At 64.5% G+C, this 55704-nt stretch carries 53 protein-coding genes and 1 riboswitch (1 of these 54 only partly in view); of the genes, 14 read left to right on the top strand and 39 right to left on the bottom strand.

What is annotated here, in order from left to right:
• The 4 genes from IVB26_RS02290 to IVB26_RS02275 all read right to left on the bottom strand — a co-directional run.
• Nucleotides 1-1218: the 5' portion of an MATE family efflux transporter gene (locus IVB26_RS02290; protein ID WP_247970434.1), read on the bottom strand. It extends 228 nt beyond the left edge of the window; only the first 1218 of its 1446 coding nucleotides appear in the window; the start codon lies at nt 1216-1218; its stop codon lies beyond the left edge, outside the window.
• 166 nt (nt 1219-1384) lie between these two features.
• Nucleotides 1385-2437 (bottom strand): hypothetical protein, encoded by a 1053-nt coding sequence (locus tag IVB26_RS02285; RefSeq protein ID WP_247970433.1) that lies wholly within the window; start codon nt 2435-2437, stop codon nt 1385-1387.
• A gap of 104 nt (nt 2438-2541) precedes the next feature.
• On the bottom strand, nt 2542-2961 hold the full coding sequence (locus IVB26_RS02280; RefSeq protein ID WP_247970432.1) for a PAS domain S-box protein: 420 nt from the start codon (nt 2959-2961) through the stop codon (nt 2542-2544).
• Between the two features lie 169 nt (nt 2962-3130).
• The gene (locus IVB26_RS02275; protein ID WP_458309306.1) at nt 3131-4267 is read right to left on the bottom strand and encodes a 2'-deoxycytidine 5'-triphosphate deaminase; all 1137 of its coding nucleotides are present in this window, start codon (nt 4265-4267) and stop codon (nt 3131-3133) included.
• Nucleotides 4268-4347: 80 nt separating this feature from the next.
• Nucleotides 4348-4427: riboswitch (SAM riboswitch) on the top strand.
• Nucleotides 4428-4501: 74 nt separating this feature from the next.
• Here IVB26_RS02275 and IVB26_RS02270 point away from each other — a divergent pair.
• The gene (locus IVB26_RS02270) at nt 4502-5689 is read left to right on the top strand and encodes an O-succinylhomoserine sulfhydrylase (protein WP_247973393.1); all 1188 of its coding nucleotides are present in this window, start codon (nt 4502-4504) and stop codon (nt 5687-5689) included.
• A gap of 110 nt (nt 5690-5799) precedes the next feature.
• On the opposite strand, the gene IVB26_RS02265 is transcribed toward IVB26_RS02270, so the two are convergent.
• From IVB26_RS02265 to IVB26_RS02255, 3 genes are read right to left on the bottom strand one after another with little or no spacing between them, the layout of a single operon-like run.
• On the bottom strand, nt 5800-6783 hold the full coding sequence (locus IVB26_RS02265) for an SGNH/GDSL hydrolase family protein (RefSeq protein ID WP_247970430.1): 984 nt from the start codon (nt 6781-6783) through the stop codon (nt 5800-5802).
• 12 nt (nt 6784-6795) lie between these two features.
• A complete protein-coding gene (locus IVB26_RS02260; RefSeq protein ID WP_247970429.1) occupies nt 6796-7566 on the bottom strand; it encodes an SGNH/GDSL hydrolase family protein in 771 nt (256 codons plus the stop codon).
• Complete coding sequence (locus IVB26_RS02255) at nt 7566-8822, bottom strand: OpgC domain-containing protein (RefSeq protein ID WP_247970428.1); 1257 nt, start codon at nt 8820-8822, stop codon at nt 7566-7568. The genes IVB26_RS02260 and IVB26_RS02255 overlap by 1 nt, the downstream gene beginning before the upstream one ends.
• Before the next feature lie 178 nt (nt 8823-9000).
• Here IVB26_RS02255 and apaG point away from each other — a divergent pair, with 178 nt between their 5' ends.
• Nucleotides 9001-9393, top strand: coding sequence for a Co2+/Mg2+ efflux protein ApaG (apaG, locus tag IVB26_RS02250; RefSeq protein WP_246931092.1), 393 nt, complete (start codon nt 9001-9003; stop codon nt 9391-9393).
• Between the two features lie 1243 nt (nt 9394-10636).
• Here apaG and IVB26_RS02245 read toward each other — a convergent pair.
• The 3 genes from IVB26_RS02245 to IVB26_RS02235 all read right to left on the bottom strand — a co-directional run bounded on the left by IVB26_RS02245 (nt 10637) and on the right by IVB26_RS02235 (nt 14065).
• Complete coding sequence (locus IVB26_RS02245; protein ID WP_247970427.1) at nt 10637-11644, bottom strand: Hsp33 family molecular chaperone; 1008 nt, start codon at nt 11642-11644, stop codon at nt 10637-10639.
• A gap of 289 nt (nt 11645-11933) precedes the next feature.
• A complete protein-coding gene (gene argF / locus IVB26_RS02240) occupies nt 11934-12857 on the bottom strand; it encodes an ornithine carbamoyltransferase (protein ID WP_247970426.1) in 924 nt (307 codons plus the stop codon).
• Nucleotides 12857-14065, bottom strand: coding sequence for an aspartate aminotransferase family protein (locus tag IVB26_RS02235; RefSeq protein WP_247970425.1), 1209 nt, complete (start codon nt 14063-14065; stop codon nt 12857-12859). Before IVB26_RS02235 ends, argF begins: the two co-directional genes overlap by 1 nt.
• Before the next feature lie 457 nt (nt 14066-14522).
• Here IVB26_RS02235 and IVB26_RS02230 point away from each other — a divergent pair, with 457 nt between their 5' ends.
• A complete protein-coding gene (locus tag IVB26_RS02230) occupies nt 14523-15035 on the top strand; it encodes a GcrA family cell cycle regulator (RefSeq protein ID WP_014491301.1) in 513 nt (170 codons plus the stop codon).
• Nucleotides 15036-15275: 240 nt separating this feature from the next.
• Here the strand turns inward: IVB26_RS02230 and phoB are convergent, their stop codons facing one another.
• The 10 genes from phoB to IVB26_RS02180 form a co-directional block, all read right to left on the bottom strand.
• Nucleotides 15276-15983, bottom strand: a complete 708-nt coding sequence (gene phoB, locus IVB26_RS02225) for a phosphate regulon transcriptional regulator PhoB (protein ID WP_008143479.1) — start codon at nt 15981-15983, stop codon at nt 15276-15278.
• 23 nt (nt 15984-16006) lie between these two features.
• Nucleotides 16007-16723: a phosphate signaling complex protein PhoU gene (phoU, locus tag IVB26_RS02220; protein ID WP_246928241.1), complete on the bottom strand. Its 717-nt coding sequence runs from the start codon at nt 16721-16723 to the stop codon at nt 16007-16009.
• 11 nt (nt 16724-16734) lie between these two features.
• Complete coding sequence (gene pstB, locus IVB26_RS02215) at nt 16735-17556, bottom strand: phosphate ABC transporter ATP-binding protein PstB (protein WP_247970424.1); 822 nt, start codon at nt 17554-17556, stop codon at nt 16735-16737.
• On the bottom strand, nt 17553-18404 hold the full coding sequence (gene pstA / locus IVB26_RS02210) for a phosphate ABC transporter permease PstA (RefSeq protein WP_247970423.1): 852 nt from the start codon (nt 18402-18404) through the stop codon (nt 17553-17555). The genes pstB and pstA overlap by 4 nt, the downstream gene beginning before the upstream one ends.
• A 4-nt stretch (nt 18405-18408) precedes the next feature.
• Nucleotides 18409-19398 carry a phosphate ABC transporter permease subunit PstC gene (gene pstC / locus IVB26_RS02205; RefSeq protein ID WP_247973392.1) on the bottom strand — a complete coding sequence of 330 codons (990 nt, stop codon included), beginning with the start codon at nt 19396-19398 and terminating at the stop codon, nt 18409-18411.
• Nucleotides 19399-19536: 138 nt separating this feature from the next.
• Nucleotides 19537-20550, bottom strand: coding sequence for a phosphate ABC transporter substrate-binding protein PstS (gene pstS, locus IVB26_RS02200; RefSeq protein ID WP_247970422.1), 1014 nt, complete (start codon nt 20548-20550; stop codon nt 19537-19539).
• Between the two features lie 144 nt (nt 20551-20694).
• Nucleotides 20695-21993: an ATP-binding protein gene (locus IVB26_RS02195; RefSeq protein WP_247970421.1), complete on the bottom strand. Its 1299-nt coding sequence runs from the start codon at nt 21991-21993 to the stop codon at nt 20695-20697.
• Nucleotides 21994-22027: 34 nt separating this feature from the next.
• Complete coding sequence (locus tag IVB26_RS02190) at nt 22028-23083, bottom strand: lysylphosphatidylglycerol synthase domain-containing protein (protein ID WP_247970420.1); 1056 nt, start codon at nt 23081-23083, stop codon at nt 22028-22030.
• Between the two features lie 456 nt (nt 23084-23539).
• Nucleotides 23540-23836, bottom strand: coding sequence for a hypothetical protein (locus IVB26_RS02185; RefSeq protein ID WP_247973391.1), 297 nt, complete (start codon nt 23834-23836; stop codon nt 23540-23542).
• Between the two features lie 2 nt (nt 23837-23838).
• Entirely contained in the window at nt 23839-25233 is a 1395-nt protein-coding gene (locus IVB26_RS02180) for an OmpA family protein (protein ID WP_247970419.1), read from the bottom strand.
• A 164-nt stretch (nt 25234-25397) separates the two neighbouring features.
• On the opposite strand from IVB26_RS02180, the gene IVB26_RS02175 reads away from it, so the two are divergent.
• On the top strand, nt 25398-26456 hold the full coding sequence (locus IVB26_RS02175; protein WP_247970418.1) for a polysaccharide deacetylase family protein: 1059 nt from the start codon (nt 25398-25400) through the stop codon (nt 26454-26456).
• A gap of 179 nt (nt 26457-26635) precedes the next feature.
• Nucleotides 26636-27436, top strand: coding sequence for an SDR family NAD(P)-dependent oxidoreductase (locus IVB26_RS02170; RefSeq protein ID WP_247970417.1), 801 nt, complete (start codon nt 26636-26638; stop codon nt 27434-27436).
• A gap of 176 nt (nt 27437-27612) precedes the next feature.
• Here IVB26_RS02170 and boxB read toward each other — a convergent pair whose 3' ends face one another.
• From boxB to IVB26_RS02145, 5 genes are all read right to left on the bottom strand, one after another.
• Complete coding sequence (gene boxB / locus IVB26_RS02165) at nt 27613-29064, bottom strand: benzoyl-CoA 2,3-epoxidase subunit BoxB (RefSeq protein WP_247970416.1); 1452 nt, start codon at nt 29062-29064, stop codon at nt 27613-27615.
• 150 nt (nt 29065-29214) lie between these two features.
• A complete protein-coding gene (gene boxC, locus IVB26_RS02160) occupies nt 29215-30903 on the bottom strand; it encodes a 2,3-epoxybenzoyl-CoA dihydrolase (RefSeq protein ID WP_247970415.1) in 1689 nt (562 codons plus the stop codon).
• Nucleotides 30904-31020: 117 nt separating this feature from the next.
• Nucleotides 31021-31545 carry a DUF309 domain-containing protein gene (locus IVB26_RS02155; protein ID WP_247970414.1) on the bottom strand — a complete coding sequence of 175 codons (525 nt, stop codon included), beginning with the start codon at nt 31543-31545 and terminating at the stop codon, nt 31021-31023.
• An 18-nt stretch (nt 31546-31563) separates the two neighbouring features.
• Nucleotides 31564-32382, bottom strand: coding sequence for an alpha/beta fold hydrolase (locus IVB26_RS02150; protein ID WP_247970413.1), 819 nt, complete (start codon nt 32380-32382; stop codon nt 31564-31566).
• 227 nt (nt 32383-32609) lie between these two features.
• On the bottom strand, nt 32610-34151 hold the full coding sequence (locus IVB26_RS02145) for a benzoate-CoA ligase family protein (RefSeq protein ID WP_247970412.1): 1542 nt from the start codon (nt 34149-34151) through the stop codon (nt 32610-32612).
• A 137-nt stretch (nt 34152-34288) separates the two neighbouring features.
• On the opposite strand from IVB26_RS02145, the gene IVB26_RS02140 reads away from it, so the two are divergent.
• Together IVB26_RS02140 and IVB26_RS02135 are read left to right on the top strand one after the other, a co-directional pair.
• Complete coding sequence (locus tag IVB26_RS02140) at nt 34289-35197, top strand: helix-turn-helix transcriptional regulator (RefSeq protein WP_247970411.1); 909 nt, start codon at nt 34289-34291, stop codon at nt 35195-35197.
• Between the two features lie 152 nt (nt 35198-35349).
• Complete coding sequence (locus tag IVB26_RS02135) at nt 35350-35745, top strand: group II truncated hemoglobin (protein ID WP_247970410.1); 396 nt, start codon at nt 35350-35352, stop codon at nt 35743-35745.
• A 13-nt stretch (nt 35746-35758) separates the two neighbouring features.
• On the opposite strand, the gene IVB26_RS02130 is transcribed toward IVB26_RS02135, so the two are convergent.
• Nucleotides 35759-36091, bottom strand: coding sequence for a PRC-barrel domain-containing protein (locus IVB26_RS02130; RefSeq protein WP_247970409.1), 333 nt, complete (start codon nt 36089-36091; stop codon nt 35759-35761).
• 135 nt (nt 36092-36226) lie between these two features.
• Nucleotides 36227-37012, bottom strand: a complete 786-nt coding sequence (locus tag IVB26_RS02125) for an IclR family transcriptional regulator domain-containing protein (protein WP_247970408.1) — start codon at nt 37010-37012, stop codon at nt 36227-36229.
• 111 nt (nt 37013-37123) lie between these two features.
• On the opposite strand from IVB26_RS02125, the gene IVB26_RS02120 reads away from it, so the two are divergent.
• Complete coding sequence (locus IVB26_RS02120) at nt 37124-38482, top strand: aromatic ring-hydroxylating dioxygenase subunit alpha (RefSeq protein ID WP_247970407.1); 1359 nt, start codon at nt 37124-37126, stop codon at nt 38480-38482.
• 273 nt (nt 38483-38755) lie between these two features.
• The gene (locus IVB26_RS02115; protein ID WP_247970406.1) at nt 38756-40192 is read left to right on the top strand and encodes a glutamine synthetase family protein; all 1437 of its coding nucleotides are present in this window, start codon (nt 38756-38758) and stop codon (nt 40190-40192) included.
• 17 nt (nt 40193-40209) lie between these two features.
• Here the strand turns inward: IVB26_RS02115 and IVB26_RS02110 are convergent, their stop codons facing one another.
• The 3 genes from IVB26_RS02110 to IVB26_RS02100 form a co-directional block, all read right to left on the bottom strand.
• Nucleotides 40210-40950: a lipase family protein gene (locus IVB26_RS02110; protein ID WP_247970405.1), complete on the bottom strand. Its 741-nt coding sequence runs from the start codon at nt 40948-40950 to the stop codon at nt 40210-40212.
• Between the two features lie 95 nt (nt 40951-41045).
• Nucleotides 41046-41543, bottom strand: coding sequence for a hypothetical protein (locus IVB26_RS02105; protein ID WP_247970404.1), 498 nt, complete (start codon nt 41541-41543; stop codon nt 41046-41048).
• Between the two features lie 107 nt (nt 41544-41650).
• Nucleotides 41651-42169: a hypothetical protein gene (locus IVB26_RS02100; RefSeq protein ID WP_247970403.1), complete on the bottom strand. Its 519-nt coding sequence runs from the start codon at nt 42167-42169 to the stop codon at nt 41651-41653.
• Between the two features lie 498 nt (nt 42170-42667).
• Here IVB26_RS02100 and IVB26_RS02095 point away from each other — a divergent pair, with 498 nt between their 5' ends.
• The gene (locus IVB26_RS02095; RefSeq protein WP_247970402.1) at nt 42668-43018 is read left to right on the top strand and encodes a hypothetical protein; all 351 of its coding nucleotides are present in this window, start codon (nt 42668-42670) and stop codon (nt 43016-43018) included.
• Between the two features lie 32 nt (nt 43019-43050).
• On the opposite strand, the gene IVB26_RS02090 is transcribed toward IVB26_RS02095, so the two are convergent.
• From IVB26_RS02090 to IVB26_RS02050, 9 genes are all read right to left on the bottom strand, one after another.
• Nucleotides 43051-45354: a TonB-dependent siderophore receptor gene (locus tag IVB26_RS02090; RefSeq protein ID WP_247970401.1), complete on the bottom strand. Its 2304-nt coding sequence runs from the start codon at nt 45352-45354 to the stop codon at nt 43051-43053.
• 109 nt (nt 45355-45463) lie between these two features.
• Entirely contained in the window at nt 45464-46234 is a 771-nt protein-coding gene (locus tag IVB26_RS02085) for a helix-turn-helix transcriptional regulator (protein WP_247970400.1), read from the bottom strand.
• Between the two features lie 237 nt (nt 46235-46471).
• Nucleotides 46472-47185 carry an ABC transporter ATP-binding protein gene (locus IVB26_RS02080; RefSeq protein ID WP_247970399.1) on the bottom strand — a complete coding sequence of 238 codons (714 nt, stop codon included), beginning with the start codon at nt 47183-47185 and terminating at the stop codon, nt 46472-46474.
• On the bottom strand, nt 47178-47945 hold the full coding sequence (locus tag IVB26_RS02075; protein WP_247970398.1) for an ABC transporter ATP-binding protein: 768 nt from the start codon (nt 47943-47945) through the stop codon (nt 47178-47180). Before IVB26_RS02075 ends, IVB26_RS02080 begins: the two co-directional genes overlap by 8 nt.
• Nucleotides 47938-48882 carry a branched-chain amino acid ABC transporter permease gene (locus IVB26_RS02070; RefSeq protein ID WP_247970397.1) on the bottom strand — a complete coding sequence of 315 codons (945 nt, stop codon included), beginning with the start codon at nt 48880-48882 and terminating at the stop codon, nt 47938-47940. Before IVB26_RS02070 ends, IVB26_RS02075 begins: the two co-directional genes overlap by 8 nt.
• Nucleotides 48879-49796: a branched-chain amino acid ABC transporter permease gene (locus IVB26_RS02065; RefSeq protein WP_247324607.1), complete on the bottom strand. Its 918-nt coding sequence runs from the start codon at nt 49794-49796 to the stop codon at nt 48879-48881. The genes IVB26_RS02070 and IVB26_RS02065 overlap by 4 nt, the downstream gene beginning before the upstream one ends.
• A gap of 308 nt (nt 49797-50104) precedes the next feature.
• On the bottom strand, nt 50105-50323 hold the full coding sequence (locus IVB26_RS02060) for a hypothetical protein (protein WP_247970396.1): 219 nt from the start codon (nt 50321-50323) through the stop codon (nt 50105-50107).
• Nucleotide 50324: 1 nt separating this feature from the next.
• Nucleotides 50325-50984, bottom strand: coding sequence for an acyl-homoserine-lactone synthase (locus IVB26_RS02055; protein WP_247970395.1), 660 nt, complete (start codon nt 50982-50984; stop codon nt 50325-50327).
• Nucleotides 50985-51069: 85 nt separating this feature from the next.
• On the bottom strand, nt 51070-51807 hold the full coding sequence (locus IVB26_RS02050) for a helix-turn-helix transcriptional regulator (RefSeq protein ID WP_246927773.1): 738 nt from the start codon (nt 51805-51807) through the stop codon (nt 51070-51072).
• A gap of 164 nt (nt 51808-51971) precedes the next feature.
• On the opposite strand from IVB26_RS02050, the gene IVB26_RS02045 reads away from it, so the two are divergent.
• The 4 genes from IVB26_RS02045 (at nt 51972) to IVB26_RS02030 (ending at nt 55638) form a co-directional block, all read left to right on the top strand.
• The gene (locus IVB26_RS02045; protein WP_247970394.1) at nt 51972-52148 is read left to right on the top strand and encodes a hypothetical protein; all 177 of its coding nucleotides are present in this window, start codon (nt 51972-51974) and stop codon (nt 52146-52148) included.
• 314 nt (nt 52149-52462) lie between these two features.
• A complete protein-coding gene (locus IVB26_RS02040; RefSeq protein WP_247970393.1) occupies nt 52463-53425 on the top strand; it encodes a LysR family transcriptional regulator in 963 nt (320 codons plus the stop codon).
• A gap of 144 nt (nt 53426-53569) precedes the next feature.
• Entirely contained in the window at nt 53570-54451 is an 882-nt protein-coding gene (locus IVB26_RS02035) for a shikimate dehydrogenase (RefSeq protein WP_247970392.1), read from the top strand.
• 56 nt (nt 54452-54507) lie between these two features.
• Nucleotides 54508-55638 (top strand): ABC transporter substrate-binding protein, encoded by a 1131-nt coding sequence (locus IVB26_RS02030; RefSeq protein WP_247970391.1) that lies wholly within the window; start codon nt 54508-54510, stop codon nt 55636-55638.
• Nucleotides 55639-55704: the final 66 nt, after the last annotated feature.

Genomic DNA, 55704 nt, shown 5'->3' with positions numbered 1-55704 from the left:
GGCCGCGCCCTGCGATGAGAAATACATCGTCGTGGCAATGCCGAAAAACGCGTAGAACGGTCCGACCGTCGAGAGATATTGATGACTTGCCGCGCGCACGGCCGCGCTGTCGGTGAAGATGTTGATCCAGAGATCGGGGAACATCGCAACGACGCAGGCCGGCGCGCCGACGGCCACGAAGGCGGCTGCACTGGCGATCCAGGCGACGCGCCGGGCGCGCGCGACGTTGCCTGCGCCGATCGCCATCCCGACCATCGGCACACAGGCGATGCCAAACGAGAACGCGATCGAGGTCAGCAAAAATTCGAGCCGCGCGCCGATGCCGTAGCCGGCGAGGATCGCGGTGCCGAACTTCGCCAGCATGTGGGTGAAGATCGAGATCGTCAGCACCGATTGCAGCGGCGAGAAGCAGGCGATGGCGCCGACCTTGAGGATGTCGAAAAACATCGCCCATTGGATACGCAGGCCGCGCAGCTTCGGTGTGACACGCGCGCGGCCCGAGAACAGGTACCAGCCCATGATGCAGATGTTCATGGAATAGGCGATCAGCGCGCCGGCCGCGACGCCGCGCATGCCGAACTGCGGCACCGGTCCGAGGCCGAGACCGAGCGTGCCGCCGAGCACGATCTGCCACGCCGCGGAATTGAGGATCAGGAACGACGGCAGCTTCATGTTGCCGGTACCGCGCAATACGCCGGCCATGGTGTTGAGCAGCCAGGGCAGCACGGCGCCGCCGAAAAACACCTGCGTGTAGGCAACCGCATGGGTCAGCACATCGCCGCGGCCGCCCAGCATTTCCAGCACCCGGGGCCCGAAGATCAGCATGCCCAGCATGAAGACGAGGCCGAAGCTGATGCCGATCAGCAGCGCATGCATCGCGAGCGTGCCGGCGCGATCGCGATCGCCGGCACCGAGCGCGCGCGCAATGGCGGAAGCCACCGCGCCGCCCATGGCACCGCCCGACATCGTCATGGTCAAGATCACGGTCGGAAACACCAGCGCCATCGCCGCCAGCGCCTCGACGCCGAGCCGGCCGATATAGGAGGTCTCCGCGATCACCGTGCAGGTGCCGGCCGACAGTGCGATCACGTTGGGCCAGGCGAGGCCGAGCAGCGTGCGCAGGATCGGCCCGTCGGTCAGCGCGCTTCGCATCGGCTGCGGAGGCGGCGGCAGCGGACGCTCTTGCTCATCGACCGGGATTTCGGCGATGTCGGACATATCCTCTCCGGGGCACGAGCGCTCTTGGCGGCGCGGCAATGCGTAGGTGTGACAATAAATTTCTTCGCGCGCAGGGCGCGGTGGAGAGCTTGTTAGCACGCCGCGGAGCGATTGCTCCTGCGCCAGATGCAGGCGTGCCCTGCGGCAGCGCATTTCAATGGGTGAGCTATTCGATCGTCCAGGTCAGCGGCGGGTGGCCTCCACGGGCGGGGCGCAGATGCACGCCGATATACCGCCCGCATCCCGCAGCCAGGCCTTCGAACAATCCCTCCAGCACCCTGGCGCAAGCGGGATGATAGTCCGTGACGTCATCCATCAGCTTCCAGCTCTGCTGGCGGATTTCGAAGCTGCCTTCGGATTGCGCGGTCTCCGCCACGTCGTCCTGCGCGGCGAACAGCGCGCCCAGGAACGACGCGAACTCGCCTGCCCCGCCGCGGCTCATCGCCAGCGCGGCTGCGACTTCGTCAAAGTGCTGTATGCCGATCAGCTTGCCGGTGAGGTGCAGCAGATAGCCGGCGTCTTCCGGCCCGAACAGCTGCACCATCACGGGCGCCGCCGTGCGCACATATTCCATCGCGTAGTTGCGATAGGCTTTCTCCAGACGCGGTTTCGGCCAACTCGCGACCGGCAGCGCCGGCGCGGTCTTGGCGTCGAACAATGGCGCTTCCAGATGCCGCGCGAACACCAGGCGCTGATCGAGTTCTAGCGGATGGTCGTATTGATGATAGTAGCCTTCGAGCCCGTCCTGGCCATCGACGCTCTGCTTGGTGCAGACGAACCCAAGACGGAGATCGCCCAGCGCAGCACCGTTATTCGCGTGCCAGCCGCGCAGTATCGCACGCGAGACCTCGCCGGGCACGCCGCAGATCGCCGTGCCCTTCCAGATCCAGCGCGGCGGCGGATAGCGAATCCAGGCCTTGATGTCGCTCTCATGCATGTATTCGACATGCACGCCGCCGATCCAGTTGGAGAGGTAGTGATATTGCGCGGCGGCCACCGCCGGCGGCAGGTGACTGAGGCCGAGCTTTTCAAGCCCTGGCAGGAAGCGCTCCTGCTGCTGGCGGCGAAATACGCGGAAGACGAACTCGGCGGCATCCGCAGGTCCGCGTCGCGTGACGACGGTGAGGATGAGGCCGGTGAAGTAGGCGTGATAGAGGTCCGCGACCGCTCGCCAGCGCTTCCATTGGGCTTGCTGCGCGAGGTCCGATGCAGCGGTCATGTTCGCTCCCGATCGTTGTTTTGATCGAGTGTGTCACCGTACCTTCAGGCAAGCAACATGACGTCCAAGCAGGCCGCCCTGCGCGACCGCCCGCCAATTCCGCATCACGAAGTTTGCGGCGACGCCGTCTTCGCGGCGCGCTCTCGCTCGAGCCGTTCGGTGACATCGCGCGCCATCGCCACAGATCCCAAGACGTTGCCGCCGGAATCGCGCACCAGCGCGAAGGTCATCTCGATGTAGAGCTTGCGTCCGCTCTTGTGCAGCGCGCGGGTGAGTGTCGGCTTGCCCGCAAGCTTCATCGTGCCGCTGGCGAGCGCGGCCTCGAAGCCCTTCCAGTGCGCAGCGCGCAAATGTTCGGGAATGATCAGGTCGAGATTCTGGCCGAGCGCTTCGTCCGCGGTGAAGCCGAACAGCGCGACCGAGGCGCGATTCCAACGCATGATCGTGCCGGAGCGATCCGAATAGATCAGCGCATCCGCGACGTCTTCGGCGATCTTTGCGTCGAGCTCGGATTGATTGCTCATCTCGTCACCTCGCATGTAGCCCGGATTTCACTTCGCACCCTGACACACCGGTGTCATCGCCCGACTTGATCGGGCGATCCAGTATTCCAGAGGCCGTGGTGATTGATCCGATAAGCCGCGGCGTACTGGATGCCCCGGTCGAGCCGGGGCATGACAGTAGAATGTGCCGCTACACCCGGAAATGCTTCGATAGTTTGAGGCCCTGGGCCTGGTAATTGGAACCGATGCGCTGGCCGTACATCGCATCGGGGCGCGCCAGCATCTTCTCGTAGACGAGACGGCCGACGATCTGGCCATGCTCGAGGATGAACGGCACTTCGCGCGAGCGCACCTCGAGCACCGCGCGCGCCCCCTGCCCGCCGGCGCCGGCATAGCCGAAGCCGGGATCGAAGAATCCGGCGTAGTGCACGCGGAATTCGCCGACCAGGGGATCGAACGGCACCATCTCCGCGGCGTAGTCGGGCGGCACCTGCACCGCTTCCTTCGAGGCGAGGATGTAGAACTCGCCGGGATCGAGGATCAGGCTGCCGTCGGGACGCGCCGAGATGGGCTCCCAGAAGTCCTCGACGGAATAGCCCGAGCGGCGATCGACGTCGACGACGCCGGTGTGGCGCTTGGCGCGATAGCCGACGAAGCCGTTCGCTTTCTCACCGGACAGATCGACGGAGACGGCGACGCCGCCCGACAGGTCGGCATCGTCGATGTCGACGAGGCGCTCGACGGCATGCAAGCCATCGAGCTCGTCGGCGTTGAGGATGGCGTCACCAGTGCGGAAGCGCACCTGGCTGAGGCGCGAGCCCTCGCTGACCAGCACCGGAAACGTCTTCGGGCTGATCTCGGCATAGAGCGGGCCGTGATAGCCGGCGCCGATCATGTCGAACCGGCGGGTGCCGTCGGCGATCACGCGGGTGAAGACGTCGAGCCGGCCGGTGGAGCTCTTCGGGTTGGCGGCCGCGACGATCTCCGGCGGCAGCGCGAGGCTCTCCAGCAGCGGCACGATGTAGACGCAGTTCGTCTCCAGCACCGCGCCGTCGGCGAGGCTGAACTCGTGCAGCTTCAATTCGTCGATGCGCTCGGCCACCGTGGCGCCGGGACCGGGCAGGAAGCTGGCGCGGACGCGGTAGGCGATGTCGCCGAGACGCAAATCGAGGCTCGCCGGCTGGATCTGGCTCTCGACGAAGTCGTAGGCGGGCAGGATAAGCCCCGCGTCCGCCATCGCCGCGATCATGCGGTCGGGCAGGATACCATTGGCGTCTGGCGCGACCGTAAACGTCAACCGGGTATCCTCATCAGGGGTCAAATGCATCCGGACATGCGGGAAATACAAGCCTTTTACGGCTATCCGATGGACGCCTTGACGGAAAGGGCATTGCGGAATATGAGCATCACTTATCCCGTGGTGATTTGAGCCGGCCGGCTTGCAGCCACGTTAAATAAGTCGCTAAACAGGCCGGGGACCTCTGTGATCCCGGCCCGTGGAGATATCCAGGCCGGTTTTTTTGTGACCGTTTTCGACGAGGCGGTCATGTCGGAGGTACCTATGTCGAAGTCGCCTGCCAACTACCGTCCCGAAACCCGCCTGGTCCATTCCGGCACCCTGCGCTCGCAATATGGCGAGACGTCGGAGTCGCTGTTCCTGACCCAGGGCTACGTCTACAACAGCGCCGAGGAGTGCGAGGCGCGGTTCAAGGGCGAGGATCCGGGCTTCATCTATTCGCGCTACTCCAACCCGACCATCGCGATGTTCGAGCGCCGCATGATCGAGCTGGAGGGCGCCGAGGCGGCCCGCTCGGCGGCAACAGGCATGGCCGCGGTGACGACCGCGATCCTGGCACCGCTCAAGGCCGGCGATCACGTGGTGGCCTCGCGGGCGCTGTTCGGCTCGTGCCTCTACGTCGTGCAGGACCTCTTGCCGCGCTACGGCATCGAGACCACGCTGGTCGACGGGCTCGACCTCGACCAATGGCAGCGCGCGGTGAGGCCGAACACCAAGACGTTCTTCCTGGAGAGCCCGACCAATCCGACGCTCGATGTGCTCGACATTCCCGGCATCGCCGAGATCGCACACAAGGGCGGCGCGCGGCTCATCGTCGACAACGTGTTCGCAACCCCGATCTGGCAGAGCCCGCTCGCGCTCGGCGCCGACGTCGTGGTCTATTCCGCGACCAAGCATATCGACGGCCAGGGCCGCTGCCTCGGCGGCGTCATCCTGTCCTCGGAAGCCTTCATCGCCGAGCACATCCACAATTTCATGCGCCAGACCGGCCCGTCGATCTCGCCGTTCAACGCCTGGGTCCTGCTCAAGGGCCTGGAGACGCTCGGCGTGCGCGTGCGCGCGCAGACCGATACCGCGGCACGGATTGCCGAGGTGCTGGCGAGCCATCCGAAGGTCGCACGGCTGGTTTATCCCGGCCGCGCCGATCATCCGCAGGCGGCGCTGGTGAAGAAGCAGATGCGCGGCGGCTCGACCCTGGTCGGCTTCGAGGTCAAGGGCGGCAAGCAGGCTGCGTTCCGCGTGCTCAACGAGCTCAAGCTTGCGAGGATCTCGAACAATCTCGGCGACGCCAAGAGCCTCGTCACGCATCCGGCGACCACGACGCATCAGCGCCTGAAGCCCGAAGACCGCGCCGCCCTCGGCATCGGCGAGGGCTTCATCCGCTTCTCGGCGGGACTCGAGCATGCGGATGATCTGATCGAGGATCTGACCGCGGCGCTGGAGAAGGCGTGAGTTTTTGAATTGTAGGGTGGGTTAGCCGAAGGCGTAACCCACCTCTTTGATCTCCGCGGCAACAGAAGTGGTGGGTTACGGCTTCGCCTAACCCACCCTACGGCACCGAGTTACATCGGCCGATAAGTCCGCACATCCGCAGGCACGTTCACTCCGAGCTTGATCTGGCCGACGGAGCGGATGATGTCGTCGCCGAGCAGCTGGGCGAAGCAGGCATAGCCCCAATCGTTCATGTGCAGGCCGTCGGCGATCACGAAGCTCTCGACCGGAATCGATTGGTTCTCGTGCCAGTCACGCATCACCTCGAAGCGGGGAAAGATGCCGACGTGGCGGAGTTCAGCGACGTTGCCGAGCAGCTTGATCATCTTGCCGGCGCTCTCCTTGCGCTGGTTGACGGCCGGCGAATATTGCGGATCGACCAGCACGATGTCGGCACCGCCGGCGGCCTGGATGCGGCTGATGCCGTCCTCGACCAGTTTTGCGGTGTCGCCGGGATCGAGATTGCGCAGCACGGCGTTGGTGCCGACCTGCCAGATCACGAGATCCGGATGCACGTCGATCACCTGCGTCTGAAGACGCTTCATCATCTCGGGCGCGTCCTCGCCGCCGACGCCGGCATTGACGACGGTGATGTCGGCGGTCGGATAGTGCCGGCGCAGCTGTGCGGCGAGACGGTTCGGATAATTGAACTCCGGCGAGCTCGCGCCGAAACCCGCGGTCGACGACGAGCCGAACGCGACGATGACGACGGGCTGGCCGGCGACGAGCTTGCTTGCGACATGCGGCAGCGTGCCCATCGCCTTCGAGCCACCCTTCGGCGGCAGGCAGGGTACGCGGCTGAAGACGTCGGCGGCGGATTTGGCGACCTGCTTCACCTTGTCGACGGCGCGCGCCGTGACGCCGCGCTGCTCGGGCGACGTCACTGCGACTGTGGTCTGGGAGGGCGAAGCGGGAGCGGGATCAGCCGATTGCGCGGGTACGGGCGTGGCCGGCGCCTGCGCATGCGACTGCGAGGCCGGCATCAGCAACAACAGCATCGCGGCTGCAGGCGCGGCCAACCATGTCGTCAGGCAAAAAGGGCGGAGAGAACTCATTAACGCTAGACCTCAATTTTGCTGCTGGGCCGGCTCTAGATGGGCAGCGTCGATCACGAACTGTGCCAACGCCCGGCCAAGGCAATCATGGACCTGTTTCGCCAATTCGGGCCCGCGGGACGGGCTGAACAGGTCGAACTGACCCTGATCATTCCACTGCCGCATGATCGCGAAACGATCGAACAGCGGAATATCATGCTCCTGTGCTACCACGCGCATATTATCGAGAAACGGTTGCGCCGAGATCATGGTTTCGGTGCGCGGGCTGTACTGCAAATTCATCAAGACGACGTCGGCCCCTGCCTTTTGCAACGCAACAACCCCTTGGGTCACGGCGCTGCGAAATTCGTCGGGATCGATGGATCGGATGGCATCCACGGTCCCGGTTTGCCAGACGACCAAAGTAGGCGTTTTTGCTTCTATCAGCTTAACGAAGGTAGAGGCGGCCTCCTCCGCCGTTCTTTTGCTCTGTATTTCTACGGAGACGTGCACCACCTCGGACGCAGGCAGCTTCTCCTTGAGGATCGCCTCCATGCGCGCCGGATAGGAGCTGCTCTCCGAAGACGGAATCGTGGTCGAGCGGCTGCCGATGACGAGGATGTCGAGCGGTTTGCCGGCCTTGACGGCATCGGCGACCTTGAGAAGCCGACTTTCGCTGGTCAGCAGATAGGTCGGCAGTTCGCACGCCGCGGGCGCGGCAGGCGCAGCATCGCTCGCGCGCGCCACAGGCGCGGCGAGGCTACCGCATAGCAGGATCAGGCTCAGGAGAACCTTCGCCTTCATCAGCCCCCTCCCGCCAGATCGGCGTTGCCGACGGCGTTTTTGGTTTTCGCACCGCTCTTGTCAGCCACCCGCTTGTACCACGAAATCACCCACGCCACGCCCCACATGATCAGGACCCCGGAGAGACTAATCAGCGCATGCATGGCTGCGCCGCCGGAGACTTCGGCGAGAATGAAATGGCCGGCAAAGGCCAGGAACACGCCGAGGCAGAAGATCTCGAGCGAATGCTGGCCACATAGAATCAATGGTCGCAGCCAGCGCGATTTCAAGCCCGGCCAATCCCGGGGTAGGAAGCGCACGGTGAGTGCGGCCAGCGCCAGGAAATGCGTGAAGCGCAGCACGTCGAGATCGGTCTTGTCGATCGGGTACATCCACTGCTCGATCCGCTTCGGCATGAAGTGGGAGAGCTGCGGCACGTACCAGGTCAGCGTCACGCAGAACGCCGCCGCGAGATAGGCGATCGAGATCCACATCGTAACCGGCGAGGCCAGGATGCGCGACATCCGTCGCGCACCTCCGAGCGCGCACCATGCACCGAACACGAACAGCAATTGCCAGGCGAAGGGATTGAAGGCCCAGAACCCGTTCGGATAGGCCGACAGATAGAGATCGTATTCCCAGGTGACGACGTAGAGCGCGACCGAGAGGCCGAGCGTGAAGTCGGGGCGCCATTTCATCGACCACAGGATCAGCGGCAGCGCCAGCATCAGCACGATGTAGAGCGGCAGCACGTCCATGTTGACGGGTCGGAAGCGCAGCAGCAGCGCCTGCACGATGGTGATGTCGGGCTGCTTGAGGAAATCCAGAATGCCCATTTCTTCGGTGTAGAGCGGGTTCTCGAACCTGGTCGCGACATAGGAGATTTCTGCGAGGAAGATCGTGAACAGGAAGACGTGGGCGACATAGATCTGCCAGACCCGGCGCAGGATGCGCGCGGTGGCGATGAGGACGCCGCTCTCCAGCATCGCCCTTCCGTAGACGAAGGCGGCGGTGTAGCCGGAGATGAAGATGAAGATCTCGGTGGCGTCGCTGAAGCCGTAATTGCGGATCGTGAACCACGTCAGCAGACTTGCCGGCAGATGGTCGATGAAGATCAGCCACAGCGCGAGGCCGCGGAACAGGTCGAGCCGGAGTTCGCGCTCGCCGATGGCGGGCAGCGTGATCGCCGGCGCGGCGGCGCGCGGCTTGCTCCCCGCGGGTTTGGCCCCCGCGGTTCCCGCGATCGTCTGTCCCGTCACTTGGTCGGCAATGGTCATCGGGGGCGAAAACCCTTCCGCAAATCGCGACGCGTCAAGGAGTGTACCGGTCCGGTCGTCAACTCGCAAAGCGGCCGGATCTTCGGGGGTGTCATTCCCTTCGAATCTGGCGGGACGATGTCGCCAAAGCTACCCGCGGCGTTTGGTTCCGGGGCCGGATTTCGGTATGGTAGCAACTATGTACCGCGCCGTGACCCGCCAGATCGAAGTGACCGTCGAGCCGAACTTTGTTCCGGAGCAGTCGTCGGCCGACCGCTCCCGCTACTTCTGGTCCTACACCATCGTCATCACCAATTCCGGCGAGGAGACCGTGCAGCTCAAGACGCGGCACTGGATCATCACCGACGCCTCCGGCCGCCAGCAGGAGGTGAAAGGCGAGGGCGTGGTCGGCGAGCAGCCGATCCTGGCCCCCGGCGAGCGCTTCGAATACACCTCCGGCGTCCCGCTCTCGACCGCCTCCGGCTTCATGACCGGCCGCTACCAGATGGTCACCGAAAGCGGCGAGCGCTTCGAGATCGACGTGCCCGCGTTTTCGCTGGACAGCCCAGACAGCAAGCGGGTGTTGAATTAGGGGTGGTGCTCTCCCGGACGCGCTACGGCACGCAGTGACGCTGCGCAGAGCCGGGACCCAGAACGCGAAACGACGCGCAGTGCCGCGACATGGGCCCCGGCTCTGCAGCGCATCACCCCGGACGATGCTTCGCATCGCCGGGCCCCTGCGCTGCGTCCGGGGCACGAGAGCGGAGTGTGACGTACGTGCTCTCTCCCCGTCATTGCGAGGAGCCCTTGCGACGAAGCAATCCAGAGTGCCGCCGCGGAGGGATTCTGGATTGCTTCCGCCTTCGCCAAGGCTTCGGCGGACAAGTCGCTGCGCTCGCAATGACGGAGGATGAGGTGACAAGTTGCTTCCCCAAGTGACGCTGTCATTCCCGCGAAAGCGGGGAATCCAGTACGCCGCGGCTTCTCGGTTCGATCACGACCGTCTCGGAGTACTGGATCGCCCGGTCAAGCCGGGCGATGACACCACGTGTATGGTGGCAGACATGGCTCTTCGATCTCGCGGCTTGAACCACCCGAGCTTTGCTTCGTCTCGTCCCCCTCTCAAATCCAAGAGGGCACAGGGAAGGCCGGGTGCCGGCAGGCACCCGCGGTCTGCTGCGCGAATAATGCGCAAAGGAGACCGCACAGCAGCATACAGGTGGTGCCGATCACTCGGCCTTCCCTGCGCGATGGTCGGACGGCTTATGCCGTGATCTCCCGGGAGCCGAACTTTCCTCTGGCCTCCCTCACCCCGCGAATTGGATGATGCAGTCTGCCCGGTTGGGCTCGCTCGCACCTTCGCGAAAAGCTTGACCGTAGCAACGACGGCCAGGACCACACGGTTTTGCCGTACGCACGGCCCGCCATGTCGCCGCAGTTTTTCCAGCCCTGTCGACGGAGCCGAAAACTTACAGGCGAGACGAACCTAGCAGCGCCGCTCGTCTGCACGCGGCCGCGGACTCACAGGGACTACCCGCCCTGCCCGCACCTCTCATGCCGACGCTGCCGCGTCCACCGCAAGCCCGGCTCGCGATGCGTGACGACACAAGATCGCCCCTCTTGGATGAGCCGGGATGGACGACACATACGCCGAAACCGAATTTCGGTAAAGCGGAATATTTTTGCGGCGGAGGATTGACAGCGGCGCGACACAGCAAGGTGCCGTAGGGTGGGTTAGCCGAAGGCGTAACCCGCCACCGTGTGCATCCGCAGAAACAAAAGAGGTGGGTTACGCCGAGCAGATGCGCTTCGCGCATCCGCACGGCTAACACACCCTACGCCTCTTCGACGCCTGCCTCGTGGGGCGTGAAATCGTACACCGAGCTGCAGAACTCACACGTCACGACGACCTTGTCGTCCTTGACCATCGCGGCGCGGTCGTCGGGCGAGAAGCTCTTGAGCATCGAGGCAACTGCATCGCGCGAGCAGGAGCACTGCGCCTTGAGGACCATCGGATTGAACACGCGCACGCCGCGCTCGTGGAACAGGCGGAACAGCAGCCGCTCGCCGGAGAGCTCGGGATCGATCAGCTCGACGTCTTCGACCGTCTCGATCAGCGAGCGCGCCTCGACCCAGGCGTCGTCTTCAGTGACGCTGTGCACCTCGATGCCCTCGGGGGCATCGCCGGGATGCAGATCGGCCTGCCGCGCGCGCTCCGGCGCCTTCGGCAGAAACTGCATCAGCATGCCTCCGGCGCGCCAGCGATGCTTGCCGCCGTCGTTCGAGCGCCACTCCTCGCCGACCGCGAGACGCACGCGCGTCGGGATCTGCTCGGAGCGCAGGAAATATTCGTGGGCGGCGTCTTCCAGGCTGCCGCCGTCGAGCGCGACGAGGCCCTGGTAACGGCTCATGTCGGGGCCCTGGTCGATGGTCATGGCGAGATGACCGCGGCCGAGCAGCGTGCCGGAATCCCTGGTATCGCCGAGACGCGCGGCATCGAAACGCGCATAGGCGCGCAGGCGGTCCGGCGCCATGTAGTCGACAACCATGAACGACACCGGGCCGTCGGTCTGGGCCTGCAGGATAAAGCGACCCTCGAATTTCAGCGCGGTGCCAAGCAGCGTCGTCAGCACGATGGCCTCGCCGAGCAGCTTGCCGACCGGCGCCGGGTAATCGTGCTTGGTCAGGATCTCGTCGAGCGCCGGGCCAAGCCGCACCAGCCGGCCACGCACGTCGAGCGCATCGACCTCGTAAGGCAGCACGGCATCATCGATCGGAACCGCCGATGGTGCGCGAACCGGGCCTTCGGGCCCGGTTTTCATGTCAGGGGATTGGAAAACCATGGCGCTTTATCTGGGGTCGGTGGGGGCGGAATGGAAGGGGGCGCGGAGTGGTGTGTTCCGTGCGAGTGAACCGTATCAAGCCACCGCAAACTCGATGTCGTCCCGGGGCGCGCGAAGCGCGAACCCGGGACCCATAACCACAGGATGACGTTGTAGCCGGCGATGACAACTTCGAGTCCTCGCCAAACGACGTCCTGCGGTTATGGGTCCCGGATCGGCGCGCCGCTGCGCGGCGCTTGTCCGGGACGACAGCGGAGAATGGGCCAGCGACGCAGCCCCACCACTGAGATCACTTCACCGCGTCAAAGCACCAGGCCAGAATGCCCTTCTGCGCGTGCAGGCGATTTTCGGCCTCGTCGAACACGACCGATTGCGGGCCGTCGATCACTTCATCAGTGACCTCCTCGCCGCGATGGGCGGGCAGGCAGTGCATGAACAGCGCGTCGGGCTTGGCCAGCGACATCAGCTTGCCGTTGACCTGGTAGGGCTTGAGCACGTTGTGGCGATGCTCGCCTTCCTTGTCGCCCATCGACACCCAGGTGTCGGTGACGACGCAATCGGCGCCGCGCACGGCGGCTTCCGGATCGGTGCCGAGCACGATCGATGCGCCGGTCGTCTTGATGAAGTCGCGCATCGCCTTTTTCGGCGCGAGCTCGGGCGGCGTTGCGACATTGAGCTGGAACTTGAAGCGCTCGGCGGCGTGCGCCCAGGACGCCAGCACGTTGTTGTCGTCGCCGGTCCAGGCCACCGTCTTGCCCTCGATCGGGCCGCGATGCTCCTCATAGGTCATGAGGTCGGCCATCACCTGGCAGGGATGCGAACGCCGCGTCAGGCCGTTGATGACCGGCACGGTGGCGTTGGCCGCAAGCTCCAGCAGCGCCTCGTGATTGAGGATGCGGATCATGATGGCGTCGACATAGCGCGACAGCACGCGCGCGGTGTCGGCGATGGTCTCGCCGCGACCGAGCTGCATCTCGGCGCCGGTGAGCATGATGGGCTCGCCGCCGAGCTGGCGCATGGCGACGTCGAACGACACCCGCGTCCGCGTCGAGGGACGCTCGAAGATCATCGCCAGCGTCTTGCCTTCGAGCGGCCTGACCGGCTGCTGCGCCTTCTGCTTCGCCTTCATGGCGGAGGATGCGGCGAGCATGCGCTTGAGCTCCGACAGCGGGAGTTCGTTGATGTCGAGGAAGTGTTTCGGCGACTTGCTCATCAGCTTGCCACCCGCTTGGTCAAACTGGACGAGATCGCAGCGCAGGCGCGCTCGAGCCTGATGACGCTGTCCTCGATCTCGGCCTCGGTGACGATCAGAGGCGGCAGGAAGCGCACGACATTGTCGCCCGCGCCGACGGTGAGCAGTTTCTCGCCGCGCAAGGCGGCCACGAGATCGCCCGACGGCACAACGGCCTTGATGCCGATCAGCAGGCCCTCGCCGCGGACTTCGCTGACGACATCGGGATGGCGGTCGATCACGGAGGCGAGCTTCTGCTTGAGCAGCAACGACATCTTCTGCACGTGGTCGAAGAAGCCGGGCTCGAGCATGACGTCGAGCACCGCATTGGCCGCCGAGATCGCCAGCGGATTGCCGCCGAAGGTCGAGCCGTGCGAACCGGGCCCCATGCCGGAAGCCGCATCCGCGGTCGCCAGCACCGCGCCGATCGGGAAGCCGCCGCCGAGCGCCTTCGCCAGCGACATCACGTCAGGTGTGACGCCGGTGCGCCTGTAAGCGAAGAGATCGCCGCTGCGGCCCATGCCGGTCTGCACCTCGTCGAATGCGAGCAGCAGGCCCTTCTCGTCGCAAAGCTGGCGCAGCGCCTTGAGGAAAGAAGGCGTCGCCGAGCGCACGCCGCCCTCGCCCTGGATCGGCTCGATCAGGATGCCGGCAGTGTCGGGGCCGATCGCTTTCTTCACGGCTTCGAGGTCACCATGCGGGACCTGGTCGAAACCGTCCATCGGCGGGCCAAAACCTTCGAGATATTTTGCAGAGCCGGTCGCCGCGAGCGTTGCCAGCGTACGGCCATGGAACGCGCCTTCGAAGGTGATGATGCGGTAGCGCTCGGGATGGCCCTTGGAGAAGTGATGATGGCGGACCAGCTTGATCACACCCTCCAGCGCTTCGGCGCCGGAATTGCAGAAGAACACGAAGTCCGCGAAGCTTTCATTGCACAGGCGCACGGCGAGCTTCTCGCCGTCCGGGCTCTGAAACAGGTTCGACATGTGCCAGAGCCTGGTCGCCTGCTCCTGCAGCGCCTTGATCAGATGCGGGTGGCAATGGCCGAGCGCATTCACAGCGACTCCCGAGGTGAAATCGAGATAGCGATCGCCATTGGTCGCGATCAGCCAGCAGCCTTCGCCGCGTTCGAAACCGAGGTCGGCCCTGGCGAAAACGGGGAGCAAATGCGGCGCTGCGCTGTTAGTCATGACGATCACTTGAATGTTGCGGACGGTGTGACGCGTGCATTGCGCAACGCACCATTGACCGGCCCGGAAAACGAAACGTGCCGCCTTTTAAGGGCGGCACGCAGGACTATCTTATGCTTGGCAAGACGGGTGTCAATGCCGCCCGGAAAGCCTCAGGAAACGCTGAATCCGTAGTCTTGCGGTGCCGATTTTGCGGGTTTTCACCACGGAACATGTGGAAGCGAGTCGGCGGACTCTTGCGCGGGAGTCACGCCATATTGTAGCGTTTGGATTGTCAGATACGACATCTCGTGCAGCGGTTCTGATCCCAAGAGTCCTCTTGTACCGGCGTAAACGTTCGGGCGTCAGTCACGCGCCCGGCGAGCCTTAAGGGATTCTGACGGCACGGGTTTTTGAAGGCTTAGGCATTCGCTGCAAGGCCCCAGGATGGCTGGCCGGCAGCGAGGGAAAGGGTGCAATGACGGTTTTGACCTGGTCCGATGATCGCGTCGAGCAGCTGAAAAAGCTCTGGGAGGCCGGACTTTCGGCCAGCCAGATCGCAGCAGAGCTCGGCAATGTGACCCGCAATGCCGTGATCGGCAAAGTGCACAGGCTCGGTCTGTCCGGCCGCGCCAAGAGCCCTTCGTCGGCAGCGCCCCGCCCGCGCAAGGCGCGTCCCGCGCAGCACATGATGCGCGTGACCCGCCCCATTGCGCGCGGCAACACCGCGCTGGCGCAGGCCTTCGAGGTCGAGGTGGAGGCAGAGCCTGTCACCTACGACAACGTGGTGCCGATGAGCCAGAGGTTGTCGCTGCTCGAGCTGAACGAGGCGACCTGCCACTGGCCGGTCGGCGATCCCTCGAGCCCGGATTTCTTCTTCTGCGGCGGCAAGGCGCTCTCCGGCCTGCCCTATTGCGCCCAGCACTCGCGCGTGGCGTATCAGCCCGCGGCGGACCGTCGTCGTGCACCGGCCAAGCCGGGCCCGCGGTAAGCTTGTTCTGAGATCAAGAGAGAGCCGTCATCTGATGATGGCTCAACAAACTCGATGTCGTCCCGGACAAGCGCGCCACAAGCGCGCGCAGATCCGGGACCCATAGCCACCGCAAGATGTGGTTACGGGGACTCGGAGTTACCTTTTCGCAAAAACAACCGCTGCCTGTGGTTATGGGTCCCGGATCGGCGCTTCGCTTGTCCGGGACGACACCGACGTTGTGGCAACAGCCCGCAAACCTTACGTCTGCTCAGCCTTCGCGAAGCGATCATCCAGCGCGTAGCCGGCGCCGCGGACGGTGCGGATCGGGTCCTGCTCGCGGCCGAGATTGAGCAGCTTGCGCAGGCGGCCGATATGGACGTCGACGGTGCGCTCGTCGATGTAGATGTCGCGGCCCCAGACGCTGTCGAGCAGCTGCTCGCGCGAGAACACGCGGCCGGGATGCTCCAGGAAGAACTCCAGCAGCCGATATTCGGTCGGGCCGAGATCAATCGGCCGGCCCGAGCGCGCGACGCGACGCTTGTCGCGATCGAGCTCGATATCGCCATAGGCGAGCACGGTGGCGAGCCGCTCGGGGCTGGCGCGCCTGAGCAGACCCTTCACGCGCGCCAAAAGCTCCGGCACCGAGAACGGCTTGACGATGTAGTCGTCGGCGCCGGTCGCAAGACCGCGTACGCGCTCGCTCTCCTCGCCGCGCGCGGTGAGCATGATGATCGGCAGCTGCTTGGTCTCGGGGCGGGTGCGCAGGCGGCGGCACAGCTCGATGCCTGACAGGCCCGGCAGCATCCAGTCGAGCACGATCAGGTCGGGAATGTGCTCCTTGAGGCGGGTGTCGGCGTCGTCGCCGCGCATGACCGTCTCGACGTCATAGCCGTCGCCCTCGAGGTTGTAGCGAAGAAGCTCGGTGAGAGCTTCCTCGTCCTCAACCACCATAATGCGTGCGCCCATGGTGTCGTCGCTCCTTGAGGTCTTCAGCTATTCGGGATCGTCGTGGCGAAGGTGGTCATGTCGCCCTTCGGCCGCTTGTCGGTGATCGCCTGGCCCTCGATCATGTAGAACACGGTCTCGGCGATGTTGGTGGCGTGGTCGCCGATCCGCTCGATGTTCTTGGCGCAGAACATCAGATGGATGCAGAACGAGATGTTGCGCGGATCCTCCATCATGTAGGTGAGGAGCTCGCGGAACAGCGAGGTGCAGATCGCGTCGACTTCCTCGTCGCCCTTCCACACCGCCATCGCCGCCGGCAGATCGTGCGCGGCATAGGCGTCCAGCACCGACTTGACCTGCTGCTGCACGAGGTCGGTCATGTGCTCCAGGCCGCGGAACAGCTTCAGCGGATGGAAGTCGGTCTCCAGCGCGGCGACGCGCTTGCCCATGTTCTTGGCGAGGTCGCCGATCCGCTCAAGGTCGGTCGCAACGCGCATGGCGCCGACGATCTCGCGCAGATCGACCGCCATCGGCTGGCGGCGGGCGATGGTGAGCACGGCGCGTTCCTCGATGCGCTTCTGCAGCGCGTCGAGCTCGGCGTCGATGGTGACGACGCGCTGGCCGAGCGCGACGTCGCGGCGGATCAGCGCGTCGACGGATTCGACGATCATGCGCTCGGCGATCCCGCCCATCTCGGCGACCAGGCGGGTGAGCTCCTGGAGGTCGGTGTCGAAAGCCTTGGCGGTATGTTCAGTACCCATGTTCCGTCTCCTCAGCCGAACCGGCCGGTGATGTAATCCTGCGTGCGCCGGTCGGTCGGCGACGTGAAGATCTTGCTGGTGTCGTCGAACTCGATCAGCTCGCCGAGATACATGAAGGCGGTCTTGTCGGAGACGCGCGCCGCCTGCTGCATGTTGTGGGTGACGATCGCGATCGTGTAGTTGTCGGACAGTTCCTGGATCAGCTCCTCGACCTTGGCGGTCGAGATCGGATCCAGTGCCGAGCAGGGCTCGTCGAACAGGATCACCTCGGGCCGCACCGCGACGGTGCGCGCGATGCAGAGGCGCTGCTGCTGACCGCCGGAGAGCGACAGGCCGGAGGCGTTGAGCTTGTCCTTGACCTCGTTCCACAGCGCGCCGCCACGCAGCGCCTTCTCGACGCGGTCGTCCATCTCGGACTTCGAGATCTTCTCGTAGAGGCGGATGCCGAAGGCGATGTTCTCGTAGATCGTCATCGGGAACGGCGTCGGCTTCTGGAACACCATGCCGACTCGGGCGCGCAGCAAATTGAGGTCCAGCCTGGCGTCGAGGATGTTGGTCTGGTCGAGCATCAGCTGGCCGGTGGCGCGCTGGCCCGGATAAAGATCATACATCCGGTTGAAGATGCGCAGCAGGGTCGACTTGCCGCAACCGGACGGGCCGATGAAGGCCGTGACACGGTGGGTGCCGAGCGCCAGATTGATGTTCTTCAGCGCATGGTGCTCACCGTAGTAGAAGTTGAGGTTGCGCGCGGTGACCTTGGCCGGTGCCTCGGGCAGCGGTTGCGAGCCGGGATGAACGGTCGGCGCGCTCACGGAAACAGACATTTCACTCATTTTGCAGTCCTCTCGGCGCCGATGATGCGCGCGCCAATGTTCAGGGCAAGCACGGTCAGGGTGATCAGCAGCGCACCGCTCCAGGCGAGCTGCTTCCAATAGGCGTAAGGGCTCTGGACGAAATTGTTGATCGTGACCGGCAGGTTGGCCATCGTCTTGTCCAGGCCGAGGCTGAAGAACTGGTTCGACAGCGCTGTGAACAGCAGCGGCGCGGTCTCGCCGGCGACGCGGGCGGTGGCGAGCAGCACGCCGGTGATGAGGCCCGAGCGTGCCGCGCGATAGGCGATGCGCTTGATGACCAGCGAACGCGGAAGGCCCAATGCGCTGGCGGCTTCCCGCAGCGGATTCGGCACCAGCAGCAGCATGTCCTCCGTGGTGCGTACCACCACCGGGATGACGATGACCGCGAGTGCCAGCGCGCCGGCGATCGCCGAGAAGCCGCGCATCGGCACCACCACCGCGCCGTAGATGAACAGGCCGATGATGATCGAGGGCGCCGACAAGAGGATGTCGTTGATGAAACGGATCACCGAGGTCAGCTTGTCGTTGCGGCCGTACTCGGCGAGATAGGTGCCGGCGAACAGGCCGAGCGGTGCGCCGATGCCGACGCCGAGCACGGTCATGATGATCGAGCCGACGATGGCGTTGCGCAGGCCGCCCTCGGTCGAGCCGGGCGGCGGCGTGTCGGCGGTGAAGACCTGAAGGTTCAGGCCAGCGAGGCCGTTGTAGAGCAGCGTGATCAGGATCAGCGCGAGCCAGGTGACGCCGAAGGCGGCCGCGGCGAAGCAGAGCCCGCGGATGACGATGTCCTTGCGGCGGCGGCGCGAATAGATCGGATTGAGGGCCATGACGTTAGTTCCCCGCTTTCTTGTCCAGCCGCATCAGCATCAGCCGCGCGGCGGCCAGCACGAAGAACGTCAGCACGAACAGCAACAGGCCGAGCAGGATCAGGCCGGACTGGTGCAGGCCATCGCTCTCGGCGAACTCGGAGGCGATCGCCGCCGAGATCGTGGTGCCCGGTGCGAAGATCGACGAGGAGATGCGGAACGAGTTGCCGATGATGAAGGTCACCGCCATGGTCTCGCCGAGCGCGCGGCCCAGCGCCAGCATGACGCCGCCGATGATGCCGACGCGGGTGTAGGGGATCACCACGCTGCGCACGACTTCCCAGGTGGTGCAGCCGACGCCGTAGGCGGCCTCCTTCAGCACCGGCGGCACCGTCTTGAACACGTCGACCGAGATCGAGGTGATGAAGGGCAGCACCATGATGGCGAGGATCAGCGCGGCATTGAACGTGCTGAGATAGGACGGGGGACCTGCGAAGATCGCGCCCAGCACGGGGACGCCGTCGAAGATCTTGATCATGAAGGGCTGGAAGGTGTTGGCCAGGAACGGGCCCAGCACGAAGAAGCCCCACATGCCGTAGATGATCGAGGGAATGCCGGCGAGCAGCTCGATCGCCATGCCGATCGGGCGGCGCAGCCATTGCGGGCAGAGCTCGGTGAGGAAGATCGCAATGCCGAGACCGACCGGAATGGCGATCAGCATCGCGATGAAGGAGGTGACCAGCGTGCCGTACATCGGCCCGAGCGCGCCGAGCACGGGCGGATCGGCCGACGGCGCCCAGCGCTGCGTCCACAGGAAGGAAAGGCCGTATTCCCTGATCGCCGGGAACGCACCGACGATCAGCGAGAGGATGATCCCGCCGAGGATCAACAGCACCGAGATCGCGGACAGCCGCGTGATCCAGTAGAAGGTGACGTCGCCGAGCTTGAACGCGCTCAAGGCCTTGGCGCGGTCATACGGTCCGGCGTCGTCGATGATATCGCTCTGAACGGCCATTTCTGCCACGCCGATCCCCTGTGCCCGTTATATACGCTTGTTGCCGGTTCTTTTGGTCTTGCGCTCCGGACACGGCGTAAGGCCGATCCGGAGCGGAGGTTTTTCGAGCTCCCGGAGTGATGTCCGGGCAAGGAGCGGTTAGCTCTTGATCTCGGCAGCCCAGGTCTTCTCGATCAGCTGGACGACGCTGTCCGGCATCGGGATGTAGTCGAGCTCCTCGGCCGCCTTGCCGCCGCTCTTGAAGGCCCAGCGGAAGAACTTGATGGCTTCCTGCGAGGCCGCCTTGTCGGTGGCGGACTTGTGCATCAGGATGAAGGTCGCCGCGGTGATCGGCCAGGACTTCTCGCCGGGCTGGTCGGTCAGGATGACGTAGTAGCCGGGCGCCTTGGCCCAGTCGGCGTTGGAGGCGGCCGCCTGGAACGCTTCGACGGTCGGCTGCACCGGCTTGCCGGCCTTGTTGACGAGACCGGTGTAGGTCAGCTTGTTCTGCTTGGCATAGGCGTACTCGACGTACCCGATCGAGTTCTTGGTCTGGCTGATGTTGCCCGACACGCCTTCGTTGCCCTTGGCGCCGACGCCGACCGGCCACTCGACCGCGGTGCCCTCACCGACCTTGCTCTTCCAGTCCGCGCTGGCCTTGGAGAGGTAGTTGGTGAAGTTGAAGGTGGTGCCCGAACCGTCCGAGCGGCGGACGACGGTGATCGCCTCCGAGGGCAGCTTCGCGTTCGGATTGAGCTTCTTGATCGCGGCGTCATCCCACTTGGTGATCTTGCCGAGATAGATGCTGGCCAGGGTCTCGCCGTCGAACACCAGTTCGCCGGGCTTCACGCCCTCGAGGTTGACGACGGGAACGATGGCGCCCATCACCATCGGCCACTGGACGAGGCCGTCCTTCTCGAGCTGCTCGGCCTTGAGCGGCGCATCGCTGGCGCCGAAGGTCACGGTCTTGGCCTGGATCTGCTTGATGCCGCCGCCGGAGCCGATCGACTGGTAGTTCAGACCGTTGCCGGTCTCCTTCTTGTAGGCGTCAGCCCACTTCGAATAGATCGGGAACGGGAACGTCGCGCCTGCACCGGTGATGTCGGCAGCAAAGGCCGCCGTCGCCGACGCGGCGACCAAGCCGGCAGCGACGATCGTTTTGAGGAAATTCATGCTGGTCTCCATACAGGGGAGCGAAGCGCCATCAGCGCCCGATCGCGCTCCCCAAGCCGCCCGTTTAGGAGCGGTCGGCTGTGCTTTTACGAAGGTTTCGTGACAGCCGGATGACACCATCAAACGATTGAAATCGCTCGATTTTTAGATCTGAGCCGGGGCCTTCGCCTGGGGAAAACAGGCGCTGAAAGTGGCGCCCTGTCTGGGCACGCTTTCGATCAAAAGCCGGCCGCGATGGCGATTAAGAATATGTTTCACCAGCGATAATCCGAGCCCGGTCCCGCCTTGCGAGCGGCTGTCGCCGACATCCACCCGGTAGAACCGCTCGGTCAGCCGTGGCAGGTGCTCGGGCGCGATCCCGGGGCCGAAATCGCGGACCATGATCCGGATTTCCTGCGTTCCATCAGTGGCCGCGCCCGAGGTCAGCGACACGATGACGCGTCCGCCGGAGGCGCCGTATTTGAGCGCGTTCTCGATCAAATTCTCGAACAGGCGGAGCAGCTCCTCGCGGTCACCCGCGATCATCACCGGGCTGTCAGGCAAATGGATCTCGACCTCGACCTGGCGCTCGCGCGCCAGCGGCTCGAGCCCGTCGGCGACCTGGCGGATGATCGGCAGCAGGTCGACCAGGGTGTCGGGCCGGACATGCGCCGACAGCTCGACCCGCGACAGCGACAACAGATCGTCGATCAGGCGCGCCATGCGGGTGGCCTGGTTGTGCATGATGCCGAGGAAGCGCTCGCGCGCCTTGGGATCGTCCTTGGCCTGGCCCTGGAGCGTGTCGATGAAGCCCGACAGCGCGGCGAGCGGCGTGCGCAGCTCGTGGCTGGCATTGGCGACGAAGTCGGCGCGCATCTCCTCGACCCGCCGCAGCGGCGTCTGGTCGTGAAAGGTCATCAGCATGCATTTGTCGGCGCCGCCGAAGCTGGTCGGCACCGGCACCGGCGTGATCATGAGCTCCAGCCAGCGATCCACCGGAACATGATCGAGATAGGTCGCGCGCCGGGGCTCGGTGGTCGCGATCGCTTCGCGCAGCGCCGTGATGATCTCCGGCGAGCGCAGCGCGAACTGGGCGAGCTCGTTCCGGCGCAGCGCCGGCGCGAGCTGGGCGGCAGCGGCATTGAGGTGGATGACGCGGCCGGCACGGTCGAGCAGCACCGCCGGATCCGGCATGCCGGCGACGACCGCGGCCACCGCCGCGCTCTCGACCGGGTTGATGCGCCTGACATCGTCGCGCGAGGCGGCGGGATCATGCAGGCGCCACGGGATCAGTGCCGCGGCCGCGATGCAGAGGAACACGATCGCGGCGTGCAGCGCCGACAATTCGCCGAGCGAGACGACGACGGACAGCGCCAGCGCAGCAGCGATCAGGATGATGGTCGAGTGCCGCAGCCGGTCGGACCAGGGCTGGGCGGAGGGAGAAGAGGGGGCGTCGATCGCCATCGGGGCGGACTTCTCCTGGGGGCTTGTCTTAGAGCTAGGCGCCGCTGTCGCTACGCTCTCTCACATAGGCGGCTTCACGCGCCGGACCGGGGTCGAGCTTGAGCGCCGCCTGCTGCAAGCGCTTCGATCGTGCGCCGATCATAACTTCGCGAAACGTCAGCAAGATTACAGATATGACGAAGGGGGACAGATAATAGAGGACGCGGAACAGCAACATGCCGCCCAGAAGCTCCTCGCGGTCCATCTGCCAGAGGCCGACGAGCATGGCGGCGTCGAACACCCCTAGCCCGCCAGGCGAGTGGCTGGCGAACCCGAGCAGCGTCGCCGAGACGAAGATCACCGCGACCACCACGAAGCCGAGATTGGGCTCGTCCGGGACCAGCACGTACATCGCGAGCGCGCAGAAGCCGAGATCGATGATGCCGATCGCGATCTGGAGCAGCGTCAGCGCGCCGCCCGGCAGCACCACGGTCCAGGGTCCGCGGCCGACCACGCGCGGCTGGGTCGAGACCCAGACCACGTAGCCGACCAGCCCCACGATGATCGTCAGCGCCAGCGTCCGGTTCAGCCACGGCGGAAGCTGGTCGATCGAGGCGGCGGCCTCCGGATGATAGGCGATGCCGAGGCCGAGCACGGCGGCATTGCCGAGCCAGAAGGTCAGGCCGGCGAGGAAGCAGATCTTTGCGACGTCGATCGCGTTCAACCCGTAGGCCGAATAGATGCGATATCGCACCGCGCCGCCGGTGAAGACGGATGCACCGACATTGTGGCCGATCGAATAGCTGGTGAAGGCCGCCAGCGCGTTGATGCGGTAGGGCACGTGGGCGTGGCCGATCGCGCGCGTGGCGAACAGGTCGTAGAAGGTCAGGGTGAAATAGCCCGCAGCGACGAACAGCGCCGCCATCGCAATCTGGCTCGGCTCGGTGCTCTTGATCGCTTCGAGGACCTCGTTGAAATCGATGCCCCGCAGCATGTGGTACAGCACATAGCAAGCGACGCCGATGACCGCGACGCTGATCACAACTCCAAGCTTATGCAGGATTTGCTTCTGGCGCAGAAACGTCGTCGCCCTGCGGATGGCTTCCAGCATCTAGACCTCGAACAACGCTTCAGCGGCCAGGGTGGCCGGCGAACGGGCGGACGACGCACAGGCACTCAACGAACCCTCGCCGCCGGCTCCGGTATCGCGCATGCCCCCTGCCCTTCCACTAGCGCGTTTTCGGGCCGAGTGGAATTCGCCAATTCGAACAAAAACACGTGCATTCAATATTTTAGACAGGGTCGGGGCTCCTGATGCACGGTTTGGCGCCTTCGGCGGCAGACTTGAGGCGAATCTCCATGGCGATCCTGCGCAGGCGCCGTGAAGGTTTGATGATTTCGGCCGTACAATGTTCCGTCACGTCTTAAGCCGACGTCAATCTATGGGCGGCGGCCGCCTGTTGAAAGAGGGCGGATTTTCCGATGCGCCGGAAGGTCGCGGGCGCGAAAGGTGGGCCCAGGAGCGGCCAGACCGCCGCGCCGGTCCGATCCTCGGGGGCCGAAAGGATCAGGCCGCCGGCATGCTGCGCGAGACCACGCGGTCCCGCAGCCAGGCGCCGATGGTGCAGCCGACGAGGTAGCAGGCGAACATGATCAGGCCGAGGTCGAGCCAATAGCCGAAGCGGCCGGGGACGACGCGGGCGAACGAGGCCGCGACCAGGGCGGCGGCAAGCGCGGCGAGCCAGCGCGCCGTCACCTTCGAGGTGCCGTTGCCGCGCTGGACCACCGAAATCCAGCCCATGCAAAAGCCCAGCAGCACCGAGCCGATCAGCCAACCCAGATGAAACGAGACGAGATAGGGCATCATCACCTCACCAGAAATTCGATGCGGCGGTTCTTCGCCTTGCCGTCGTCAGTGTCGTTGCCGGCGACGGGCTGCGTGCTGCCATGGCCGACCGCGGTGAAGCGGCTGGCGGGCAGGCCGGCCTTGACCAGATAGTCGATCACCGCCTGCGCGCGCTTCTCCGAGAGAGCTCGGTTGAAGCCGTCCTCGCCGTCGGCATCGGTATGCCCGGCAACCTCGATATTGGTGTTGGGGCAGCGCAGCGCCGTCTCGATCAGATGATCGAGGATGGCGGCGGAGTCCGGATCGATGTCGGCGCGCTTGGCTGCAAAGCGGATCTTGCCCTTGGCCAGGAGGTCCGTGAACAATTGCTGGCACACGGTGCCGTCGACCGGCCCCGCCGCAGGCTTCACGGTGATCTCCGGCTTGTACTGCCAGTTCTTCGGGAAGTCCTTGCCGAGACCTGCACGGATGTCATTGGCGGCCCCCTCGTAGAGGGCATCGCCCGACAGCTTCACTTCGCGGTCGGAGACGACGAGCGTGCCGGTCGACAGTCGCGACAGCGCGCCGAGCGCTGCGACCACGGCCGTGTTGAAGGAGCCGGGCGCACCGATGCTGGCCTTGAGATTGTCGACGACCTTTTCGGTGAAGAATTTTCGCGAGGCGCTGGTTGCGATCGCCGCATGCACATTGTTGTCCGGAACGTAGCCGGTCAGCGTCACCGTCGCGGCAACCGGATCCTTGTACGCCTGGAAGATATAGGGCGGCGCCTTGACGTCGTTGGCGGCGACCGAAAAGCCCTCGGGCAGGTTCTTCAGCGCAGCTGCGATCGCTTCGCGGCCGCCGAGCTCGCGCGCCATGCCCGACAGATTGACCTGGGTGTCCGTGATCGTGATCTTGCCGTCCTTCAGCTTGCCGATCTGGTCCAGCAACAGCATGGCGGCGGCTTCGAACCGCGGCGGCGCGCCGCGCGCCAGACCCATCTGGTCGGCCACCTCGGCGCCGCCGACCTCCTTGCGGGCCGCCTCGGTGAGCCGGCCCTTCATCGAGGGCAAGGGCGCGGAGCCCGACAGCGTCACCCGCACCACGTCGCGCTCGGCGTTCCAGACGAAGGGCTTGGCCTCGGGAACAAGGCGGGTCCGGTCGTCCACCAGGCGCACGCCGGGGACGGTCTCGACCGCCGTCACGGCGTCGCGGCGCCCCTCCTCGGAGAAGGCGTCCGCAGCCAGGCTGACGTCGCGGCCGTCGACCGCGATCCGGGCCTTGTCTAGAACGGTGCCCTTGAGTGCGGCCGTGCTGCGGGCCGACAGGTCGGCTTCGACCGGTAAGGTATTATTCCAGGCCGCAAATCCCCACATGACGGCCAGGAGAATCAACCCCGGCCACCATTTGCTGGCCCACCTGTAAAGCTTCTGCATTCGACGACCCGAACTCTGGAACCGGAGACAAAACAAACCCTTGGCGGGCTGTCAAACCGGAAATGGCGCCCTTCCGAAGGCATCGGCTGGACAATCGGAATAACTTTTTCTTCAAGGGTTCTTCCGTAAGTTGAAAGCGGAATGCCAGAGTCCCCCAGCCGCTCATGAAACAACTGCGTAACAACGTCATCCGCGCCGGGCTGGGAGCACTTTACTTCAGCGGGGCGCACCACCTGCTGCGCCCGCTTTTGTCGGGTGTCGGTGCCATTTTCATGCTGCACCACGTCCGGCCGGCCCGTGAGGCCGAGTTCCAGCCGAACCGGCATCTCGAGGTCACCCCCGAATTCCTGCGCGCCACGCTGTGCCATCTGCGGTCGCGCGACATCGACATCATCAGCATGGACGAGCTGCATGAGCGGCTGGTGCAGGGCCGGTTCGACCGCCGTTTCGCTGCCTTCACCTTCGACGACGGCTATCGCGACAATCTGGACCATGCCCTGCCCGTGCTGCGCGAATTCGACGCCCCTCTGGCGGTCTACGTCGCGAGCGACTTTGCCGAGGGCACCGGACGGCTGTGGTGGGTGGCGCTGGAGGCCGTGATCGCCAAGGCCGAGCAGATCGACATTAAAATCGGCCATTCTGCGCTGCGGCTCGATGCCACGACGCCCGCGGCCAAGCAGGCAGCGTTCGACCGCCTGCACGACTGGCTGCGCGCGCTGCCGGGCGAGCACGATCTCAAGCGCGAGATCGAGGCGCTCTGCGCGATGCACGACGTCGACATGGCCGCGCTGTGCCGCAGCCTCTGCCTGTCCTGGGCCGAGGTGAAGACATTCGCCGCCGATCCGCTGGTCACGATCGGCGCGCACAGCGTCAGCCATTGCAATCTCGCCAAGCTGGCGGAAGACATCGCCGCGCAAGAATTGGCCACGAGCCGCGCGCGGATCGAGCAGGCGCTGGAGCGCCCCGTGCTGCATCTCGCCTATCCCTATGGCGACCGCGAGGCGGCGGGGATGCGCGAATTCGGCCTCGCTGCAACGGCGGGCTTCAAGACCGCGGTGACGACGCGGCCCGGCATGCTATTCCCGGACAATGCCGGCCAGATGACCGCGCTGCCGCGCGTCTCGCTCAACGGCAACTACCAGGACGCGCGAATCCTGCCGGTGTTGACCTCGGGCGCCGCGACCGCGATGTGGAACGGTTTCCGCCGGATCGCGGCGGCCTGATCCATCCGCACGATTAGACCTCATCCTGAGGAGCGCTCCAAAGGAGCGCGTCTCGAAGGATTGCCCGCATCCTTCGAGACGCGCTGACGCGCTCCTCAGGATGAGGGCGGAGTTGGCAGCCCCTTCCTTGACTCCCCTCCCCTCCCCGCTCAAAACAACGCCAAACCAAGGGAGGCCTCATGTTCAACGACCTGTTCTCGCTCAAAGGCCGCGTCGCGCTGGTGACCGGCGGCTCGCGCGGCATCGGCAAGATGATCGCGGCTGGATTTCTCAGTGCCGGCGCCGCAAAAGTCTACATCACCGCGCGCAAGGCCGGACCGTGCGAAGCGACCGCCAAGGAGCTCACCGCGCAATATGACGGCGAATGCATCGCGCTGCCGATCGACATCTCCACCGTCGAAGGTTGCGACAGGCTCGCCGGGGAAATCATCAAGCTGGAGCCGAAGCTCGACATCCTCGTCAACAATGCGGGAGCTGCCTGGGGCGCCGAGTTCGACGAATTCCCCGAAAGCGGCTGGGACAAGGTGATGGACCTCAACGTCAAGTCGCTGTTCTTCCTGACCAAGGCCCTGGCGAAACCGCTGCGCGCAGCCGCAAGCGCAGAACGTCCGGCGAAGGTGATCAACATCGCCTCGGTCGACGGCATCTTTGTCAATCCGGGCGAGACCTATTCCTACGCCGCCAGCAAGGCCGCCGTGATCCATCTGACGCGGCGCATGGCCACGAAACTGATCAAGGACAACATCAACGTCACCGCCATCGCGCCGGGCGCGTTCAAGTCGGACATGAACCGCGCCGCGCGCGACCATTCGGACGAGGTCGCAAAGCGCATTCCGGCGCGGCGAATCGGGGCCGACGAGGACATGGCGGGGCTGGCGATCTATCTCGCCTCGCGTGCGGGTGATTACGTGGTCGGCAACACCATCGCGGTGGATGGCGGCGTGGTGTACGCGAATGCGGGGCTGGAGATCGCGGGGTAAGAAGCGGGCTACGCTCCGCCGTCACCATACTCGGTGTCATGCCCCGGCTTGACCGGGGCATCCAGTACGCCGCGGCTTCTCGAGCTATCTCTGCTGTCTTTGGAATACTGGATCACCCGCTTTCGCGGGTGATGACAGTCTTCGTGTGGCGCGAGCGTCGCGTTTCGTTAAAATCCTTAGGACTCGATCTTCACGTATTCGAAATCGCCGGGCTTGTTGTCGATGCCGACTTTCGGCGGCGAGATCCAGGAGGCGAACTTGCCGGTCGCGGTGACGGGCTGCATCAGGGAGGTGATGAAGTCGCCGTCGCCCGTCGAGGGCAGCCATTCGTCCTTGCGCTTCGCCCAGGTCGCATCGTCGATCAACAGGCCGTCCGGCGTCGCGTGCACGTCCTTGAACTCGCCGATGTGGCGATGGAAGGCGACGTTGGGCAGCTTGAGCTGGAACTGATAGCCCGCGGTCGAGATCACCTTGTTCCAGCGCAGCATGCCCTTGACGCAATCCTGGCTGTAATCGTCGCGCAGGCGCATGTTGAGCGCGGTCAGCGCCGGCTCGTCGACCAGCTTGATCTCGCCGTCGACGAACTTGAGCACCGGATAGGTCGCGTTCTTGAGCTGGTGATCGTCGTCGATCTGGGTCTCGTGATAGCGGCCCTTGATGCCGGTGTTGAAGGCGTTGGCCGCGTTGGTCGAGACCTCCGAGCCGAACAGATCGAGCGACAGCGTGTAGTGCAGGTTCAGCTTCTTCTGGATGGTCGGAAGATCAATGACGCCGAGCGCGCGGACCTTGGCGATGTCGGTCGGATCGGTGATGCCGGCCTCGCGCATCGCATCGCAGGTGCGCTGCACGACGCGGGTGATGCCGGTCTCGCCGACGAACATGTGGTGGGCTTCTTCCGTCAGCATGAAGCGGCAGGTGCGCGACAGCGGATCGAAGCCGGACTGTGCCAGCGAGTGCAGCTGCATCTTGCCGTCGCGGTCGGTGAAATAGGTGAACATGAAGAAGGACAGCCAGTCCGGCGTCGCCTCGTTGAAGGCGCCCAGCATGCGCGGCGAATCGGCATCGCCGGAGCGACGGCGGAGCAAATCGTCGGCCTCTTCGCGGCCGTCGCGGCCAAAATACTTTTGCAGCAGGTAGACCATCGCCCAGAGGTGACGGCCCTCTTCGACGTTGACCTGGAACAGATTGCGCATGTCGTAGAGCGAGGGCGCGGTCTTGCCGAGATGGCGCTGCTGCTCGACCGAGGCCGGCTCGGTGTCGCCCTGGATCACGATCAGGCGGCGCAGCATGGCGCGATATTCGCCCGGGACTTCCTGCCAGGCCGGCTCGCCATAGTGCTCGCCGAACGGCACGACGCGGTTCTCTTCCTGCGGCGCAAGCAGGATGCCCCAGCGATAGTCCGGCATACGCACGTAATCGAACTTGGCCCAGCCGCGCGGATCGACCGAATACGCGGTGCGCAAATAGACCAGCGATTCCTGGAAACCTTCCGGCCCCATGTCGCTCCACCAGTCCATGTAGCCGGGATGCCAGCCCTCCAGCGCCTTCAGCACCTGGCGGTCCTCGGCGAGGTTCACGTTGTTGGGAATCTTGGTCGAGTAGTCGACGTTCATGATGTTCATGTTCATGGCCGTGCTCCTTGATCGGTCTCGTGTCCCGGACGCAGTGCGGCGCGAAGTGCTGCACTGCTGAGCCGGGACCTATTGTTCGGTCCACTATGGGTCCCGGTTCTGCGCAGCGTCACTTCGTGCCGCAGCGCGCCCGGGACACAGAAATCATCAAACCCGCGTCATATCGAATTTCGGCTTCTGGCCGCTGCCGTAGCGGCGCAGTGCGCCTTCCTCGCCGACCGCGTTCGGGCGCTGGAAGATCCAGTTCTGCCAGGCGGTGAGGCGCGCGAAGATCTTTGATTCCATCGTCTCGGGGCCGACGAAGCGCAGGCTCGCTTCCATGCCGGTGAGACTGTCGGGCGAGAAGCTGGCGCGCTCCTCGAGAAACACACGAACCTCGTCGTCCCAGTCGATGTCGTCGAGCGCGAAGGTGACGAGGCCGAGCTCTTCCGCCTGCTCGGCGTCGAGCGAGGTGCCGAGCGTCGCTTCCGCCCGCTCCACATCGGCCGGATCGGCCTGGAAGCGCGATTGCAGCCGCGTCAGGCCATGGCTCATCGGATAGGGGCCGAAATTCATCGCGGAGAGCTCGATCGACGGCGGCGGACGATTGTCGCCCTGGCGCGTGCCGATCAGCATGTAGGAGCGGTCGGCGGCGAAGACGAGCTCGGCCAGCGTGCCGGCAAAGCAGGAGCCGGGCTCGACCAGCGTCACCAGAGTGCGCGAGGTGACGTCGATGCGCTTGAGCACGCGCTTCCAGTAATGACGGATCTCATTGACCAGCCAGTGCGCCTTGTTGGTTTCGAGGAAGGCATCGCAGGCCAGCACATGGGCACGGTCGCCATGGCTCTTGAACACCAGCATGGCGATCTCGAGCTCGTTGATGCGCAGATGCAGGATGGCATCGTCGATCTCGCGCGCCACTTGCAACGGCCAGAACGAAGCGCCCTGCGCCATCATGCCGTCGATGTCGGCCGGCGGCGCCGCCTCCGGCGCCTTGATCGAGATGGTGGCGATGCGAGACGTGCGATCGATATCGACGGTGACGAAGCCGTAGCGGATGCTGGTGTCGTCGATCAGGCGCTTGACCGGCGTCAGCGCGATGCCCTTGCCGCTGCCCTTGCGCTTCGATTGGCCTGCAAATTCCCTGGCGCGCTCGGCGATCTTGGCCTCGAGCTTCGAGTTCGGCGCGATCTCGTCGACGAGGCGCCATTGCACGGCGCGCTTGCCCTTCACGCCCTCCTCGATGGTGCAGAAGAAATCGGCGTGGTCGCGCCGGACCTTGCGCTTGTCGACGACGCGGGTGAGACCGCCGGTGCCCGGCAGCACCGCGAGCAGCGGCACTTCGGGCAGCGCAACGGCGGACGCGCCGTCATCGGCGAGAATGATGTGATCGGTCGCAAGCGCCAGCTCGTAGCCGCCGCCGGCGGCGGATCCGTTCACCACCGTGATGAAGCGCTGGCCGGAATTCTCCGAGGAGTCTTCCATGCCGTTGCGGGTCTCGTTGGTGAATTTGCAGAAATTGACCTTGTGAGCATGTGTGGAGCCCGCGAGCATGCGGATGTTGGCGCCGGCGCAGAACACGCGGTTCTTGGCCGAGCGCATCACCACGACCTTGACCTCGGGATGCTCGAAGCGCAGCCGCTGCACCGCATCGGCAAGCTCGATGTCGACGCCGAGATCATAGGAATTGAGCTTGAGCAGGTAGCCCTCGAACAGGCCGCCGTTCTCGTCGACGTCCATGGTCAGCGTCGCGACGTCACCGTCGACCGCCAGCTTCCAATGCTTGTAGCGGGACGGTTCGGTCTGGAAATCGATGAATGTCGCGCCGCCTGCGAGGCGCCGATCTTCCCCGGCCATGGGTCATCCCTGAGCTTGATTATGCATGATCGCCGTAGCGTTAGATGCACAATAGTGCATCTTTTTGGGCGCGTCTACCCCTTAACCGGGCTCACATGCATTTTGTTTCATGGCGCCTCAGGACCGCACGGTGGCCCCGAGTGCGATCCAGTCCGCCTTGGAGAGCTGGGGACGGCCGAGCTTGGCTTGCAACAGCGCGACCAGGGCCGGGACAGGGAAGGTCTCGACGAAGCCGTCGCCGGCCGCAGCCGCCTTGCGCGAGCTCAGTGCCCTCAGCTCCGCCAGCGCATCGCCGAACAAGCGCGCGGCCGAATGCGGCCTTTGCATGCGCAGCCGCAAATTCGCGTTGGCGATGTGGATGCACGCACGCAGCAGAATTCGTTCGCGGCCACCTTGCGGAGCGGCGGCCCACACGGCCTCCAGCACTTCCTGCGATTCCCAGAAATAGCCGCGGTCGTTGAGCGCAAGCCCATAGCGCAGCGCTGGATGGCGCGCCGGCACGTAGCCGCGGAAGGCCGATGGCACCATCGCCTTGGCCAAACCAAGCGTCTCGGAATCCGCATCCGCCGCGCCGGGCTCGCCCGGGACATAGGCCCATTGCGGCCAGGGCAACGGGCCGGTCGCATGTGAAGGCACATTCATGGATGTGCCTCCGCATGGTCATGCGGCGCGTCCCTGAAGTCCCTGATCATCGCGCAGGGCCGCTTTTGCAAATTGCTCAATCGCGTCAAGCGTCGCCCCCGGCGCTTCACGATGCGGGGAATGGCCCGCGCCTGAAATGACTTTAATATCGACCGGACAGTAACACTCTTCCTGCGCAATTTCGACCTGGCGCAATGTCCCATATTGGTCGTTGGCACCCTGCAGGACCATGATGGGTACGCGGATATAGGCGAGGTATTCGGAGATGTCCCAATCGCGGAATTCGGGATCGAGCCAGGCGCCGTTCCAGCCGTAGAAGGCGTTGTCGACGTCCTTGTGCCAGTGCGCCAGTTTCGCCTTGAGGTCCGTGGTTTCGAAGCTGGCCTTGATCGCGGCGATGGATGCGACCGCGATGTCCTCGACGATGAAATGCGGCGCAATCAGCACGACGCCGCTCAGGCGATGATCTTGATGCGCGCCGGCATAGATCGTCACGATCGAGGCGCCGTCGGAATGGCCGAGCAGCAGGCCGCGCCTGAAGCCGATTGCATCGAGCAGCTTCGGCAGCACGTCCAGCGCCTCACGCTGCATGTAGTCCAGCGGTCGCGGCAACACGACCGGGCTCGACTGGCCGTAACCCGCACGCGAATAGAGGAAGATGCCGGCGCCGGTGGCAGCCTGGATCTTCTCCGGAAAGTCGCCCCACAGCCCGACCGAGCCGAGGCCTTCGTGCAGCATGACGATGGTGGGTGCGTCCGCGACCTCAGGCGCGAGCCATTTGTATTCGAGGCTGGCGTCGCCAATGCTGAGGAAGCCGGTGGGGGTGAGGTTGGTCATGTTCGATTCCCATTCATGGCCAATGCCGAGATGCCCACCCTCCCCTGGAGGGGGAGGGTCGATTCACAGCGAGCGTAGCGAGATGTGAAGCGGGGTGGGTGACAGTCTCTCCGCAGATGCAGTGCCCGTATGGAGAGATCACCCCACCCCGTCACGCATCTCGCTTCGCTCGATCGCGTGCCGACCCTCCCCCTCCAGGGGAGGGTAAGTGAGCGCAGATTGCGCCCTCAATGCGCCCCTTCCCGCAGCTTGAACCGCTGGATCTTGCCCGTCGCCGTTTTCGGCAGCGACTCCACCACGTCGATCCAGCGCGGATATTTCCACGGGCCGATCTTCTGCTTGACGTGCTCCTTGAGCATCTCCTGCAACTCCGTCGTTGTCGCGCCGGGACGCAGCACGACGAAGGCCTTCGGCTTCAGCAATCCTTCCGGATCGGCCTCGGGCACGACGGCGGCTTCCAGCACGGCAGGATGCGTGATCAGTGCGCTCTCGACCTCGAACGGCGAGACCCAGATGCCGGAGACCTTGAACATGTCGTCGGCGCGGCCGCAGAAGGTGTAGCGGCCCTCGCCGTCGCGGACATATTTGTCGCCGGTGCGGGTCCACGGTCCCTCGAAGGTACGGCGGCTCTTGTGGCGCTGGTTCCAGTAGCCTTCGCCGGCCGAGGGCGCATCGACCAGGAGTTCGCCGACCTCGCCATCGGCGACGTCCCCGCCGGCCTCGTTGACGAGCCGCACCGCATAGCCCGGCACCGGCTTGCCGGAAGAGCCGTATTTGATGTCGCCGGGCGCGTTCGACAGGAAGATGTGCAGCAGCTCGGTCGAGCCGACGCCGTCGAGAATGTCGACGCCGAAACGCGCCTTCCAGCTGTTGCCGACGGATTCCGGCAGCGCCTCGCCGGCCGAGGTGCAGATGCGCAAGGCCTTGCCGCCGCGCTCGCTCTTCATCGTCTCATCGTTGAGCATGGCCGCGAACAGCGTCGGCACGCCATAGAAGATCGAGGGGTTGTAGCGGTTCATCAGATCGAACATGCGCGCCGGCGTCGGGCGCTCGCCGTTCAGGATCACGCTTGCGCCAACCGACATCGGGAAGGTCAGCGCATTGCCGAGCCCATAGGCGAAAAACAGCTTTGCCGCGGAGAGACACACATCGCTCTCGCGGATGCCCAGCACCTGCTTGGCGTAGGTGTCCGCAGTCGCCTGCAAATTGGAATGGATATGGCGCACGCCCTTGGGCATGCCCGTCGAGCCCGACGAATAGAGCCAGAACGCCGGTTCATCCGGATGCGTCACGGCGGTGGCGAATTGGTCGCTCTCGCCGGAGATCTCCTCAGCGAGCTGCTTGTGGCCGTTCTGCTTGGCGCCGGACACCACCACATGCTCGAGATCGGGCATGCGGCCAACCACGTCCTTGATGACAGGATAGAGCGCCTCGGAGACGAACAGCACGCGCGCGCGGCAGTCGGCGAGAATGTAGGCGTACTGGTCCGCGGTCAGCAGCGTGTTCAGCGGCACCGGCACGATGCCGGCGCGGATCGCGCCGAGGAACACGATCGGGAAATCGACGGTGTCCAGCATGATCATCGCCACGCGTTCCTCGCGGCGGACACCGAGCCGGCGCAGCATGTTGGCGGCGCGGCGGCTGTCGCGCTGCAGTTCGCCATAGGTGAGCCGCGAGACGGTGTCGTCGAAAGCCAGCTTGTTGCCGCGGCCCTCCTCGACGTTCCGGTCGAGCAGCCAGGTCACCGCGTTATAGGATCCCTCGCTCACGGAGTTCTCTCCCGAATTTAGAATTATAATTCATAGAAAGACACCGCGGCGGCTTGCTGTCAATGCCAGCAGGCATTATGTTTCATTAAAATGCGCCGCAGGACAACCTTCAAGAAGACATCCCTTAAACAAGGCTCATGACCGACAGTCCCGACGCCGAATCCCAGTTCCTTGAACAGCTCGGCCAGCGCGTGCGCACGATGCGCGCGCTGCGGGGCATGTCGCGCAAAGTGCTCGCCAAGGTATCAGGAATCTCGGAGCGCTACATCGCGCAGCTCGAGAGCGGCAAGGGCAATGTCTCCATCGTGCTGCTCCGCCGCGTCTCCGACGCGATGGGCGCGCATCTCGAGGACCTGCTTCCCAGCGCCGATCCGACGCCGGACTGGCAGATGTTTCGCGATCTCTTGCGCAAGGCGACCCCTAGCCAGATTGCGCAGGCAAAGGACCTGCTCACCGGGGGCAGCGCAACCGCGCCGCGGCGCGCGCCGTTCTGCGGCATCGCACTGATTGGCCTGCGCGGCGCCGGCAAATCGACGCTCGGCCGGATGCTGGCGAAGAAGGTCGGCTGGAGTTTTGTCGAGCTCAACAAGGAGGTCGAGCAGCAGAACGGCCTCTCCGTCGCCGAGATCATCGCGCTCTACGGCCAGGAGGGATTTCGCCGGATGGAGCAGGCGGCGCTGCAGCAGCTGCTCGCGCGCAACGAGCTGATGGTGCTGGCGACCGGCGGCGGAATCGTCTCCGAGCCGCTGACCTTCGACCAGATCCTGACCTCGTTCTACACGATCTGGCTGAAGGCCGAACCCGAGGAGCACATGGCCCGCGTCCGCCGCCAGGGCGATTTGCGCCCGATGGCGGACGATCGCTCCGCAATGGCGGAGCTGCGCAACATCTTGCTGAGCCGCGAGCCGCTGTATTCGCGCGCGACCGCGGTGGTGGATACGGCCGGGCTCAGCGTCGATGCTGCCGCGGCAAGGCTGATCGATGCGGTGCGGCCAGTGCTGCAGAATGAAGCGCGCAGTTTTGGCCTGCGCAGCGTGGCGCTGTAAGCCGAGTTGCCTCCAAATCCTCTGCGTTCCCTCCCCCTTGCGGGGCCCCGCAAGGGGGGAGGGAGCGCAGCTGAGCACGCCGAAGCACTCCGCATCCCTTTTCATTTCGGAAAGGAAGACGATATGAGAAACAGCCGAATTCAGGACCACGAATGACCTCCACCGACGTCACCACCTCCACGTTCGAGCGGATCGGCGGCAGTGCCACGATCGACGCCCTGGTCGACCGCTTCTACGAGCGCATGGACACGCTGCCGGAAGCACAGATCATCCGCGCCATGCATGCGGACGACCTCGGCCTGATCAGGGACGTGCTGAAGCGCTATCTCACCGAATGGACCGGCGGACCGCGGCTGTATACTCCCGAGAAGGGCCATCCGCGGTTGCGGCAGCGACACATCGGCTTTGCCATCGGCGATGCCGAGCGCGACGCGTGGATGCTCTGCATGCGCGGCGCGATGGAGGAGACGATCATAGATACCGCCGCGCGGCAGGACCTCGACAAGGCGTTGTCCGGCCTCGCGGACTGGATGCGTAACCGGCAGTGACGAAGTCGATCTTCTAGATCGACCAGTAATTCGGATGCTGGTACGGCCGCGAGCGGTCGCCCCAGTCGAATTCGTCGCCGTCGACTTCGCAGGGACCACTGCTCAATTGCTCCGGCGTCAGTTCGGCCTGAAAGGCCTGACGTCCCGGATCATATTTCAGCGCACTCCACTGCACGGGATAATGGTGATGGGTGCCCAGCAGCCTGCCGGTCTTGATCACGGCGTAGGCGACGGTCCCGCTCACCTTGTCGAGCATCAATCGCTCAATCGTGCCGAGCTTCGTGCCGTCGCACCCATAGACGGCGACGTGCTCGACGCGATCACTGGGAACCATGGTGTGTTGCATGGCGTACTCCCTGATCTTGTGTGAAGCGATTATAGCACAGACTGCGGGATTGTAGGGTGGGTTAGCGCCAGCGTAACCCCACCACTTCTCCCACCGCCTGCGACTCGCTAACCCACCCTACGTGGTGCCGCGTCGCTACAACAACTGCGAGCGCACAGAGTCCGCGCCTTCCCGCAGCAACGGCAGGAAACGATCGATCAGTTCCTGCGCCGGCACGCGATCGACATGGGCGCCCATGTTGATGGCGGCGACGATGACGCCGTCATAGCGGTGCACCGGAACCGAGATCGAGCGGAAATGCGGCTCGGCCTCGCGGTCGACCAGCGAATAGCCCTCCGCGCGGTCGGCTGTGATGCGCGCGAGCAGTGCTTTCGCGTCGGTCACCGTCTGCGGCGTCAGGGCCTCGCGCTTCATCGCTTCGATGCGTCCGGCAAGATCGGCATCGTCGAGCTGGCCGAGCATGGCGCGACCGACCGAGGTACAGAAGGCCGGCAAGCGGTAGCCGATCTCGAGGCCGCCCGAGAACATCCGCGCCGGGCTGCTGCGTGCGATGAACAAGACATCGTCGCCATCAAGCACGGCGAGCGATGAGATTTCGTTGGCGGCGGTCGCGACGCGATCGAGCACAGGCTGAAGCACGGCGACGAGCTGGCTCGAACGCAAGTATGACGCCGCCAGCGTCAGCACATGCGGCGTCAGCGAGAACAATTTGCCGTCGCCGGAGACGTAGCCGCCACGCTGGAGCGTGAACAGCATGCGCCGGGCCGTCGCGCGCGGCAGATCCGCGGCGCGGGCGAGATCGCTCAGTGTCATCGGGCCTGCGGAGGTGCCGAAGCATTGCAACAGGCGCAGGCCGCGATCGAGGGCCTCGACGAAATCGGTCGCGCGCTCGTCGGACTCGCTCCGCTTCAGCTTGGGCATGTGACGGGACAATCCTGCAAAATAGTGCTTGCTGCCGATCCAAGGCATGTCATAATTCGCCCATTCGTTCAATAGACGAACAAGCGCCACTCCACAAGGGATGCTACTGCCATGATGAGCCAGGAGCAGAACGACCTGATCACCCGAACCGGTCCGAAGGACCCCTGCGGCCAGCTGATGCGGAGCTACTGGCAGCCGGCGGCGCTGGTGGATGAGCTGGAGGGCGCGCGGCCGATCCGTCCCGTCAAACTGCTCGGCGAGAACCTGGTGCTGTTCCGCGACGAGACCGGACGCTACGGCCTGATCGACCGCCACTGCGCCCATCGCGGCGCCGACCTCGCCTTCGGGCGGCTCGAGCATGGCGGCCTGCGCTGCGCCTTCCATGGCTGGCTGTTCGACGCCGACGGCCAGTGCATCGAGACGCCGGCCGAGCCGAAGGATTCGAAGCTTTGCCAGAACATCCGGCAGCGCTCCTATCCCGTGATCGAGAAGAGCGGCATCCTCTGGGCTTATCTCGGCGAAGGCACCCCGCCCGCATTTCCGGAGCTCGACTGTTTTGTCGCGCCCGGCACGCACACGTTTGCGTTCAAGGGCCACATGGCCTGCAACTGGCTGCAAGCGCTGGAGGTCGGCATCGATCCCGCGCACGCCTCCTATCTGCACCGCTTCTTCGAGGACGAGGACACCTCCTCCGCCTACGGCAAGCAATTCCGCGGCGCTTCGGCCGGCTCTGATCTGCCGATGACGAAGATCCTGCGCGAATACGATCGCCCCATCATCAATGTCGAGCACACCGAATACGGGTTGCGGCTGATCGCACTGCGCGAGATCGATGAGGAGCGCACCCATGTGCGCGTCACCAACCAGCTCTTTCCGCACGGCTTCGTCATTCCCATGAGCACGGAGATGACGATCACGCAGTGGCACGTCCCGATCGACGACGAGAACTGCTATTGGTACGCGATCTTCACCAGCTACACCAACCCGGTCGACAAGCAGAAGATGCGCGACCAGCGGCTCGAGCTCTATGAGCTGCCCGACTACAAGTCGCGCAAGAACCGCAGCAACGACTACGGTTTCGATCCGCACGAGCAGCAGACCGCGACCTATACCGGCATGGGCACCGACATCAACGTCCACGACCAGTGGGCGGTGGAATCGATGGGCGCGATCCAGGACCGCACCAAGGAGCATCTCGGTTCGAGCGACAAGGCGATCGTGCAATATCGCCGCCTGCTGCGGCAGGAGATCGAAAAGGTCCAGGGCGGCGAGAAGCCGATGCTGCATCTCGACGAGACGAACGCGCGTAGCATCCAGGGCCCGGCGGCCATGGACGGCATCGGCCCGACGCGGGGCTGGGAGACCTACTGGATGGAGGTCGACGTCAAGCGCCGCCGCGGTGCGCCATGGACCGCGCCGGTGCCGAAGGAGATCGCCGACAACGTGCACAAACTGACGGCGGCGGAGTGACGCGCGTGCACCGAACCCGTAGGGTGGGCAAAGGCGCAACGCGCCGTGCCCACCATTTCTCCGTGATGGATACAGATCGTGGGCACGCTTCGCTTTGCCCACCCTACGGCAGTGGAGCGAGTGTGAAGGTCTATCCTCGTCATTGCGGGCGCAGCGAAGCAATCCAGAAATGCATCTGCGGAAAGACTCTGGATTGCTTCGCTGCGCTCGCAATGACGGAGAAGTTGGCAAGCGTCTTGCCCCGTCGATCATCGTGACTGAGGAGCAACCAAAGTGACTTTCGTCGCGCGTCATGCGCTGTGGTCGGATGAGCAGAGGGACGCCGCAGCGCGCATGCGGCGCATCGTCGAGGAAAAGAATCTCGAGGTCATCCGCCTCGCCTTTCCCGACCAGCACGGTATCTTGCGCGGCAAGACCATCATCGCCTCCGAGGCGATCGCCTCGCTGGAGAGCGGCTGCTCCATCACCACCACCATGCTGGCCAAGGACACCTCGCACCGCACGGTGTTTCCGGTGTTCACTGTGGGCGGCGGCTTCGGCATGAAGGAGATGGAGGGCGCGGCCGACGTGTTGATGGTCGCCGATCCCACCACTTTTCGCGTGCTGCCCTGGGCGCCGACCACAGGCTGGGTGCTGTGCGACCTCTACTTCAATGACGGTCGCCCGGTGCCGTTCGCGACGCGCTCGCTCTATCGCAAGGTGCTCGACGAGCTCGCCAGCCGCGGCCACGACTTCGTCGCCGGCCTCGAGGTTGAATTCCACATCTTCAAGCTCGACGACGCGCATATGCGGCCCGAGGATGCCGGCCAGCCCGGCACGCCGCCCTCGGTGAGCCTGCTCAGCCACGGCTATCAATATCTCACCGAGCAGCGCTTCGATCAGATGGAGCCGGTGCTGGAGATTCTCCGCCGTGACATCGTCGCGCTCGGCCTGCCCCTGCGCTCGGTCGAGGTCGAGTTCGGGCCGAGCCAGTGCGAATTCACCTTCGCGCCGAGGAAGGGGCTCGAGCCCGCCGACAACATGGTGCTGTTTCGGAGCGCCGTAAAGCAGATCGCGCGCCGCCACGGCTATCACGCCACCTTCATGTGCCGGCCGAAGCTGCCGAACCTGTTCGCGAGCGGCTGGCACCTGCATCAGTCGATCGTCTCGCGCGCGACCGGCGAGAACGAGTTCATGACGAAGGACGGCGGCGAGCCGCTCAGCGCGTTCGGCAAAGCATACCTCGCCGGCCTGCTCGACCACGCCCGCGCCTCCACATTGTTCACCACGCCGACCATCAACGGCTACAAGCGCTACCGCTCCTATTCACTGGCACCGGACCGCGCGATCTGGGGCCGCGACAATCGCGGCGTGATGATCCGCGTGCTCGGTGGCGCCAATGATGCCGCAACGCGCCTGGAGAACCGCATCGGCGAGCCCGCCGCCAATCCCTATCTCTACATCGCCTCGCAGATCCTCTCGGGCCTCGACGGCGTCGACCGCAAGCTCGACCCGGGCCCCTCGGCCGACACGCCCTATGAGACCAAGGCGCCGCTGCTGCCGAAGAGCTTGCGCGATGCCGTCGCCGCGCTGAAGGACGATCCCTTCTTCCGCGAGAAGCTAGGAGCCGAATTCGTCGACTATTACACCCACATCAAGAACGCCGAGATCGATCGCTTCCTGTCCGAGGTGACGGACTGGGAGCACCGCGAATATTTCGAGGTGTTTTGAACGGCAATCGGCCCCGATCATTCCGCACGCTGTAGCGGCGTGAAGCCGAATGCGCCTCCGGCCGCAAGAGCAAACGCGTTCGAGGTCGGGCCGGTCGCCATGCGGGGATCCGGCCCGTTGCTCGACGTGGGCGAGCCGACCCGTGTCACGCCCGCGCGCAGCGCCGAATTGGCAGGGTTCGAAACGACGCGCCGGCCGGCACTTCGTGCGTCAATGCGCCGAAGCGCGGCGAAGCGCTGGCTTCCGTTGCGCGCGATCAGCTGCTCGTCGGAATCCGGCCGATAGATGACATCGCAATTGCCGACCAGCGTGGCCGGAGCGCGGTAACCCAGTGGATTCCCCTCATTGTACGTGAGATCTGCAAGGTTGGTCGCAAGCAATTCAACGCCGTGCAGGCCAATGATCGAGCCTCGCGCAGCCTTGACCTCGACGGTTCGCACCTGCGGATTGCAGCGCGACTTCGCCTGAGGATATTCCTGAACGGCCGCGCGGGCATATGACAGAACCTCTCCGCTCTCATACACACGATCAATGACGAGGCGCTGGACGTTTTCGGCCAGAAGAGCCCTGTTGACGAGGTGCGCGCCGGTCACCGGAGACGGATCGAATGCAACCACCTTGGCGATCCGCGGACCACCCGACTTGGTCGCAAGCGCTACGAATTGCGCCAAGCCGGCACCGAGGGAATGTCCCGTCGAAACGATCTGCGGCTTCCGGGCGGCCCGCTTGTAGCAGTCCAGATTCTGGATCTGCCTCATGACCGTATCGACGTTGCGTTGCAGCTGCTGGTAATAGTCGTCGTAGGGCGAACCGAACCGGCTGAAGTTCGAGTACCAATCGCCCCCGGAAAACCCTACGGTGCCGCAAACGCAATGCTCACTTCGCTGCAGGCTCCACGCGCCGCGGCGCGTGTCCGCGCCCACACCTGGTATGTCGGACCGCTGCCGAAGTTCCAGCCGCGCCTGGCATAAGCCGCCTTGCAGGCCTCATCCGCCCAATCGAGGCAATCGAGATATGCGTCGCTGCCGAATTGATAGCGCCAGGGCTTGAAGATCTTCCGCGCGTGACCTCTGAGGTCATCCTGCGAAGCCGGGATCGTACTTTGCACCGCGAACTCGACTTCCTCGCCGAGGCCAGCATCGCGCATCGTGTTCAGCGTGCCGACCGGCTTATATGCCGTGGACGACTGGATGGCATAAGGCAGGTAATAGTCGGCATATCTGTAGACATAGGCCGCCAGGATATCGGGATCATTGTTGGACTGAGCCGCGGCAGGCTGAACGGCTGAAAGCCAGACAACGGCCGCCGCGCTGGCGAGAATGATCCGGAATGCTGCAAAACGAAACCGCATGGCAACATCTCCAAATATGAAAGACAATCTATGGCTGCATGAGACCATAGCTGCCGCTTCTTGACAATATCGAGAGTTGGCTCGGCGGCGAGCGCCGGGAACGGGAATCAGCCCAGAGTCCGGAGAGCCTGCCTCCTCGCGCGCAGCTCCATGATCACCGCAACGATCGCATAGACAACGAATATTCCGATCGCGATCGGAGCGCCCTCGATGATCCTCCAGCCCAGGCTGACCACCTTGTGGGCGACACTGCCGACGTCGCCACCGTAGACGATGCAATCGCCCACGCCTCCCTCGTTCGGCGAGCATTTGGGGTTGACGAGATAGCTGATCGAAAGCATCGGGCCGAAATAGGGGACGAATGCGCAGATGAGACTGACCGCGAACGCCAGCAGCAATCGGATCCATAGCCGGGGCCATCCCAGCGTGATCAGCCAGCAGCAGGCGGCCAGCCACAATGCCGCGAGTCCGTCGCCAAAGCGAGAGCCGACCAGCAAGCTCGCCTCCAGCGCATGACGGATGATTTCCGCGGCAGAAAATCCGATGGGACAGCCGGTATCGGTGCCGGGCTGGCATCCTGAGATGGCCGCGAAGAGAGACGTGAGCAGGATCGCCAGTTCCGGCACAAAGGGAAGGACAACGAACAGCAACAGGATCGCTCTCCAGCGCCGACGATGAGAATTCCCGTCAGGTTGCGATGTCATGCTGGCGCGGGCGACATTCCCCAAATGATCTTCCGCGAAGACCCCTGGCCTTACTACCTCTGATACAGGCTGACCGCAACGAGCATCATTCGGTTCGCCCGAGACGGTCCTGGGTGCCGCAGCAACCAATATCTCACACGCCCGTGAGACGACTTCGCGTCTCCTGTTCCGACGAAACGTCGGCTGGCCTGACGAAGCCATTTTCCCAGCGTCGCGAAAACCGCCGGAAAGAGATGGGGTCTAGAGTGACCCTCAATGATCAACAGCGGAGTTCGGTCATGTGGAATCAACTGTTCAGCCTGATCTACCGCCTGTCCTGCCGGACGACCCTGATCGAAATCGGCACCCATCGGCTGGCGCGCTAGCGGCCAAGCTGGTGCGATTTAGGTAAGACGGATTGACCGGATAGTGGGGATGGCCATGCGTAAACTCATCCTGATCGTCGCTATGTCACTGCTCGCAAGCCAGGCCCATGCCGGCGGCTCGCGCAGCCTCAGCCTTGCGGCGAGCACTTCGAATCAACCGGCGAACGAGCAGCCGGCCGCACCGGCGGCTGGCACGCCGCAAGCGGTGCAGTCGGCGGCAGCAGCACAGCCTGCGCCCACGCAAACCGCAACCACGACGTCGACCTCGCCCGCCGCCCCCGCGCCAACCGCTGCGACAGCCGCGTCAGCCGAACCGAGCCCGGCCGCGACCAAGCCGAAGCGCCGCGCGCCCTCGGTCGAGGCCCGCGTGATCCGCGAATTGCATCGCCACGGGATCTATTGGTGATTGAAAGGTAGCCCTCTTCATCGAGCGTCCATTCACCAGCGATAGCCAAGCGTTGCGATGACCGTCAGCGGGGCGCCGCGGTAGCAATAGCCGACCTGGCACGTCGTGTAGTGCAGATTGAACAGGTTCTTGGCGTTGACCTGGAACTGAAGTCCTTTCAGTTCCTTCGCCGCCTGGCCGAAATCATATTTCAGCGCCGCATCGACCAGGGTCACCGAGCTGTTCTTGAACGTATTGAGGTCGTCGCCATAGCTCCAGGACATATAACGCGCGCCACCACCGATGCTCAGTCCCCCAAACGGGCCTGCCAGCGGCAGGGCATAGTTCGCCCATAGCGTCGCGGTGTGGGGCGGATTTCCCGACGGAAACTTGCCGACCAGCGAGCTGTCGCCGGCCTGCTTGGTGACCATGTCGAGATAGGTGTAAGACGAGGTGATGTCGAAGCCGCCGCCGAGGCTGGCGAGCCCCTGCAATTCGAAGCCGCGGCTCCGGATCTCGCCGCGCTGGACCGTCACGCCCGTTCCCGTCGTCACCAGGCCGCCATCCTGGGTCAGGTCGAACACCGCGGCGGTGATGAAGCTCCGCGTGCCCAGCGGCTGATACTTGACGCCGATCTCGGTCTGCTCGCCGGTGGTCGGCTTGAAGAAGGCACCCGAGGGATCGACGCCGAGATTGGGAAAGAACGAGGTCGAATAGGCGACGTAGGGCGCAATTCCGGAATCGAACACATAGGTCAGCCCGGCTCGGCCGCTATAGGCCTGTTCGGATTGCTGCTGCCGGGTCAACGCGAACAGATCCTCACCGGTGGTGCGGACCCAGTCGCTGCGGCCGCTCAGCGTCAGGATCCAGTGGTCGAGCTTGGCCTGGTCCTGGATGTAAACGCCGGACTGGGCCTGCCGCTGCCGCGTCGAGGACGAGATCGCGGGATCGGGAATCGATTCCGGCACATAGGCCGGCGCGGCCAGATTGAGATCGGAGACGCCGAAGCCGAATCCCTGCTTGTCGTTGAACTTCGACGAGGTGTAGTCGGTGCCGATCAGGAGCGTGTGCTGCACCGGGCCGGTCGAGAGCTTGGCCTCCACCTGGTTGTCGATGATGGCCGATTGCAGCGTGTCGTGGACGTAGCCGGTATAGCGCGAGACGACATTGCCGACGGGCGCTCCGAGAAAGCCGACATAGCGCGTGACGGCATCGACGTCGACATAGCGGAATTTCTGGCGAACGGTCACGGCATTGTTGAACGCATGCTCGAACAAATAGCCGACGCGTCCCTGTTCCTGATCGAGCGAATTGTAGGACGGGCTGCCGGTGAAGATGTCCGTGGTCGTGCCGGTGCCCGAAGAGTAGGTGAACATCGACCCGGGCGTCTTCGATTTCTGGTAGGCGCCGAGAATCGTCAGGGTCGTCGATTGATCCGGCTTCCAGGTGACGGCCGGAGCGACGTAGGTGCGATTGTCCTTGCCGCCGGGCACGAACACGTCGGCGTCGCGAACCACGCCGGTCAGCCGATACGAGAACTGGCCGTTGGGATCGATCGGCCCCGAGAAATCGAAATTCCCCTGAATGCGCTCGCGATCGCCGAACAGCGTCTGCACCTCGTGGAACGGCTGGCTGGTCGGCAGCTTGCTCTGCAGGTCGATCAATCCGCCGGGCGAGCCGAGGCCGTAAAGCGCCGAACTCGGGCCCCGCACCACCGTGATGCTGTCGGCGCCATAAGGCTCGGTCTTGAAGACGCCGAGACCGGCGCCGACGAGGCGCAAGCCATCGAGATAGATGCCGTTGTAGGTGACGTCGAAGCCGCGGATCGCGATGGCGTCGAAACGCGGATCGTAGCCGGAGGCATCGATGCGGACGCCCGGTTGATAGCCGACCGCTTCCGTCAACGTCTGCACGGCGCGATCGTTGAGCTCCTTGCGCGTCACCACCGAGATCGACTGCGGCGTCTCCAGCAATGGCGTGTTCGTCTTCGTGCCCGCCGTGCTGCCGCTTGCAACATAGCTGTTCTCGCTCGACGCATCGCTACGGCCGCTACCTGCCTCGCGCGTATCAGGGCTTCGGGCTTGGCCGGCTGCGGCATTGCGCGGCGGCACGGCGCGGCCACGCTGCGATTGCGCGGCGCGCTGGGCGGATTGGGAGCGCGGACGCACCTGGTTCGGTGCCTCGACCGTGACGGGCGGCAATGTCGCCGCCGTCGATGCCGAATTGGTCCCGGAGACCTGTGCGAGCGACGGCGTCGCGTGCAGCACCATCCCCAAGCCGGCCGCCCCCAAGCCAGCCATGCCCAGGCCGGCCTTCATTCGTTCCCAGCCGGGCAGTTGCCCGTCGTTGCGCCTCATCGTCTTCCCCGCGTTCCGTATTTGGACAACCCGGGAGTAATCAGATCGAGGCGCGCGCCGCCTTTGCGCGTGCGCAAATCACCTTTGATCACGCGTGGAGGCTTTCGAGTTACTGACAGCGCTTCGGCGAATGGCCGAAACGCCTGCGGAACGCCGTTGCGAAATTGGCCGGATGGGCATAGCCGACCCGATAGGCCGCTTCGGTGACCGACAAGCGCTGATGAATCAAAAGCGCACGTGCGGCATCGAGGCGCTGCGCCCTCAAATAATCGATCGCGCTCTCGCCATACACCATCTGGAATTTCTGGTTGAAGGACCTGCGGCTCAGCCCTGCACTCCGCGCCAGTTCGTCGATGCTCCAGGGGTAGGCGAGATCGGCATCCATCCGCTCCTTGACCGATTGCAACCGCATCCTCTGGAGGTCGGCTGCCGGGTCGACCGCAATCCGGCCGCGCTCACTGAACAAGGCGTGGACGATGATCTCGGCGGCGTGCGCCGACAGCAACAATTGGCCTGCGCTTCCCGCGACCGGCGGAGAGAACATTTCTGCCGCGACGGCCTCGATGCGTGGCGATGCCGTCAAAGAGACGACGGCCGTGCCTGCCCCCTCGTTCCCAAACAGCGCCTGAAACTCGTCGCCGAGTCCAAGCTCATCGATGGACGCCCGGGGAAGAGCAAGGCCGATGGCAGGACGATCGCCAGAGCGGGTCACGGCGCTGTCTTCGCGCACGGCAATTGCCATCATCTGCCGCTCACCGCTGGCAGCGCGCGTCAGAATGCCGCGGCCAGCACTGTCGTCAAACGCCACGGAGATGAACAGGCCCGAAGCTGCGATCGCAGAACCTCCCGCGTCGGCGCGAAACTCGCCCCTGACAAACACGCAGCCCGGAAAATCCAGCCATTGGCCCGCTGTTGAAGCGTCGGGCTGTGCGGAACCGTTGTCGTCTTGAGGCCGTCCGACAATTTGATCGTAAAAGTCCCGCATCGAATTCCGCTTACGCGGCTTCTTTGACGGCTGACGGCGGCGCGCTCAAGGGCGGAGCGCGCAGTTTGGAGGATTTCGAAACTGGATTTGCTCGAAGAAGCTTTGCGCTACGCGCGGAGGGCGACGAACGCCTCAGATGCCCAGATATTTGTGCTGGAGATCCGGCTCGGCCATCAGCTCGTCGGAGGTGCCGCTCCACACCGTCCTGCCGCGCTCGATAATGGTGTGACGATCGCAGATGCGGGCGAGGTGGTCGACGTTCTTGTCGACGACCAGGATCGACTGGCCCCGGCTCTTGAGCAGCGACAGGCAGTTCCAGATCTCTTCGCGGATCAGCGGCGCAAGGCCTTCGGTCGCTTCGTCCAGAATCAGCAGCTTCGGGTTGGTCATCAGGGCGCGGCCGATCGCGAGCATCTGCTGCTCGCCGCCGGAGAGCTGGTTGCCCATGTTACCGGCGCGCTCGGCGAGGCGCGGGAACAGCACGTAGATCGCGGCCAACGTCCAGGGGTTGGGGCTGCCGAAACGATCGGCCGCGGCCGCGACCAGATTCTCGCGCACGGTGAGGTTCGGGAAGATCTGACGTCCCTCAGGCACCAGGCCGACGCCGAGCTTTGCGATCCTGTACGAGGGAAGCTGCCTGACCTCGGCGCCGGCGAAACGAATGCTGCCGGCGCGCGCCGGCGTCAGGCCCATGATGGAGCGGATGGTCGTGGTCTTGCCCATGCCGTTGCGGCCCATCAGCGAGACCATCTCGCCTGATTTGATCGACAGCGACAGGCCGAACAGCACCTGGGACAGGCCGTAGCAGGTCTCGATGCCGTCGACGTCGAGCAGCGTGTCAGCCATGATGCGTCACCACGTGCTGATCGCCGAGATAGGCGCGCTTGACGTCTTCGTTGGCCCGAATCGCGGCCGGATCGCCGGAGGCGATGACGCGACCATAGACCAGCACCGAGATGCGGTCGGCAAGCGCGAACACCGCCGGCATGTCGTGTTCGACCAGCACGATCGAGACTTCCTTGCGCAGTTCCTGGAGCAGCTTCACCATGCCCTGGGATTCGGTGACGCCGAGACCGGCCATCGGCTCGTCCAGCAGCAGCAATTTCGGCTTGCTCGCGAGCGCGACCGCGAGTTCGATCTGGCGCCGCTCGCCATGGCTGAGCTTCGACACCAGCACATCGGCGCGATGGGCGAGGCCAACGCGATCGAGCGCGGCATGCGCGGCATCACGCAAGGATCGCTCCTTACGCGCATCGGCGAAGAACCGGAACGAGGTGCCGGCATGGGCTTGGGCTGCCAGCGCGACATTGTCCGCGGCAGTGAAATCGAGCAGCAGCGAGGTGATCTGGAACGAACGCGCAAGTCCGAGCGCGCAGCGGCGATAGGCCGGCAGATAGGTGATGTCGCGCCCGGCCAGCGAGACGCTGCCGGAATGCGGCTCGAGATGCCCGGTGAGCTGGCTGATCAGCGTGGTCTTGCCGGCCCCGTTCGGGCCGATGATGGCGTGTAGCTCGCCGGCCGCGACGTCGAGCGAGACGTTGTCGGTCGCGATGATGCCGCCGAAGCGGCGCACCAGCTTTTCGACGCGGAGCAGGGGTTCAGCCACGGCCAGCCCTCCCGAGCATGCCCATGATGCCGCCGCGGCCGAACAGTACGATCAGCAGCAGCAGCGGGCCCATGATCAGCGCCCAATATTCGGTGATCTGCGACAGAAATTCTTCCAGCAGCAGGAACACCACCGCGCCCATGATCGGGCCGAACAGCGTGCCCATGCCGCCCAGGATCACCATCACCATGAGATCGCCGGAGCGGGTCCAGTACATGACGGCCGGGCTGACGAAATCGGTGTTGTTGGCGAGCAGCGCGCCGGCGAGGCCGCACATCGTGCCCGATATGACGAAGCAGACCAGCTTGTAGCGCTTGGCGGGGAAGCCGATCGCCTGCATGCGCTGTTCGTTGGAGCGCAGGCCCTGCACGACGAGACCGAAGCGCGAATTCACGATGCGCCAGATCAGGAAGATGACGCCGAACAAGCAGGCGAGGCAGAGATAATAGAACTGCGTGCGGTTGGAGAGATCGACCAGCCCGGAGAAGTCGCTGCGCTTGTAGACGGTGAGACCGTCGTCACCGCCGTAGCGCGCCAGGCCCGAGGCGACGTAATAGGCCATCTGGGCGAAGGCCAGCGTGATCATGATGAAATAGACGCCGCGGGTGCGCAAGCTGAGCGCGCCGATCACGAGCGCGTAGATCGAGGAAGCCGCGAGCGCGACCGGGAACTGGACGAAGCCGCTTCCGACGCCTTCCTGCGCGAGCATGCCGACCGCGTAGCCGCCGATGCCCAGATAGGCGGCGTGGCCAAAGCTCATCATGCCGCCGAAACCCATGATGAGGTTGAGGCTCGCGGCCGCCAGCGCCAGGATGATGATGCGGGTGAACAGCGTCAGGATGAAGATGTTGCCCGACATTTGCGAATAGAGCGGCAGCAGCACGAGGCCCGCCAGCATCAGGGCCGTGACGGCCTTGCTCACCGTGAAAGCCTTCATCGGCGGTTGGCCGGAAACAGCCCCTCCGGCCGCACCACCAGCACGATCGCCATCAGCAGATAGATCAGCATGGACGACAGCGCGGGTGCGGCGGTGGAGGCAGCGGCGCCGCTCAGCACCTGCCGCAGCAAATTGGGCAGGAAGGCGCGGCCGAGCGTGTCGATCATGCCGACGAAGATCGCGGCGAGGAACGCGCCGCGGATCGAGCCGATGCCGCCGATCACGATGATGACGAAGGCCAAAATCAGGATGTTCTCGCCCATGCCGATCTGCACGGTGAGGATCGGCGCCTGCATCAGTCCGGCCAATCCGGCGAGCGCGGCGCCCAAGCCGAACACCAGCGTGTAGAGCAGCTTGATGTTGATGCCGAGCGCGCCGATCATCTCGCGGTTGGAGGCGCCGGCCCGGATCAGCATGCCGATGCGGGTGCGCATCACGCCGAGATAGAGCAGCAGCGCGACCAGCAGCGCCACAGCGATGATGGCGAGCCGATAGGCGGGATAGTGAATGCCGGGCAGGATCGGCACCGGCACGGTGAGCCAGGCCGGCAGAGGCAAGGCCAGGCCCGCCGGGCCCCAGATCAGCCGGACGGCTTCGTTGAAGAACAGGATCAGACCGAACGTCGCGAGCACGTGGTCGAGATGGTCGCGACCATAGAGATGCCGCAGCGCACTCATCTCGAGCACGATGCCGAGCACGAGCGTGGCACCGAGCGCCAGCAGCGCACCCAGCAGGAAGCTGCCGGTCCAGGCCGCAAAGGTCGCAGCGAAATAGGCGCCCATCATGTAGAGCGAGCCGTGCGCGAGGTTGACGAGATCCATGATCCCGAACACCAGCGTCAGGCCGGCGGCGAGAAGGAACAGCAGCAGGCCGAACTGCAATCCGTTCAAGAACTGTTCGACGACGAGCAGCATCAAGACTCTTTCAGGCGCACGCGGTGTCGCGCCGATGTTCGAACACGGTCGCCATCAGTGAAAGAGCTCCCCCTGCCTGTTCAAGGCGGAAAAATGGGTAATGGCAGTATCGTTCCGAGGCAAGAGCGATTCGACATCAAACATGCACTTTGTTGCATCCTGGCGCGCCGCCCAACGGCATGCCGAGCGCGCTGCAACAAGGCCGCCGCTCAGGCTGGGGCAACCTGCCGCACCCAAACGAAACACCCTCTCGCCGGTTGGCCCGGCGAGAGGGTGCGAATTCGTCGGAATGCAAGCAAGGATGACGCCTAGTGCGACGTCATCCGCTGGGGAAGGTCATCCTGTTCGGCGAGCCCGCTATTGACCGTCGAGGCCTCCAGCGCCGCCATCCGGAACAGATAGGCGAGCGTCGCCAGTCCGGTGTCTTCCGCCATCTGCGCCAGCTCAAGCGCCATGTCGGACATGTAGCCGAGATTCTCCTCCTCGATCTGCGCCATGATCTGGCTGTCCCGCATCATGTTCGACATCTCAGGCGCTCTTTCGTTGCGCGGCAGTAGCGCCGCAGAGGTTGGCACGGGCAATGCAGTCGATCCGCGGACCGTCCTGGCGGACGACATTGGTCATCCCGATACGGTCACGCACGACATCGAGCGATTCCTGACGGATCTCGATCGTTGCCGCCATGGTCAAGGAATTCTCCACCAGCGCGGGCAATCCCAGCGGCGTCACGACGAATCCGATGTCGTGGAAGCGCGGCAGCCACCAAGTCTCCATCACGAGACAAAGCCGCTCGATACCCTGGTCGAGACAGAATTCCTGCGCAGCCGCCATCAACTGCAGATTGAACGCGCCGTCGCGGCGCTCGCGCGAGACGAAGAAGCGCGACCACTCCCAGACCAGCGGGTCCGAGGGGCAACCGCGTACCGCGGCGAGGTGCGGGAAGACCTCGCTCATCATCGTCGGCCTTGTGGTCGGATACAGGCGCGAGCCGCCCAGCACCCGGCGGTTCTCGAGAGCCAGCAGGTAGACTGTGTCCTCATTGTCGTAGGTATCGATCTCGCGGCCGTCGAGCTTGCGCAGCGCCTCCCATTTCCGCTCCTCGACGAAAATCTCGTGACGAACCCGAAAATGCTGTTCGAGGACGTCCTCGTACAGGTGTCGATTGACGGCAGAAATCACATGAATCATGAACTCCCCCATGGCTTGAAATGAGGGGAGCCTCAGCGAAAAAGACAAAACCGACTATTGGGAAATTTCCCAGTAGGCGGGGATTTCAGGGATTGATGATTCTGTGGCGGATCGCGATCGCGACCGCGTGCGTCCGGTTGACGGCGCCGAGCTTGCGCGCGGCAGTTGCAAGATGCTCTTCCGCCGTGCGCTGCGTGATGTGCAGGATCTCGCCGATCTCCCACGCCGACTTGCCCTGTGAGGCCCAGGCGATCACCTCGCGCTCGCGGGGGGTAAGGCGCGTCGACGGATGCGGCGCCGGATCGAGCAGACGGCGAATGTGGTCGAAGCCGTACATCCCGATCAGATGCAGCGCCGGCTTGCTGCGCGCATTGAGGTCGAGATGGACGCCGCCGAGCGAGACGCCGGCCTCGTAGCCGGTCAAGCCGTGGATCGGCACGACGAAGCCGCGCGACATGCGGAAATCGGCGGCGCGCCGCATGACCTCCACCGCACCGGGCTCCAGCTCCGGATCATACGGCGCTTCGGACCATTCGAACGGGTTCACCGACTGCCGGCATTTGCGGATCACGGGATCGACACGGTCGTAGCTCTTCTGGGTGTAGAGGCTGAACCACTCCGCCGGCCACTTCTTGGCGAGCACCATCTGGGAAAAGCGCTGCTCGGGATTGGGCAGGCCCGTCACGATGATATGTTCGAAACCGTACCGGCCGAACGCGGTTGCAAGCGCGTCCATGGCGTCCGGAACCTTGGTGTAGGCTCCGAGCCCTTCGATGAAGTCGAGCGCCTCCCGGCCATAATCTACGGCATCTGCGGCGGACATCGGTGCGTTTCCTGACTTTCGCGCTCCATATAGCACGTATTCGGGAGCTGCCTCAAATGCACTGCGGCCGTAGTTTCCCGGTGCGCATCTGCTCTGAAGATTTAAACTACTTGTGGCAGAATTGACGTCACGATACACCTGAGCGTCCGCAGCGGGAAAACCAAATGGAAGACGAGGACATTGCCCTCAACAGCGTGCTCGGTCTGGAATTGAACCGCGTGTTTTTCGCCGTCCACGAAACGGCAAACAAGCAGAAGATCATCGAGTTCGCGCGCGAGGTGCTGCAAAGCGAGCTTGAGGCGCTGGCCGACACCGTCTCGCCCGAGGGCCCGGCGAGCTGAAGCGCGGTTGCCGCGTTACGCACTCTGCGACGCCTGCCTTTATGAACGCGCCGATTTTAGTCGAAACAGTCTGACCGTTGCCTTCCCTTCTCCCGCTTCCGATGCGCTGCAGGGCCGAGGCCCATTCATCCGCAACTTCCTCTCTGGCTTTCCGGGTCCCGGCTCTGCGCCGCAACGCCAAAACGCGTTGCAGCGCGTCCGGGATACGAGAGAGCTTGCCTCAACTGTCCACATCGACACACACTTGCCGCTGGATGACAGCGCAGCTCTCGTGAGATGATCGCCGCCATGATCGTCTTTCGGACGCAAAGAACATGATGACGCTGCGCCAAGTTGAAGTGATCCGTGCCGTGATGGTGACGGGGACCATCGGCGGTGCGGCGAAGCTGCTCAACGTTTCGGCGCCGGGGATCAGCCGCCTCGTCAAATACACCGAGCGCTCGCTCGGCATCCGCTTCTTCCAGCGCCAGAACGGGCGTTACTTCCCGACGCCGGAAGCCGAGAACATCTTCGAGCAGATCAACGGCGTCTACAAGAAGGTCGACGATCTCTCCGAGATCATCTCCAAGATCGGCCGCGGCGGGTTGTCCGAACTGCGGATCGGCTCGGTACCCAGCATCTCGCAGGTGATGGTGCCGCGCGCGATCGAGCGCGTGCGCCGTCGCTATCCCGATCTCGGCATCGACATCAACATCCTCAAGCTCGAGGAGGCCATCGACTATCTCATGCTCGGCCGCGGCGAGTGCGTTGCGATGAGCTACCGGCTGGAGCATTCCGCGCTCGACTTCATGCCGCTCGCCTCGGGCGAGCTGTACTGCATCGTGCCGCCGGGCCACGAACTCGCCGGCCGCAAGCAGGTCTCGGCCGCCGAGATCACCCGCTATCCGCTGATCGGCATCGATCCCAACGATCCCTACGGCCGGATCATGGCCGAGATCTTCGCGCGCAACCGGCTCAACTACAACATCACCATCCGCGCGCGCTTCGGCACCACGGTCTGCGCGCTGGTGAAGGCCGGGCTCGGCATCGCCATCATCGACCAGTTCACCGTGGCTCACGGCGGCTATCCCGGGATCGAGCTCTTGAAGATCGCCGAGCCGACGCGGTTCGACACCTACATCGCGGTCAAGCGCGGCGCGCCGCTGTCGCTTCATGCCGAGTATTTCATCGAGTCGCTGCGCACCGAGATGCGCGCCGTCGAGACGTCCCGCGGCAACGGCAAAGCCGTGCCGGGCGGCACCGGCAAGGCCGTGCCGGCGCGCGGGCGAAAGAAATAACATGATGTTAGGTTTGCTGGATAAATGGGTAATTGTGTTAGGCAGAGGAAAGTCTATCGTCACAGTTGGAAGCCCCCTTGGAATTGCGTGGGTTTCCCCGCTAATGACCCGGACCGAACGCTCCCAACGAGACGATAGCGAACCATGTCGAAGCGCGAATACGCCGCCAGCCAGAAGCTCCTCACCGGCCTGATCGGCGCGCCGATCGCGCATTCCGCGTCCCCTTCCATGCACGAGCGCGCCGCCGAGGCGCTTGGCCTGCGCGGCCACTACCAGCTCATCGAGGTCGCCGGCGCCGACGCGGCCGGGCTGCGCATGATGCTCGAAGGAGTGCGGCGGCTCGGTTTTGCCGGCGTCAACGTCACCTATCCCTACAAGGAAGCGGTGGTCCCGCTGCTCGACGCGCTGGCGCCGGGCGCGGCCGCCATGGGCGCGGTCAACACCGTCGTCGTCAGGGACGGCCGGCTGACCGGCCACAACACCGACACCACGGGCTTTGCGCGCGCGGTGGCGCCGCTGCTGGCGCCCGCGGGCAACGCCGTTGCTGTGATCGGCGCCGGCGGCGTCGGCAAGGCGATCGCGTTTGCGCTGGCGAGCCTGGGCGTGACCGACATCCGCATCTTCGACAGCGAGCCGGCACGCGCCGAAAAGCTGGCCACCCTGCTCGCCCCACACGGCGGCGGCGCCCGCATTGCCGCCAGCGCCGAGGAGGCACTCGATGGCGCAACCGGCCTCGTCAACGGCACGCCGGTCGGCATGCTGCCGAACCGAGATACGCCCGTGCCGGCGGTGCTGCTCAGGGCAGACCTGTGGGTCGCCGACGCCGTCTATTCGCCGCTGATCACGCCGCTGCTTGCCGCAGCCCGAGACAAAGGCGCTCGGATCATGACCGGCCGCGAGCTCGCGATCTACCAGGCGGCGGACGCCTTCGAACTGTTCACCGGCCTTGCCCCCTCGACGGAAGTCATGGGAGAGGCTTTTGATGCCGTGATGGCGGCGCGCAGCGCCGCCTATCAGGCAGCTTGAGGCGAAGCGGCCGGATACAAGGCCGCTTGCAAAATTTGAAACGTGAGGAGACGACGATGAAATCAACGCTATTGGTGGGCGCGCTGCTCACCGCCATGACGGCAACGAGCGCCTTTGCCCAGGCGATCAAGCTCGCCGATGTCGCCGAGCTCTCGGGCGGCGGCGCCACCGTCGGCACCAATTGGAAGAACGGCATCGACCTCGCGATCGAGGAGATCAACGCCAAGGGCGGCGTGCTCGGCCGCAAGCTCGAGGTCACCCACGCCGACTCGCAGTCCAACCCGGGCGTGGCGCGTGCCCAGGTGCAGAAGGCGCTCGATGCCGAGCCCTATGTGCTGCTCGGGCCCGGCTATTCCGGCTCGGTGAAGGTCACAGCCCCGCTCGCGGCCGAAGCCGGCATCGCGCAGATCATGGGCGGCGAAGCCGCCGAGCTAACGCAGGCCGGCAACAAGTTCCTGTTCAGGACCTCGTTCGGCCAGCAATCCTCGATGCCGAAAGTCGCAAAGTACATTCACGACGAGATGAAGGCGAAGACCGTCGCAGTGGTCTGGGTCAACAACGACTTTGGCCGCGGCGGGCGCGACGTCGTGGTCAAGGAGCTCGACCGGCTCGGCTCCAAGGTGGTCGCCGACCTCTCCACCGAAGCGGGCCAGGCCGATTTCGCCGCTGACGTCGGCAAGATCAAGGCTGCCAATCCCGACGCCGTCTTCGTCTATCTCAACGAAGAAGAGAGCGCGCGCATCCTGAAGGAGCTGAAGCGCCAGGGCGTCACCGCGCCGCTGATGGGCGAGACCACGCTGATCGGCCAGAAGGTGATCGAGCTTGCGGGCGATGCCGCCAACGGCGCGCGCGGCCATGTCGGCCTCACCACCGACGCGCCGGTCGACCTGATCAAGGCGTTCCGCGAGAAGTTTTCCAAGAAATACAATTACGTCCCCGACCATAACGGCCTGAAGGGCTATCTCGCCGTCTACATGGTGAAAGCCACCACCGAGAAGATGGGCAAGGTCGATCCGAAGAAGTTTGCCGACACGCTGCACGGCCTTACCATCAAGGCCGCGGACGAGCCCGGCATCCTGATGGACGTCACCTTCAGCGACACCGGCGACATCGACCGCCAGAGCTTTCTGGTCGAAGTGGTCGAAGGCAAGCAGGTCGTGAAGCAGGTGCTGCCGAAAGTGAAGTGAGGGTCCTTCGTCTCTCGCAAAGTGCGGCAGGGCAGTCGCATATGGTAGCGACTTCCCTGTCGCCAT

The sequence above is a fragment of the Bradyrhizobium sp. 195 genome (assembly GCF_023101665.1).
Taxonomy (GTDB): Bacteria; Pseudomonadota; Alphaproteobacteria; order Rhizobiales; family Xanthobacteraceae; genus Bradyrhizobium.
This window is presented reverse-complemented; position numbering and strand designations above follow the sequence as displayed.

Bases quoted from the DNA above. Each gene is read 5' to 3' on its own strand.
- IVB26_RS02285 (WP_247970433.1), bottom strand. From the start codon at position 2,437: ATGACCGCTGCATCGGACCTCGCGCAGCAAGCCCAATGGAAGCGCTGG.
- IVB26_RS02280 (WP_247970432.1), bottom strand. From the start codon at position 2,961: ATGAGCAATCAATCCGAGCTCGACGCAAAGATCGCCGAAGACGTCGCG.
- IVB26_RS02275 (WP_458309306.1), bottom strand. From the start codon at position 4,267: ATGCATTTGACCCCTGATGAGGATACCCGGTTGACGTTTACGGTCGCG.
- IVB26_RS02270 (WP_247973393.1), top strand. From the start codon at position 4,502: ATGTCGAAGTCGCCTGCCAACTACCGTCCCGAAACCCGCCTGGTCCAT.
- IVB26_RS02265 (WP_247970430.1), bottom strand. From the start codon at position 6,783: ATGAGTTCTCTCCGCCCTTTTTGCCTGACGACATGGTTGGCCGCGCCT.
- IVB26_RS02260 (WP_247970429.1), bottom strand. From the start codon at position 7,566: ATGAAGGCGAAGGTTCTCCTGAGCCTGATCCTGCTATGCGGTAGCCTC.
- IVB26_RS02255 (WP_247970428.1), bottom strand. From the start codon at position 8,822: ATGACCATTGCCGACCAAGTGACGGGACAGACGATCGCGGGAACCGCG.
- apaG (WP_246931092.1), top strand. From the start codon at position 9,001: ATGTACCGCGCCGTGACCCGCCAGATCGAAGTGACCGTCGAGCCGAAC.
- IVB26_RS02245 (WP_247970427.1), bottom strand. From the start codon at position 11,644: ATGGTTTTCCAATCCCCTGACATGAAAACCGGGCCCGAAGGCCCGGTT.
- argF (WP_247970426.1), bottom strand. From the start codon at position 12,857: ATGAGCAAGTCGCCGAAACACTTCCTCGACATCAACGAACTCCCGCTG.
- IVB26_RS02235 (WP_247970425.1), bottom strand. From the start codon at position 14,065: ATGACTAACAGCGCAGCGCCGCATTTGCTCCCCGTTTTCGCCAGGGCC.
- IVB26_RS02230 (WP_014491301.1), top strand. From the start codon at position 14,523: ATGACGGTTTTGACCTGGTCCGATGATCGCGTCGAGCAGCTGAAAAAG.
- phoB (WP_008143479.1), bottom strand. From the start codon at position 15,983: ATGGGCGCACGCATTATGGTGGTTGAGGACGAGGAAGCTCTCACCGAG.
- phoU (WP_246928241.1), bottom strand. From the start codon at position 16,723: ATGGGTACTGAACATACCGCCAAGGCTTTCGACACCGACCTCCAGGAG.
- pstB (WP_247970424.1), bottom strand. From the start codon at position 17,556: ATGAGTGAAATGTCTGTTTCCGTGAGCGCGCCGACCGTTCATCCCGGC.
- pstA (WP_247970423.1), bottom strand. From the start codon at position 18,404: ATGGCCCTCAATCCGATCTATTCGCGCCGCCGCCGCAAGGACATCGTC.
- pstC (WP_247973392.1), bottom strand. From the start codon at position 19,398: ATGGCCGTTCAGAGCGATATCATCGACGACGCCGGACCGTATGACCGC.
- pstS (WP_247970422.1), bottom strand. From the start codon at position 20,550: ATGAATTTCCTCAAAACGATCGTCGCTGCCGGCTTGGTCGCCGCGTCG.
- IVB26_RS02195 (WP_247970421.1), bottom strand. From the start codon at position 21,993: ATGGCGATCGACGCCCCCTCTTCTCCCTCCGCCCAGCCCTGGTCCGAC.
- IVB26_RS02190 (WP_247970420.1), bottom strand. From the start codon at position 23,083: ATGCTGGAAGCCATCCGCAGGGCGACGACGTTTCTGCGCCAGAAGCAA.
- IVB26_RS02185 (WP_247973391.1), bottom strand. From the start codon at position 23,836: ATGCCCTATCTCGTCTCGTTTCATCTGGGTTGGCTGATCGGCTCGGTG.
- IVB26_RS02180 (WP_247970419.1), bottom strand. From the start codon at position 25,233: ATGCAGAAGCTTTACAGGTGGGCCAGCAAATGGTGGCCGGGGTTGATT.
- IVB26_RS02175 (WP_247970418.1), top strand. From the start codon at position 25,398: ATGAAACAACTGCGTAACAACGTCATCCGCGCCGGGCTGGGAGCACTT.
- IVB26_RS02170 (WP_247970417.1), top strand. From the start codon at position 26,636: ATGTTCAACGACCTGTTCTCGCTCAAAGGCCGCGTCGCGCTGGTGACC.
- boxB (WP_247970416.1), bottom strand. From the start codon at position 29,064: ATGAACATGAACATCATGAACGTCGACTACTCGACCAAGATTCCCAAC.
- boxC (WP_247970415.1), bottom strand. From the start codon at position 30,903: ATGGCCGGGGAAGATCGGCGCCTCGCAGGCGGCGCGACATTCATCGAT.
- IVB26_RS02155 (WP_247970414.1), bottom strand. From the start codon at position 31,545: ATGAATGTGCCTTCACATGCGACCGGCCCGTTGCCCTGGCCGCAATGG.
- IVB26_RS02150 (WP_247970413.1), bottom strand. From the start codon at position 32,382: ATGACCAACCTCACCCCCACCGGCTTCCTCAGCATTGGCGACGCCAGC.
- IVB26_RS02140 (WP_247970411.1), top strand. From the start codon at position 34,289: ATGACCGACAGTCCCGACGCCGAATCCCAGTTCCTTGAACAGCTCGGC.
- IVB26_RS02135 (WP_247970410.1), top strand. From the start codon at position 35,350: ATGACCTCCACCGACGTCACCACCTCCACGTTCGAGCGGATCGGCGGC.
- IVB26_RS02130 (WP_247970409.1), bottom strand. From the start codon at position 36,091: ATGCAACACACCATGGTTCCCAGTGATCGCGTCGAGCACGTCGCCGTC.
- IVB26_RS02125 (WP_247970408.1), bottom strand. From the start codon at position 37,012: ATGCCCAAGCTGAAGCGGAGCGAGTCCGACGAGCGCGCGACCGATTTC.
- IVB26_RS02120 (WP_247970407.1), top strand. From the start codon at position 37,124: ATGATGAGCCAGGAGCAGAACGACCTGATCACCCGAACCGGTCCGAAG.
- IVB26_RS02110 (WP_247970405.1), bottom strand. From the start codon at position 40,950: ATGAGGCAGATCCAGAATCTGGACTGCTACAAGCGGGCCGCCCGGAAG.
- IVB26_RS02105 (WP_247970404.1), bottom strand. From the start codon at position 41,543: ATGCGGTTTCGTTTTGCAGCATTCCGGATCATTCTCGCCAGCGCGGCG.
- IVB26_RS02095 (WP_247970402.1), top strand. From the start codon at position 42,668: ATGCGTAAACTCATCCTGATCGTCGCTATGTCACTGCTCGCAAGCCAG.
- IVB26_RS02090 (WP_247970401.1), bottom strand. From the start codon at position 45,354: ATGAGGCGCAACGACGGGCAACTGCCCGGCTGGGAACGAATGAAGGCC.
- IVB26_RS02080 (WP_247970399.1), bottom strand. From the start codon at position 47,185: ATGGCTGACACGCTGCTCGACGTCGACGGCATCGAGACCTGCTACGGC.
- IVB26_RS02070 (WP_247970397.1), bottom strand. From the start codon at position 48,882: ATGAAGGCTTTCACGGTGAGCAAGGCCGTCACGGCCCTGATGCTGGCG.
- IVB26_RS02065 (WP_247324607.1), bottom strand. From the start codon at position 49,796: ATGCTGCTCGTCGTCGAACAGTTCTTGAACGGATTGCAGTTCGGCCTG.
- IVB26_RS02060 (WP_247970396.1), bottom strand. From the start codon at position 50,323: ATGTCGAACATGATGCGGGACAGCCAGATCATGGCGCAGATCGAGGAG.
- IVB26_RS02055 (WP_247970395.1), bottom strand. From the start codon at position 50,984: ATGATTCATGTGATTTCTGCCGTCAATCGACACCTGTACGAGGACGTC.
- IVB26_RS02050 (WP_246927773.1), bottom strand. From the start codon at position 51,807: ATGTCCGCCGCAGATGCCGTAGATTATGGCCGGGAGGCGCTCGACTTC.
- IVB26_RS02045 (WP_247970394.1), top strand. From the start codon at position 51,972: ATGGAAGACGAGGACATTGCCCTCAACAGCGTGCTCGGTCTGGAATTG.
- IVB26_RS02040 (WP_247970393.1), top strand. From the start codon at position 52,463: ATGATGACGCTGCGCCAAGTTGAAGTGATCCGTGCCGTGATGGTGACG.
- IVB26_RS02035 (WP_247970392.1), top strand. From the start codon at position 53,570: ATGTCGAAGCGCGAATACGCCGCCAGCCAGAAGCTCCTCACCGGCCTG.
- IVB26_RS02030 (WP_247970391.1), top strand. From the start codon at position 54,508: ATGAAATCAACGCTATTGGTGGGCGCGCTGCTCACCGCCATGACGGCA.